Annotated in this window: 59 protein-coding genes, 1 tRNA gene and 2 pseudogenes (2 of these 62 only partly in view); 30 read left to right on the plus strand and 32 right to left on the minus strand. The window is 63.0% G+C overall.

Going from position 1 to position 54828, the window contains the following annotated elements:
* From NR193_RS10500 to NR193_RS10510, 3 genes are all read left to right on the plus strand, one after another.
* Positions 1-780 carry the 3' portion of an ABC transporter ATP-binding protein gene (locus tag NR193_RS10500; RefSeq protein WP_256750784.1) on the plus strand. It extends 159 nt beyond the left edge of the window, so the window shows 780 of its 939 coding nt (coding positions 160-939); its start codon lies beyond the left edge, outside the window; the stop codon is at positions 778-780.
* The gene (locus NR193_RS10505) at positions 777-1526 is read left to right on the plus strand and encodes an ABC transporter permease (protein WP_256750785.1); all 750 of its coding nucleotides are present in this window, start codon (positions 777-779) and stop codon (positions 1524-1526) included. The genes NR193_RS10500 and NR193_RS10505 overlap by 4 nt, the downstream gene beginning before the upstream one ends.
* A 407-nt stretch (positions 1527-1933) precedes the next feature.
* Complete coding sequence (locus tag NR193_RS10510) at positions 1934-4075, plus strand: sodium-translocating pyrophosphatase (RefSeq protein ID WP_256750786.1); 2142 nt, start codon at positions 1934-1936, stop codon at positions 4073-4075.
* 309 nt (positions 4076-4384) lie between these two features.
* Here the strand turns inward: NR193_RS10510 and NR193_RS10515 are convergent, their stop codons facing one another.
* Positions 4385-4900, minus strand: a complete 516-nt coding sequence (locus NR193_RS10515) for an outer membrane protein assembly factor BamE (protein ID WP_256750787.1) — start codon at positions 4898-4900, stop codon at positions 4385-4387.
* A gap of 115 nt (positions 4901-5015) precedes the next feature.
* Between NR193_RS10515 and NR193_RS10520 the strand changes: the two genes are divergently transcribed.
* The 5 genes from NR193_RS10520 to NR193_RS10540 all read left to right on the plus strand — a co-directional run bounded on the left by NR193_RS10520 (position 5016) and on the right by NR193_RS10540 (position 8710).
* On the plus strand, positions 5016-5558 hold the full coding sequence (locus NR193_RS10520) for a ubiquinol-cytochrome C chaperone family protein (RefSeq protein ID WP_256750788.1): 543 nt from the start codon (positions 5016-5018) through the stop codon (positions 5556-5558).
* Between the two features lie 11 nt (positions 5559-5569).
* Complete coding sequence (locus tag NR193_RS10525) at positions 5570-6118, plus strand: DUF177 domain-containing protein (protein ID WP_256750789.1); 549 nt, start codon at positions 5570-5572, stop codon at positions 6116-6118.
* Between the two features lie 113 nt (positions 6119-6231).
* Positions 6232-7302 (plus strand): phosphate acyltransferase PlsX, encoded by a 1071-nt coding sequence (plsX, locus tag NR193_RS10530; protein WP_256750790.1) that lies wholly within the window; start codon positions 6232-6234, stop codon positions 7300-7302.
* Positions 7303-7311: 9 nt separating this feature from the next.
* The gene (locus NR193_RS10535) at positions 7312-8283 is read left to right on the plus strand and encodes a beta-ketoacyl-ACP synthase III (protein WP_256750791.1); all 972 of its coding nucleotides are present in this window, start codon (positions 7312-7314) and stop codon (positions 8281-8283) included.
* A gap of 103 nt (positions 8284-8386) precedes the next feature.
* On the plus strand, positions 8387-8710 hold the full coding sequence (locus NR193_RS10540; protein WP_013532231.1) for an integration host factor subunit alpha: 324 nt from the start codon (positions 8387-8389) through the stop codon (positions 8708-8710).
* Positions 8711-8747: 37 nt separating this feature from the next.
* Here the strand turns inward: NR193_RS10540 and NR193_RS10545 are convergent, their stop codons facing one another.
* Positions 8748-8930 (minus strand): hypothetical protein, encoded by a 183-nt coding sequence (locus tag NR193_RS10545; RefSeq protein WP_256750792.1) that lies wholly within the window; start codon positions 8928-8930, stop codon positions 8748-8750.
* Between NR193_RS10545 and NR193_RS10550 the strand changes: the two genes are divergently transcribed.
* On the plus strand, positions 8929-9468 hold the full coding sequence (locus tag NR193_RS10550; protein WP_127412982.1) for a MerR family transcriptional regulator: 540 nt from the start codon (positions 8929-8931) through the stop codon (positions 9466-9468). The two genes, NR193_RS10545 and NR193_RS10550, sit on opposite strands and share 2 nt — an antisense overlap.
* Before the next feature lie 92 nt (positions 9469-9560).
* Complete coding sequence (locus NR193_RS10555) at positions 9561-9863, plus strand: hypothetical protein (RefSeq protein ID WP_256750793.1); 303 nt, start codon at positions 9561-9563, stop codon at positions 9861-9863.
* A 56-nt stretch (positions 9864-9919) separates the two neighbouring features.
* Here NR193_RS10555 and NR193_RS10560 read toward each other — a convergent pair whose 3' ends face one another.
* The 3 genes from NR193_RS10560 to NR193_RS10570 all read right to left on the minus strand — a co-directional run bounded on the left by NR193_RS10560 (position 9920) and on the right by NR193_RS10570 (position 12160).
* A complete protein-coding gene (locus NR193_RS10560) occupies positions 9920-10897 on the minus strand; it encodes an ATP-grasp fold amidoligase family protein (protein WP_256750794.1) in 978 nt (325 codons plus the stop codon).
* A gap of 255 nt (positions 10898-11152) precedes the next feature.
* Positions 11153-11350: a hypothetical protein gene (locus tag NR193_RS10565; RefSeq protein ID WP_256750795.1), complete on the minus strand. Its 198-nt coding sequence runs from the start codon at positions 11348-11350 to the stop codon at positions 11153-11155.
* A 195-nt stretch (positions 11351-11545) separates the two neighbouring features.
* Entirely contained in the window at positions 11546-12160 is a 615-nt protein-coding gene (locus NR193_RS10570) for a hypothetical protein (protein WP_256750796.1), read from the minus strand.
* On the opposite strand from NR193_RS10570, the gene NR193_RS10575 reads away from it, so the two are divergent.
* The 3 genes from NR193_RS10575 (at position 12141) to NR193_RS10585 (ending at position 14128) form a co-directional block, all read left to right on the plus strand.
* On the plus strand, positions 12141-12722 hold the full coding sequence (locus tag NR193_RS10575; RefSeq protein WP_256750797.1) for a helix-turn-helix domain-containing protein: 582 nt from the start codon (positions 12141-12143) through the stop codon (positions 12720-12722). The two genes, NR193_RS10570 and NR193_RS10575, sit on opposite strands and share 20 nt — an antisense overlap.
* A gap of 183 nt (positions 12723-12905) precedes the next feature.
* On the plus strand, positions 12906-13367 hold the full coding sequence (locus NR193_RS10580) for a YbaK/EbsC family protein (RefSeq protein ID WP_256750798.1): 462 nt from the start codon (positions 12906-12908) through the stop codon (positions 13365-13367).
* A gap of 152 nt (positions 13368-13519) precedes the next feature.
* Complete coding sequence (locus NR193_RS10585) at positions 13520-14128, plus strand: hypothetical protein (protein ID WP_256750799.1); 609 nt, start codon at positions 13520-13522, stop codon at positions 14126-14128.
* Between the two features lie 427 nt (positions 14129-14555).
* Here NR193_RS10585 and NR193_RS10590 read toward each other — a convergent pair.
* The 5 genes from NR193_RS10590 to NR193_RS10610 all read right to left on the minus strand — a co-directional run bounded on the left by NR193_RS10590 (position 14556) and on the right by NR193_RS10610 (position 19292).
* Positions 14556-14632, minus strand: a tRNA-Pro gene (locus tag NR193_RS10590).
* Positions 14633-14688: 56 nt separating this feature from the next.
* Entirely contained in the window at positions 14689-15957 is a 1269-nt protein-coding gene (locus NR193_RS10595) for an O-antigen ligase (protein ID WP_256750800.1), read from the minus strand.
* A complete protein-coding gene (locus NR193_RS10600; RefSeq protein WP_256750801.1) occupies positions 15954-17489 on the minus strand; it encodes an undecaprenyl-phosphate glucose phosphotransferase in 1536 nt (511 codons plus the stop codon). The genes NR193_RS10595 and NR193_RS10600 overlap by 4 nt, the downstream gene beginning before the upstream one ends.
* Before the next feature lie 97 nt (positions 17490-17586).
* Positions 17587-18717 (minus strand): glycosyltransferase, encoded by a 1131-nt coding sequence (locus NR193_RS10605; RefSeq protein ID WP_256750802.1) that lies wholly within the window; start codon positions 18715-18717, stop codon positions 17587-17589.
* A gap of 11 nt (positions 18718-18728) precedes the next feature.
* Complete coding sequence (locus NR193_RS10610) at positions 18729-19292, minus strand: polysaccharide biosynthesis/export family protein (protein ID WP_256750803.1); 564 nt, start codon at positions 19290-19292, stop codon at positions 18729-18731.
* A gap of 257 nt (positions 19293-19549) precedes the next feature.
* On the opposite strand from NR193_RS10610, the gene NR193_RS10615 reads away from it, so the two are divergent.
* Positions 19550-21799 carry an exopolysaccharide transport family protein gene (locus tag NR193_RS10615; RefSeq protein WP_256750804.1) on the plus strand — a complete coding sequence of 750 codons (2250 nt, stop codon included), beginning with the start codon at positions 19550-19552 and terminating at the stop codon, positions 21797-21799.
* Between the two features lie 43 nt (positions 21800-21842).
* Here NR193_RS10615 and NR193_RS10620 read toward each other — a convergent pair whose 3' ends face one another.
* From NR193_RS10620 to NR193_RS10645, 6 genes are all read right to left on the minus strand, one after another.
* Complete coding sequence (locus tag NR193_RS10620; protein WP_256750805.1) at positions 21843-22679, minus strand: GNAT family N-acetyltransferase; 837 nt, start codon at positions 22677-22679, stop codon at positions 21843-21845.
* A gap of 5 nt (positions 22680-22684) precedes the next feature.
* A complete protein-coding gene (locus NR193_RS10625) occupies positions 22685-23431 on the minus strand; it encodes an aspartate/glutamate racemase family protein (protein ID WP_256750806.1) in 747 nt (248 codons plus the stop codon).
* A 2-nt stretch (positions 23432-23433) separates the two neighbouring features.
* Positions 23434-24252: an ABC transporter permease gene (locus NR193_RS10630; RefSeq protein WP_256750807.1), complete on the minus strand. Its 819-nt coding sequence runs from the start codon at positions 24250-24252 to the stop codon at positions 23434-23436.
* 1 nt (position 24253) lies between these two features.
* Positions 24254-25165, minus strand: a complete 912-nt coding sequence (locus NR193_RS10635) for an ABC transporter permease (protein WP_256750808.1) — start codon at positions 25163-25165, stop codon at positions 24254-24256.
* 208 nt (positions 25166-25373) lie between these two features.
* On the minus strand, positions 25374-26663 hold the full coding sequence (locus NR193_RS10640; protein WP_256750809.1) for a PotD/PotF family extracellular solute-binding protein: 1290 nt from the start codon (positions 26661-26663) through the stop codon (positions 25374-25376).
* A gap of 34 nt (positions 26664-26697) precedes the next feature.
* Complete coding sequence (locus NR193_RS10645) at positions 26698-27786, minus strand: ABC transporter ATP-binding protein (RefSeq protein ID WP_256750810.1); 1089 nt, start codon at positions 27784-27786, stop codon at positions 26698-26700.
* Positions 27787-28048: 262 nt separating this feature from the next.
* Here NR193_RS10645 and NR193_RS10650 point away from each other — a divergent pair, with 262 nt between their 5' ends.
* On the plus strand, positions 28049-28762 hold the full coding sequence (locus NR193_RS10650; protein ID WP_256750811.1) for a GntR family transcriptional regulator: 714 nt from the start codon (positions 28049-28051) through the stop codon (positions 28760-28762).
* Between the two features lie 105 nt (positions 28763-28867).
* On the opposite strand, the gene NR193_RS10655 is transcribed toward NR193_RS10650, so the two are convergent.
* The gene (locus NR193_RS10655) at positions 28868-30094 is read right to left on the minus strand and encodes a GNAT family N-acetyltransferase (RefSeq protein ID WP_256750812.1); all 1227 of its coding nucleotides are present in this window, start codon (positions 30092-30094) and stop codon (positions 28868-28870) included.
* Positions 30095-30185: 91 nt separating this feature from the next.
* Here NR193_RS10655 and NR193_RS10660 point away from each other — a divergent pair, with 91 nt between their 5' ends.
* Complete coding sequence (locus NR193_RS10660) at positions 30186-31244, plus strand: polysaccharide deacetylase family protein (protein WP_256750813.1); 1059 nt, start codon at positions 30186-30188, stop codon at positions 31242-31244.
* 22 nt (positions 31245-31266) lie between these two features.
* Here NR193_RS10660 and NR193_RS10665 read toward each other — a convergent pair whose 3' ends face one another.
* Positions 31267-31482 (minus strand): DUF2842 domain-containing protein, encoded by a 216-nt coding sequence (locus tag NR193_RS10665; RefSeq protein WP_256750814.1) that lies wholly within the window; start codon positions 31480-31482, stop codon positions 31267-31269.
* A gap of 197 nt (positions 31483-31679) precedes the next feature.
* Here NR193_RS10665 and NR193_RS10670 point away from each other — a divergent pair, with 197 nt between their 5' ends.
* Positions 31680-32771, plus strand: a complete 1092-nt coding sequence (locus NR193_RS10670; RefSeq protein WP_256750815.1) for a COX15/CtaA family protein — start codon at positions 31680-31682, stop codon at positions 32769-32771.
* Between the two features lie 19 nt (positions 32772-32790).
* Here the strand turns inward: NR193_RS10670 and NR193_RS10675 are convergent, their stop codons facing one another.
* The 3 genes from NR193_RS10675 to speB all read right to left on the minus strand — a co-directional run bounded on the left by NR193_RS10675 (position 32791) and on the right by speB (position 35251).
* Positions 32791-33111, minus strand: coding sequence for a hypothetical protein (locus NR193_RS10675; protein WP_256750816.1), 321 nt, complete (start codon positions 33109-33111; stop codon positions 32791-32793).
* A gap of 172 nt (positions 33112-33283) precedes the next feature.
* Positions 33284-34210, minus strand: a complete 927-nt coding sequence (argC, locus tag NR193_RS10685; protein ID WP_256750817.1) for an N-acetyl-gamma-glutamyl-phosphate reductase — start codon at positions 34208-34210, stop codon at positions 33284-33286.
* A 30-nt stretch (positions 34211-34240) separates the two neighbouring features.
* Positions 34241-35251 carry an agmatinase gene (speB, locus tag NR193_RS10690; RefSeq protein WP_256750818.1) on the minus strand — a complete coding sequence of 337 codons (1011 nt, stop codon included), beginning with the start codon at positions 35249-35251 and terminating at the stop codon, positions 34241-34243.
* A 124-nt stretch (positions 35252-35375) separates the two neighbouring features.
* Here speB and NR193_RS10695 point away from each other — a divergent pair, with 124 nt between their 5' ends.
* A complete protein-coding gene (locus tag NR193_RS10695) occupies positions 35376-36584 on the plus strand; it encodes an acyltransferase (protein ID WP_256750819.1) in 1209 nt (402 codons plus the stop codon).
* A gap of 150 nt (positions 36585-36734) precedes the next feature.
* Positions 36735-37793, plus strand: coding sequence for a glycerophosphodiester phosphodiesterase family protein (locus tag NR193_RS10700; protein ID WP_256750820.1), 1059 nt, complete (start codon positions 36735-36737; stop codon positions 37791-37793).
* A 58-nt stretch (positions 37794-37851) separates the two neighbouring features.
* Here the strand turns inward: NR193_RS10700 and NR193_RS10705 are convergent, their stop codons facing one another.
* Positions 37852-38724, minus strand: a complete 873-nt coding sequence (locus tag NR193_RS10705; RefSeq protein ID WP_256750821.1) for an aldo/keto reductase family oxidoreductase — start codon at positions 38722-38724, stop codon at positions 37852-37854.
* Between the two features lie 91 nt (positions 38725-38815).
* Between NR193_RS10705 and NR193_RS10710 the strand changes: the two genes are divergently transcribed.
* Complete coding sequence (locus tag NR193_RS10710) at positions 38816-39715, plus strand: LysR family transcriptional regulator (RefSeq protein WP_256750822.1); 900 nt, start codon at positions 38816-38818, stop codon at positions 39713-39715.
* 93 nt (positions 39716-39808) lie between these two features.
* Here NR193_RS10710 and rpsI (NR193_RS10715) read toward each other — a convergent pair.
* Positions 39809-39898 (minus strand): annotated as a pseudogene (gene rpsI / locus NR193_RS10715) (30S ribosomal protein S9); the annotation flags it as partial.
* Here rpsI (NR193_RS10715) and NR193_RS10720 point away from each other — a divergent pair.
* Positions 39897-40196 (plus strand): annotated as a pseudogene (locus tag NR193_RS10720) (hypothetical protein); the annotation flags it as partial. The pseudogenes rpsI (NR193_RS10715) and NR193_RS10720 sit on opposite strands and share 2 nt — an antisense overlap.
* Positions 40197-40209: 13 nt before the next feature.
* On the opposite strand, the gene NR193_RS10725 reads toward NR193_RS10720, so the two are convergent.
* Positions 40210-40944, minus strand: a complete 735-nt coding sequence (locus NR193_RS10725) for a class I SAM-dependent methyltransferase (RefSeq protein WP_256750823.1) — start codon at positions 40942-40944, stop codon at positions 40210-40212.
* A gap of 311 nt (positions 40945-41255) precedes the next feature.
* On the opposite strand from NR193_RS10725, the gene NR193_RS10730 reads away from it, so the two are divergent.
* The gene (locus NR193_RS10730; protein WP_256750824.1) at positions 41256-41492 is read left to right on the plus strand and encodes a hypothetical protein; all 237 of its coding nucleotides are present in this window, start codon (positions 41256-41258) and stop codon (positions 41490-41492) included.
* Positions 41493-41589: 97 nt separating this feature from the next.
* Here the strand turns inward: NR193_RS10730 and rpsI (NR193_RS10735) are convergent, their stop codons facing one another.
* The 3 genes from rpsI (NR193_RS10735) to NR193_RS10745 form a co-directional block, all read right to left on the minus strand.
* Positions 41590-42072, minus strand: a complete 483-nt coding sequence (rpsI, locus tag NR193_RS10735; RefSeq protein WP_091578186.1) for a 30S ribosomal protein S9 — start codon at positions 42070-42072, stop codon at positions 41590-41592.
* 1 nt (position 42073) lies between these two features.
* A complete protein-coding gene (rplM, locus tag NR193_RS10740; protein WP_010915638.1) occupies positions 42074-42538 on the minus strand; it encodes a 50S ribosomal protein L13 in 465 nt (154 codons plus the stop codon).
* A 215-nt stretch (positions 42539-42753) separates the two neighbouring features.
* Entirely contained in the window at positions 42754-43218 is a 465-nt protein-coding gene (locus tag NR193_RS10745) for a PaaI family thioesterase (protein ID WP_256750825.1), read from the minus strand.
* 153 nt (positions 43219-43371) lie between these two features.
* Here NR193_RS10745 and NR193_RS10750 point away from each other — a divergent pair, with 153 nt between their 5' ends.
* The 6 genes from NR193_RS10750 to NR193_RS10775 all read left to right on the plus strand — a co-directional run bounded on the left by NR193_RS10750 (position 43372) and on the right by NR193_RS10775 (position 47678).
* Entirely contained in the window at positions 43372-44193 is an 822-nt protein-coding gene (locus NR193_RS10750; RefSeq protein WP_256750826.1) for an enoyl-CoA hydratase, read from the plus strand.
* Positions 44194-44195: 2 nt separating this feature from the next.
* Positions 44196-44618 carry a VOC family protein gene (locus NR193_RS10755; RefSeq protein ID WP_256750827.1) on the plus strand — a complete coding sequence of 141 codons (423 nt, stop codon included), beginning with the start codon at positions 44196-44198 and terminating at the stop codon, positions 44616-44618.
* Between the two features lie 10 nt (positions 44619-44628).
* Entirely contained in the window at positions 44629-45393 is a 765-nt protein-coding gene (locus tag NR193_RS33565) for a GNAT family N-acetyltransferase (RefSeq protein WP_256750828.1), read from the plus strand.
* Positions 45380-45901, plus strand: coding sequence for a CoA-binding protein (locus tag NR193_RS10765; protein ID WP_256750829.1), 522 nt, complete (start codon positions 45380-45382; stop codon positions 45899-45901). The genes NR193_RS33565 and NR193_RS10765 overlap by 14 nt, the downstream gene beginning before the upstream one ends.
* Positions 45902-46046: 145 nt before the next feature.
* Complete coding sequence (locus NR193_RS10770; protein ID WP_256750830.1) at positions 46047-47327, plus strand: O-acetylhomoserine aminocarboxypropyltransferase; 1281 nt, start codon at positions 46047-46049, stop codon at positions 47325-47327.
* Between the two features lie 6 nt (positions 47328-47333).
* Positions 47334-47678: a cupin domain-containing protein gene (locus tag NR193_RS10775; RefSeq protein ID WP_256750831.1), complete on the plus strand. Its 345-nt coding sequence runs from the start codon at positions 47334-47336 to the stop codon at positions 47676-47678.
* 20 nt (positions 47679-47698) lie between these two features.
* Here the strand turns inward: NR193_RS10775 and NR193_RS10780 are convergent, their stop codons facing one another.
* The 3 genes from NR193_RS10780 to NR193_RS10790 are packed head-to-tail and all read right to left on the minus strand — an operon-like array spanning position 47699 to position 50801.
* Entirely contained in the window at positions 47699-48418 is a 720-nt protein-coding gene (locus tag NR193_RS10780; RefSeq protein WP_256750832.1) for a transporter substrate-binding domain-containing protein, read from the minus strand.
* Between the two features lie 40 nt (positions 48419-48458).
* On the minus strand, positions 48459-49526 hold the full coding sequence (locus NR193_RS10785; RefSeq protein ID WP_256750833.1) for a hypothetical protein: 1068 nt from the start codon (positions 49524-49526) through the stop codon (positions 48459-48461).
* Positions 49527-49550: 24 nt separating this feature from the next.
* On the minus strand, positions 49551-50801 hold the full coding sequence (locus NR193_RS10790; protein WP_256750834.1) for a cytochrome P450: 1251 nt from the start codon (positions 50799-50801) through the stop codon (positions 49551-49553).
* 104 nt (positions 50802-50905) lie between these two features.
* Between NR193_RS10790 and NR193_RS10795 the strand changes: the two genes are divergently transcribed.
* Complete coding sequence (locus NR193_RS10795) at positions 50906-52009, plus strand: FAD-binding oxidoreductase (protein ID WP_256750835.1); 1104 nt, start codon at positions 50906-50908, stop codon at positions 52007-52009.
* 31 nt (positions 52010-52040) lie between these two features.
* Here NR193_RS10795 and NR193_RS10800 read toward each other — a convergent pair whose 3' ends face one another.
* Positions 52041-53420 carry a pyridoxal-dependent decarboxylase gene (locus tag NR193_RS10800; RefSeq protein WP_256750836.1) on the minus strand — a complete coding sequence of 460 codons (1380 nt, stop codon included), beginning with the start codon at positions 53418-53420 and terminating at the stop codon, positions 52041-52043.
* Positions 53421-53469: 49 nt separating this feature from the next.
* Positions 53470-54060 (minus strand): hypothetical protein, encoded by a 591-nt coding sequence (locus NR193_RS10805; protein ID WP_256750837.1) that lies wholly within the window; start codon positions 54058-54060, stop codon positions 53470-53472.
* Between the two features lie 329 nt (positions 54061-54389).
* On the opposite strand from NR193_RS10805, the gene clpP reads away from it, so the two are divergent.
* A protein-coding gene (gene clpP, locus NR193_RS10810; protein WP_256750838.1) for an ATP-dependent Clp endopeptidase proteolytic subunit ClpP crosses the window boundary here: on the plus strand, positions 54390-54828 show its 5' portion. Its footprint extends 191 nt past the window's final position; 439 of the gene's 630 nt are visible here — the first part of the coding sequence; it begins with the start codon at positions 54390-54392; the stop codon falls past the right edge of the window.

Below are 54828 nucleotides of genomic sequence, written 5' to 3' on the forward strand. Positions count from 1 at the left end.
ACCGCTGGTGTCATCAAGCTCGACGGCGCCGATAACCGCTCGCTGCCTGGCTATAGACTGCGCCGCAGCATCGGCTATGCCATCCAGGGCCATGGCCTGTTTCCGCATCGCACGGTGGCGCAGAACATCGCCACCGTGCCGGTTCTGCTCGGCTGGGACAAGGCCCGCATCAAGGCCCGCGTCGACGAGCTGATGACGCTCTACCAGCTCGATCCCGAGGCGTTCGGCCCGCGCTATCCGCACGAGCTTTCCGGTGGCCAGCAGCAGCGCGTAGGCGTTGCCCGCGCGCTTGCCGCCGAGCCAAACGTGCTGTTGATGGACGAGCCGTTCGGCGCCCTCGACCCGATCATCCGCACCAAGGCGCAGGAAGACCTGCTGACGATCCAGAAGCGCTTCGGCACCACCATCATCCTCGTCACCCATGACATGGAGGAGGCTGTGCATATGGGCGACAAGATCGCCGTGATGGATGCCGGCAAGCTTGTGCAATACGCCAAGCCCGCCGAAATCCTGGCCAAACCAGCCAGCGCTTTTGTCGAAACCCTGGTCGGCGCCAGCGAGCGGCCGTTTCGGCTGCTTTCACTCGGCCGGGTCCGCGACGCGGTGGAGAAGGGCACCGCCGAGGGCGAGGCGATCCCCGGCGATGCCAGCCAGCGCGATGCGTTGGCGGAATTGCTGTGGTCGGGCCGGCCGGCGCTGCCGGTGAAAGGCGCCGACGGCAAGTCGCTCGGCCGCGTCACCCTCGACGGTCTGGTCAAACGCTCGGCGAGGCCGGCATGAAAGCCTGGCTTCCGGCCCTGCTGCGATTGGCCCTGGTCGTGCTGCTCGTCGCCTTCCTCACCAATCCCGGCTTGTTCGAACCGCTGCTGAAGCCGCTGACCGAGAACAATGCTCCGGTGATCTATAACCAGGGCAGCCTGCTGACCTTGACGCTGTTGCATTTGCGTATCGTGCTGATCGCCACAGTGGCGGCAACCATCGTTGCGGTGGCACTTGCCATCCTGGTCACCAGGCCTGCCGGTGCCGAGTTCCTGCCGCTGTCGCGCAGCCTGGTCAATATCGGCCAGACCTTTCCGCCGGTGGCGGTGCTGGCGCTTGCGGTGCCGGCGGTCGGCTTCGGCGAAAAGCCGACACTGATCGCGTTGTTTCTCTACGGCCTGCTGCCGATCTTCGAGAATGCGCTGACCGGCCTGACGACGCTGCCAGCCAATGTGATGGAGGCGGCGCGCGGCGCCGGCATGACCGGTTGGCAAAGGCTGGTCAAGGTCGAGCTGCCGCTCAGCGCCCCGATCATACTCGGCGGTATCAGGCTGTCGGTTGTCATCGGCCTTGCCACCGCCACCATCGGCTCGACCGTGGCCGCCAAGACGCTGGGCGAGGTGATCATTGCCGGGCTGTTGTCCAACAATCTCGCCTTCATCCTGCAGGGCGGCCTGATCGTGGCGGCACTTGCCGTGCTCATTTATGACGGGCTGTCGGCGGTCGAACGCTACACCGCGCGCCGCATGGGCAGGGAAACGATGTAGTTTACGACCTCACGTGCGTGGAACTGGGCCAGCAAAGGGCTAATCAACGAAGCCGAGTGCAAGGAAGCCGGATTGATACTACAGCACGAGGCATCGGCATGCCGCCTGATCTAACCTGGCCGACGGACGAGCAGGTCGCACGGTGGCTGGGACGCCGAGCGGCTGCGCTTTCAGGGCCGCGACAAGCCCTTTAGCGGCGGGCACGGCCGGTCCTTAAAGCAATTCAATCGGTTTGCACGAAAGCATTACGGCGAAAGCCGGGCAAAAACCGAACAATATCTTGACGTTCCGAGCCCTGTTTCGCATACACCGCTGCGAAGGGTCGGATTCCGCCCGCGGAATCCGGTCTCTGTCTCAACGGCCCAGGGAGGGGTTCTTTTGGGCCATCAATCGAGGAAAATCCGGCAATGACAATTATTTCCGCCGTCATCGCCTGCGGTCTGCTTTCTGTCCTTTACGCCATCTGGGCGACACGTTCGGTTCTTGCGGCCGATCAGGGCAATGCACGCATGCAGGAAATCTCCGCGGCCATCCGCGAGGGCGCGCAAGCCTATCTGGCGCGCCAGTACACCACCATCGCCATCGTTGGCGTGGTCGTGCTCGTGCTCGCCTGGTGGCTGCTTTCGATCACCGCCGCGATCGGCTTCCTGATCGGCGCCGTTCTGTCCGGCGCCGCGGGCTTCATCGGCATGCACGTTTCGGTGCGGGCCAATGTGCGCACCGCGCAGGCGGCCTCCAACAGCCTCGCCGCCGGCCTCGACATCGCTTTCAAGTCGGGCGCCATCACCGGCATGCTGGTGGCGGGCCTCGCCTTGCTCGGCGTGTCGATCTACTACCTTGTCCTGACCCACTTCATGGGCCTTGAGCCCAACGACCGCATCGTCATCGATTCCCTGGTTTCACTTGGTTTCGGCGCCTCGCTGATCTCGATCTTCGCCCGTCTCGGCGGCGGCATCTTCACCAAGGGTGCTGACGTCGGCGGCGATCTGGTCGGCAAGGTCGAAGCCGGTATTCCGGAAGATGATCCGCGCAATCCGGCCACCATCGCCGACAATGTCGGCGACAATGTCGGCGACTGCGCCGGCATGGCCGCCGACCTGTTCGAGACCTATGCGGTGACCGTCGTCGCCACCATGGTTCTCGGCGCCATCTTCTTCGGCGGCACCGCCATTCTCGGCGCCGCGATGCTCTATCCGCTCGCCATTTGCGGCGCCTGCATCCTGACCTCGATCGTCGGCACTTTCTTCGTCAAGCTCGGCGCCAACGGTTCGATCATGGGTGCTCTCTACAAGGGCCTGATCGTCACCGGTCTGTTGTCCATCGTCGGCCTTGGCGTTGCCACTTCGGTATGCCTCGGCTGGGGCGAGATCGGCACTGTTGCCGGCATGGCCATCACCGGCAAGAACTTGTTCATCTGCGGCCTGATCGGCCTCCTGGTGACCGGTTTGATCGTTGTCATCACCGAATACTATACCGGCACCGGCAAGCGCCCGGTGAACTCCATCGCCCAGGCCTCGGTGACCGGTCACGGCACCAACGTCATCCAGGGCCTTGCGGTCTCGCTGGAATCCACGGCACTGCCGGCGATCGTCATCGTCGGCGGCATCATCTCGACCTACCAGCTCGCCGGTCTCTATGGCACCGCGATCGCGGTCACCACCATGCTCGGCCTGGCCGGCATGATCGTCGCGCTCGACGCTTTCGGCCCGGTGACAGACAATGCCGGCGGCATTGCCGAAATGGCCGGTCTGCCCAAAGAGGTGCGCCATTCCACCGACGCGCTCGACGCGGTCGGCAACACCACCAAGGCGGTGACCAAGGGCTATGCCATTGGTTCGGCCGGCCTCGGCGCGCTGGTCCTGTTCGCCGCCTACTCGAACGACCTGAAGTTCTTTGCCGCCAATGGCGACAAATATCCTTACTTCCAGGGCATGGGTGAGATCTCCTTCGACCTCTCCAACCCTTACGTCGTCGCCGGACTGATCTTCGGCGGCCTGATCCCGTATCTGTTCGGCGGCATCGCCATGACGGCCGTCGGCCGCGCCGCCGGTGCCATCGTCGAGGAAGTGCGCAAGCAGTTCCGTGAGGATCCGGGCATCATGGCCGGCACCTCGAAGCCGAACTATGCGCGTGCGGTCGACCTTCTGACCAAGGCGGCGATCCGGGAAATGATCATCCCGTCGCTGCTGCCGGTGCTGGCGCCGCTCGTCGTCTATTTCGGCGTGCTGCTGATCTCGGGTTCGAAGGCTTCCGCCTTTGCGGCACTTGGCGCCTCGCTGCTTGGCGTGATCGTCAATGGCCTCTTCGTCGCCATCTCGATGACCTCGGGCGGCGGCGCCTGGGACAACGCGAAGAAGTCCTTCGAGGACGGCTTTGTCGACAAGGACGGCGTCAAGCATCTCAAGGGCTCCGAGGCGCACAAGGCCTCGGTCACCGGCGACACGGTCGGCGATCCCTACAAGGACACCGCCGGCCCGGCCGTCAACCCGGCGATCAAGATCACCAACATCGTCGCGCTGTTGCTGCTCGCCGTGCTCGCGCACGGCTGAACAGCGTCCAACGCTCAAAGTCAAAACCCGCGGGAGCGATCCCGCGGGTTTTTGTTGTGGCGAATGACGCGCGGACCCTTCAGCTCTTCTCTTCGTCAGCTCCGCGAAATGCTTGCATTCGAGCGCAAGCATTTCCTTCAGGTTCGGTTCACGGCATGGCTATGGGGAAGCTACCCCCATTGCTGGCAATCATGCGCCAGCACCGCTCGGTCCGGCCATAACAAAAACCCGCAGGATCGCTCCCGCGGGTTTTTGGTCGCCTGAGATGTTGCTGCTTCCTGGAGCGCCCCGGGGAGGCAGGTCTGAGGATCAGGGGGTGCCGCCGCCGGGAATGCCAGGAGCCAGCTTGCTGGCGCCGTTGATGATCTGGCTGAGGAAGTTCTGGTCCTTGCCGCCGGTCGGCGTCGTGCGCGAGATGAAGTCGAACACCTTGCCGTCCTTCAAGCCGTAATTGGCGATCTGGGTGACGCGACCGTCGGCGCCGAAATAGACCGCCAGCACATGCTGGTCAATGAGCCTGGGCTTGTCGAAGGCCACGTAGCGCTTGCGCGTCTGGGAAATGTAGTAGAAGGCCTCGTTGTCGAACGTCGCGGTGGTCGACGGCGTACCGAGTGCCAGAAGCACCTGTTCGCGGCTCGATCCGACCGGAACCAGGTCAATCGCCTGCTGGTCGATGACATACCCCTGCGTCAGCGTCTCGCTCGGGTTGAGGTCGCCGATCATCTTGTTGGTGTGGCATGCCGACAGCGCCGAAACGACGAGCAGCAGCGTGATCGCACCGGCGGGCCTGGACGAGAAGGACGACTTGAAATTCAGCGCGCGCAACAACAATTCTCCATTATATCGCCGCAACTTGCGCTGGGCCGCAAAACCGGTAAACCAGCTTGCCTGCCGATGCAACAAGGCCAACTAAACAAACGGTCCCGGGAGACCATCCCCAATGTTCCAGCGCCTTTTTGGCCGCGAACGCCACGCCAACCGCGCCATCACCGAGGCGCTTTACGCACAAATCGTGGCGGCGGCGCGGCAGACTGTGTTTTATTCCCACTGGAATGTACCCGACACGCCGCTTGGCCGTTTCGAGATGCTGTCGCTGCACATGTTCCTGTTCCAGCACCGGTTGCGCGGCGAGGGCGCTGCGGCGCAAGAGGTCGCCCAGGTGCTGATCGACGAGTTCTTCCTCGACGTCGATCATTCGCTGCGGGAGTTGGGCATTGGCGACGTCGGCGTGCCCAAACGCATGAAGAAGCTGGCGAAGATGTTCTATGGCCGAACCGCCGCCTATGATGATGCCCTGGAGCGAAACGACCACGACGGGCTCACCGCTGCCCTTGCCCGCAATGTCCGGCCCGACGCCGGAGCCTGGCCGGAAGCGCCACGACTGGCCCTCTATGTCACCGATGCGGCAAGGCATCTTGGCGCGCAGCCAACCGAATCGATTCTCTCCGGTACGGTGACGTTTCCAGCCGCCAAGGCAGAGTGAAGGAGGCAGCGATGAAACATGCAGAACCACAAGGCCCGGTGTCCTTCATCGCCAATGTCGCCCGCTTGCCGCACAAGGGGCTGCCGGTGGTCATCACCGCCGACGCTGCCCAACGCGCGGCCCTTGCCGCGGAGCATGATCTGCTGTCGGTCGAGACCTATCGCGCGGAGCTCCTGGTGGCGCCATGGAAGCGCAACGGCGTCAAAGTCAGCGGCCGCGTCGAGGCCGACATAACCCAGGCCTGCATCGTCACGCTCGAGCCGGTCGAAGCGCATATCGACGAGGCGGTCGAGGCGCTGTTCCTGCCGGATGACTCCAAGCTCGGACGGCAAGGTTTCGATGGTGGCGGCGAGATCCTGATCGATGCGGACGGTCCTGACAGCCCGGAAACATTTTCCGGCGACACGATCGATGTCGGGGCGCTCGCCGAACAGTTCTTCGGACTGGCCATCGACCCTTATCCGCGCAGGCAGGGCGCATCGCTGGATGCCGGCGGCGAGGTCGAACCGGCGGAGAATGAATTTCAGCAAAAACTGCGATCCTTGCTGGGAAAATCCTGAAAACCTCGCCCGCGACGGAAAAGTCGGTTGTGCGGCAGCCCAAAACCGTTATTTTCGCCGAACCTTCGCGACCGCTAAAGCGACCTGCCGCCTAACCGTGAGATGAATACCGCGTGATCAGGATTTCCATCGATGCCATGGGCGGCGATCACGGACCAGCCGTGGTCATTCCAGCGCTCATGACGGTAGCGACCCGCCGTCCCGACATCCGATTCGTCATCTACGGGCGCGAGGATGTGGTGCGCCCCGAACTGGCCAAGTTTCCCAAGCTGGCCGCGGTCAGCGAGTTCATCCATTGCGAGGTTGCGGTCAGGATGGACGACAAGCCGAGCCAGGCGCTGCGCCACGGCCGCTGGAAGTCGTCGATGTGGAAGGCGGTCGAAGCGGTCAAATCGGGCGCGGCGGATGCCTGCATCTCCGCCGGCAACACCGGCGCGCTGATGGCGATGTCGAAATTCTGCCTGCGCACCATGGCGACCATCGATCGCCCGGCGATCGCGGCACTCTGGCCGACATTGCGCGGCGAAAGCGTGGTGCTGGACGTCGGCGCCACCATCGGTGCCGACGCGCACCAGCTCATTGATTTTGCCATTCTCGGCACCGGCATGGCGCGCTCCGTGTTCGGCATCGCGCGGCCCACGGTTGGCCTGCTCAATGTCGGCGTCGAGGAGATCAAGGGCCAGGAAGAGGTCAAGGAAGCGGGACGCATGCTGCGCGAGGCCAATATGGCCTCGATGAATTATCACGGCTTTGTCGAGGGCGACGATATCGGCAAGGGTACGGTCGACGTGGTGGTCACTGAAGGCTTCGCCGGGAACATCGCGCTGAAGACGGCGGAAGGCACCGCGCGCCAGATAGCAGGTTATCTGCGCGCCGCGATGAGCCGCACCCTGATGGCCAAGATCGGCTATGTCTTCGCCAAGGGCGCCTTCGACCGGCTGCGGGAAAAGATGGATGTCGGCCGCTCCAATGGCGGTGTCTTCCTGGGGCTGAACGGCATCGTCGTCAAAAGCCACGGCGGGGCCGATTCGGACGGTTTCGCCGCGGCGATCGAGCTCGGCTACGACATGGTGCGCAACAATTTGCTTGACCGCATCGAGGCCGATCTGGACCTGTTTCATGCGCGCAACCCGCATGCCATGACATCTAGGAAATCCGACGTCGTTACCGACGCGAAGGAATAGGAAAGAGCATTGATCAGATCAGTCGTGCGCGGCACGGGCGCTGCGCTGCCCCGCCGCATCATGAAGAATGCCGATTTCGAAGGCATGGTCGAAACCTCGGACGAGTGGATCGCCCAGCGCACCGGTATCCGCCAGCGCCACATCGCGGGTGACGACGAGACGACGGCCTCGCTAGGTGAAGCGGCCGCGCGCGCCGCGCTTGCCAATGCGGGCCTGACGCCCGATGACATCGATCTGATCGTGCTGGCGACGTCGACGCCCAACAACACCTTTCCGGCCACCGCGGTCGAGATCCAGCACCGGCTCGGCATGCATCACGGCTTTGCCTTCGACATGCAGGCGGTCTGTTCCGGTTTCGTCTATGCCGTGACCACCGCCGACCTCTACATCCGTGGCGGCTTGGCCAAGCGGGTGCTGGTGATCGGCTCGGAAACATTCTCGCGCATCCTCGACTGGAGCGACCGCTCGACCTGTGTGCTGTTCGGCGACGGCGCGGGCGCGATCGTGCTCGAGGCGGGCGAGGGCGCAGGCACGATCGCCGACCGCGGCGTTCTGGCGGCCAGCCTGCGCTCCGACGGCACTCACAAGGACAAGCTTTTTGTCGACGGCGGGCCATCGACCACGGGGACCGTCGGCCATCTCAGGATGGAAGGCCGCGAAGTCTTCAAGCATGCGGTCGGCATGATCACCGACGTCATCGAGGCGACGTTCTCGCAAGCTGGTATCACCGCCGCGGATCTCGACTGGTTCGTGCCGCACCAGGCCAATAAACGCATTATTGACGCTTCCGCCAGGAAGCTCGGGATAGAAGAGCAAAAAGTGGTGGTTACGGTCGATTTGCACGGTAATACCTCGGCTGCTTCCGTGCCGCTGGCGCTTGCGGTTGCCGTCGCCGACGGGCGCATCAAGAAGGGCGATCTCGTGCTTCTGGAAGCGATGGGTGGCGGCTTCACCTGGGGTGCTGTTCTCGTTCGCTGGTAAGTGCAGAACGCCCCGGTTTCGGTCCTTGACCTTGCCGGATCAATTACTTAGGTTCTGCCGTTGTTGTGCCGAATTTTATGTTTTGAGCTGATGGGACGGTCGCATGGGGGGAAAGACACTTACGCGCGCCGACCTTGCCGAGGCCGTCTACCGAAAGGTCGGCTTGTCACGCACTGAATCGGCCGAACTCGTTGAAGCGGTTCTGGACGAAATCTGCGAAGCGATCGTCCGCGGCGAGACGGTGAAGCTGTCGTCCTTCGCGACATTCCACGTCCGCTCCAAGAACGAGCGCATCGGCCGCAACCCGAAGACAGGCGAAGAGGTGCCGATCCTGCCGCGCCGGGTGATGACCTTCAAGTCGTCGAACGTGTTGAAGAGCCGCATTTTGCGTTCTCATCAAAGCGGCAAAGCCAAAAGCGGCAAGTAGTCTCGTTCTACTGCGCGGTTGAAAACCGGCCCCTTCATCACGCCGGGCTTGAATATTGCTTCACAAACCGCTGAAATAAGGCCCGATTCGGCAGCATGGCTGGATTGGTGTTCTGCGTATGATCCATTCCGCGGAAACGGAATGAGCTTCTCTTTTTGGTGAGCGTGATCTCGTCTGAAGACCGTTCCGGATCACGCTCCAGCGTGAGGATTTCGCCCATGGACAAGAGCCCTGACGCCTTCCGTACCATTAGCGAGGTCGCCGAGGATCTCGACCTGCCGCAGCATGTGCTGCGCTTCTGGGAAACGCGTTTCAACCAGATCAAGCCGATGAAGCGCGGTGGCGGCCGTCGTTACTACCGGCCGCAGGATGTCGAACTGATCAAGGGCATCCGGCACATGCTCTACGACCAGGGCTACACCATCAAGGGCGTGCAAAAGCTGTTGCGCGAGAATGGCAATCATTTTCTGGTCGCCATTGGCAATGGCGACATGGCCGCCGTGGAGGCGATCTCGCAGCGAAGGCAGGCCGATCAAGTGCCGCTGACGCCGGCAGCCCAGCCGCGTGGCATGGATGACGAATTGGTTGGTCAGCCGCGCGTCAAGCCGAGCCGGCGCTTTTTTGGTCTCGGCAAGAGCGATGAGGAAGGTCCGGTTCAGCCGGACGCGTCGAAACTCTCGCGCGACAATCGCGCCCTGCTGCAGGAGGCGCTGTTCGACCTCCTGGAATGCAAGCGGCTGCTCGACCAGGTGCGCTGACTCGGCACCCGAAGCGACGGTGATATCCCGAAAACCGGAACCCGCCTTCGGGTGACGCGTTACGTTTCCTTCTGCAAGCAAGGAAACACATCATGGCATCGTTCTCGACCCTCTCGGATATCGATCTGGAAAAGCAGGTTGCTGCACTCTCCAGGGAACTGGCGGCTCTGAAAAAGGCGGTCTCCAGGCGAGGCGGCGCGGTCTACGAAGACGGTCGTGATGCCGCGCTCGACACCTATTCCGATCTTGCAGGGCGTTTGCGGGAGGCGATGCCGGCAATCCGCAAGCAGGGCAGGGTGATCGAGAGATCGGCTCGCGACCATCCGGCGGCGGCCGCTGCGGTCGGCCTTGTCGTGGTTGGCCTCATCGCCAGTCTGCTGTTCAGCCGGCGCTGAGTGGCAAGCCTCGGGCACAGGCCCTTCCCCTGGGCCGTTCCCCGGGTCCGACCCGATTAGCGATTTTTGGTGCCGCTCCGGCATCTGGCGCTCAGCGCCTCTGCATAGAGGCGCACGGCACCGCTGTGCCGCCGGCGCAGGAATGCGGATTGGTCAAGCCGCCAGCATCGCTCGATTTCCCTGACGATCGCCGGGTTGGTCCAGGTGGCATAGCCCGCCGCCGAATAGACGGCGATCTCGCCGGCATAGAGACAGTCGTCGGTGACGAGGAAGTCGATGCGGATGTAGTCGAGGTCGCCGGCGATGGCCGGCGCGACCGAGATCGCCTGGCGAACATAGTCGAGCAGCCGCGCATTGACGGGCAAGGCCTGATCCTCGCGAGGATAGTCCGGATCGCGACCGGGCAGCGGATTGGCTTCGCGGTCAAACAGCAGCGAACGACTGGCTTGCTTATCCTCGACCCAGACATGGGATATCACGCCGCTGCAGACATGAACCTTGATGTCGGTGGCGATCGTTCCACCGCTTAGCGCCAGCCGCTGTTCGACGAAAACGGCCGGAACAATCGGCCAATAGGCCCACTCGCCGTCGCGAATGCCGAAGCGCCTCTTCAGCCAGCGGCTGGTGCGATAGACGATGGCGTCGCGATTCGGCCGGCCATCGGCGACGAACATGTTCATCTCGCAGCCATGGTTGACTTTCACCACCACGTCGCCGGCCAGCAATGCCGGCGGGATCGCCGCCGGGTCGCTGCCGGCCCAAAGCGTTGCGGGCAGTTTCAGGTCCGGGCAGGCATTACGGATGTGGGCCTTCGCCGCCAGCTTGTCGGTCAGCGTTACGAACAGCGGATTGCGGTCGACGATCTTTCGCCAGAGCAATCGCTCATGATAGCTCCTGGGTACCGCCGGGTTTGGCAGGTAACCCAGCCGGCGCACGAAGCGCACGATCAGAGCCGGATGCCGAAGGGTGAGCCAGAACCGCGCGGTCGAGAGGACAATGCGGCTTGTCCACGAAACATCGGCCTTGGCCGTCATCAGGGATACCTGGGCCTTGTTGGCAAGGCCTGATCCGGTGGGAGTGGGCCGGTCGGAAACATCCCTTGCCGTACCGCGATTTGCCTTAGCGTGGAAGGCTGGCCAGCGTCGGCGTGGTGGTTTTGCGCCGAGATCCTGGAACCAGCGCTGCCATGGGGGGAAATTCGAGGTGACCGCGTCGCGCTTCGCGCAGCGTTACCACGAGAAGACCAGCCTTGAACAAGAAGCCAAGGCAGGTCTTCTCGTTGGCAGTGCTTAGTAGGCCTTCTTCACGATCTTCTTTACGTGGTGGTGATGATGAACGTGGTGATGGCGGTGGTGGTAGCGATGATGATGGTGGTGACGATGATGCTTTGCCATCGGGGCAGCATCCGCGCTCGTCGCGCCGATCACCGGCGCCGTGAAAGCAAGTGCAACCGCAAGCCCGAGGGCCGAGAGGAGGGACTTCTTCATGGAACGTTTCCTTTTGTAGCGGGCTGACAAAAATCGGGCGACAGCCCGACCGCCGCGAATGGGATTACGCTCCTGAATTTTTTCGTCAGTATTTCCCGACTATAGATTTTTGTTTCTGGACTGTTTCTGCCGAAACGGGCTTCCGCCACCATCATCGACAAAGGCCGAAAGGCCGCGGCCTTGCCCTTGTTTCGCCTACATCGGCGGAACCACACCGTTGTTTCCGACCACGACGCGGCCGGCGCTCAGTGTGCCGTCGCCGTCACGCTGAGCGACAACGAAGACCGTTGCGCCTGGCTTGAGATCGGTCGGCGTGGCGGCCGCAAAGGTCACGACAGGCGTGTTGTCGGGTATCGAGATCTTCTTTGTCTGCCCATTGTCGTAGGTCAGTGTGACGGCTCGCCCGTTTATATCGGTTACGTCGGCGACGGTGCCGTTGGTCATGCGGCTGTTGGGCTGCAGGTCCCAGGGACGGTCACCTTCGCCAGTGCCTTTCAAAGCGGCTGGAAAGACCACCACCTCCAGTGCGCCACTGCCGCCATCCGCTTTCGAGACGGATGCGACGCCGAGGAAATCGCCGTGCTTGATGTCCTTCACGGATGCGCTGGCGACGCCCGAGATCTTCCAGCCGGCATCGAGCTTGATCGCATCGGTATCGCCCTGGCGGGTTTTCACGGTGAGCAGCGATGGCTTAAAGCTGACCACCGTGCCGCGCACGCGCACCGCATCCGCCGCTCGAGCGCCGGCCGTACCGGCAACGGTGAGGCTGGAGACGGTGCCGAGCACGACCATGAATGTCTTGAAGTTCATTGTGGAAATCCTTCCGGGAAAGAGCTGGCTGGAACCGGATGGTTTTCACGCCAGCGCATTGGAACAACGAACAGGTGGGCCGAAACCACTGAGCAAAAAGGGGCCCGAGCATTCAAAACAACTTGATCGCGACGTGTGCGCGCGGCGGCCGCACGAGCGCCTGGTTCACGATGCCGTGACGGTCAGATTGGCACTTGGCAAATTGCCGGCGAGCGGGCATCTTCTCGATCGTCTCAGGCAACATCGTCATTTTACCAAACTCTTTCAGCCCACGGAGTTGCCAATGCCCCACAATGCAAGAAGCGAAGCCCTCTCCGAACCGGTAGCCAACGGGATCGGGCCAGATTACAGCACCCTCAAAGCGATCCGGGAGACCCTCGGATACAGCGTGGAAAAGTTGTCCCTGACATGCGGTCTGGCGGCCGACGAAATTGAGGATATCGAGAACGGCAGGACTGCCGACCCGTCGAAGCTGCGTCGTATTGCGTCCGCGCTTCGACTTCCACAGGACGCTTTCATCGGTTCAGACGTGCGCGCCGCACAAGGTCGATCCCTGGCATAAATCAGCACCAGGCATGTCCACAGAACCCGCCAGGTTATACCCTTGGCGGGTTTGTTTGTTGGTGCAGCAGTGTTCCCGCCGCTGCGGCTTGCTGATTTGTGTATCGCCCGTGTTTATACGCGCGGGCAGATTCACTTATGCCCATCAGTCCGCGTCCAAGTTCTGAACCGTGGGTTTTTCGATATGAGTCTGGAATCCGTTCGTGCCTTCTTTGCCGCCCACGCGCCCGACATCCACGTCATCGTGACGGAAGCGAGTTCGGCGACAGTGGCGCTGGCGGCCGAGGCGCATGGTGTACAGCCGGCGCAGATCGCCAAGACGATCTGCCTTCGCGTCGGCGACCGCACCATGCTCGTCGTCACCAGCGGCATCGCCAGGCTGGACAATCGCAAGTCCAAGGACCAGTTCGGCGGCAAGCCGCGCATGCTGGATGCAGAGGAGGTTGTCGCCGCCACAAGCCATCCTGTCGGCGGTGTCTGCCCGTTCGGCCTGCCGGCGCCGCTGCCGGTCTATTGCGACGTGTCGCTGCGCGGATTCGACGAGGTCGTGCCCGCCGCCGGCGCCACCAACGCCGCCGTGCGACTTGCACCGCAGAGGATGGTTGAGCTTACCGGAGCCGAATGGGTTGATGTGTGCCAAGGCTAGACGACCCAATTCAGGGCCGAAACTCGAAATTAAATGTCCTCATTCGGACATGCCGGGTTAGTCCTTTTGGATGCTATTTGAGATATAGCCCGCCCCCCGAACACAAATATAATTGATGACTTGTCCTCTTTGAACAGAATTTGGGGGAGTCAATGTCGGATCATGCCGCACCATCACCATCGCAGACCGCAGAGCAATTGGAGGCAATCCTACAGAAGGAGGGCATCCCAGAAGAATTGGCGAAGCGCTTTGCCGAGATTGCTGACCGCCACTATCGTGATGCTCAGAAGCCGGACGAACTACTCGTCCGCAGGGAGGTTGAAAAGTTCGTCAGCAAGATGATGACCGCCCAGCCACTGAACGAAAATCAGAGAAATACGCTAAGAGATCACTTGGTAAATTTCCTGATCTCGTTTTCAGCTAGTGGCGCGTTTGCCTTAGTTTCGTACTATGTCATAATACTTAAGCAGTTCTTTATGTCAGTCGAGACCGAGGCTATTCGGAAAGACAAAGAGACCGCGGCTAAAATGTACGAGATGTATTTTGCCGACCTCAGTCCTGCCGAGCGTAGATTCATCGGCCGCAACATGAACAACCTGGAAAAGGTTCGTATTGCTTTCCGTCGCGGGCTTACAGAAGCGATTTCTCATTCTGGAACCGTCGAGAACGCCGGGTTGGCTGCGGTCTACTTTAACATGTCTATTGAAGAAAATCTGATCGTCGAGCCGCTACGCCAAAAATTATGTAGCCCGGCCGGGTAGCCGCTCCGCAGGGCGGGGGACGGCGGAACAATCGGCCCTCCGCCGGGTTACCTCCGCCAAAGGAGACCATCAATGCTGAGATTCCTAATCCGCCTCGGTGCTATCTACGCGGCATTTCAGATTGGTCGTGAGTACGGCCGAAAGGAAACCGAAGTCATGCTGTTGCCGCCCGTCGATTACGAGCGGCGCCCCACGGCAAGAAACGAGGCAGAGTTCGGCGAACCTATCTAAGAGGCGTGTCGAACGAAAAATGGCACCTCTCGCGGGGATCTGCTCAGAAATCGCACCGCTGTTTTGTGATGATGCGGCAGAGGCAGCGGAAATTCAACGAGGGATCGGACTCTCGACCGATACCCCGGCGGCTACCCCAAACCGAATTCTGGCTATTTTGAGAGAAAGACTTTGGGGGCAAGTCCTTGTTTAAAAATGGTCGGAGTGGCCGGATTCGAACCGACGACCCCTTGACCCCCAGTCAAGTGCGCTACCGGGCTGCGCTACACTCCGGACCGGTCGCGATGTATCGTGATAACCCCGCTCGGGTCAACCGAATTCGGCGACTATTATCTTGCTGCGATAGCGGGTGCGGGCGAACCCGGCAATGCCGGCCGCAACAGCCGCTGATGTCGGTATTCCAGCGCGATTGCGCCCCAGATCAGCCCAAGCAGCAGATAGACGTGGCGCCAGTGATCGATGTCGATGAAGGTGCCGAGCCCGATATTGCCGACGAAGGCGACATAGGCGCACAGGAGATAGGGCTGCCATGGCCGGTCGCGCAGCAGGATGCGGAATCCGGCCGCTATCGTCCAGGCAACGAGCGTCAGGAACGACACGAAGCCGAGCCAGCCATAGTCCATCAGCATCTTCAGCCAGATGTCGTGGGTGTCTTCGCCGAAGATCGTGCCGAAGACCAGCGGGCCGATGCCGAATGGGTGCTCGAGCGCCATCTGGAAGCCGATCGCGTAGCGGGCGAAGCGGCCGAGGCGGGCCGTGTCGTAGCTCTGTTCGAGATGGGCGCGGTTGGAAAACATCTCCGCCACGCCGGGCAACTGCAAGATGACGATCATGGCGATGACCAGCAGCGATAGCGCGGCGATCGTCATCACCACGACGCGCAGCCGGAACATGCCGCTGGCGCTCTGCAGGAACAGGCAGCCGGTGAGCAGGATGGCCGAGACGCCGAACATGCCCCAGGCGCCGCGCGAGAAGGAGAAGAAGATGCCGGCGGTGATGATCAGCAGCGGCACCGCCAGCAGCGGCATGCGCGGGATCGGCCCGGTCAAGAGCAGGTAGAGCAGATAGATGCCAGGCAGCACGAGGAATGGCCCGAAGACATTCGGGTCCTGGAAGGCGCCTGCGGCGCGGTCGTATTTGGTGAACATCTCCGCGCCCGGAAAGGCGTGGAAATAGCCGGCAATGCCAAGCAGCGACGTGATCACCGCCGATACGACATAGGCGAAGAAGATCAGCCGGTAGAGGCTGGGCTGCACCGCCGTCACCGAGGCGAAGAACACGGCGGTGAAGGCGAGAAACAGCGAAACGGAGAGATAGAGCGGGGTGTTGGCGAGGTCCGACATTTGCGTCATGGCGATCATGCCGCCGATGTTCATCGTCACCAGCAGCACCAGCAGCGGCAGCGCCGCACGCGAAATCCTCAGGCCGAAGAGCGCCCAGATGGCGATCAGTCCCGCCATATAGAGTTCATAGGGCGCCGGTTCGCTGATGACGAAGCCGGACAGGAATATGCCGAGGAAGACCGCCGCTGACGAGATCAGCGCGATCAGCTTGGCGTTGACCGCCCCCAGTGGCAGCTCATGGGAAATCGCGCTCAATAGGCGTTTTCCGTGTTCAGCAACCGGATCGGCGTCAGGAACAGGATCCGCAAGTCGAACAGCAGCGACCAGTTCTCGATGTAATAGAGGTCGTACTCCGTCCGCATGCGGATCTTCTCGTTGGTGTCCATCTCGCCGCGCCAGCCATTGATCTGCGCCCAGCCGGTGACGCCGGGCTTGACCTTGTGGCGCGCGAAATAGCCGTCGACCACTTCGTTGTAGAGGAGGTTGTGCGACTGCGCGGCGATGGCGTGCGGGCGCGGGCCGACAAGCGACAGCGAGCCCAGCAGCGAGTTGAAGAATTGCGGCAGCTCATCGATCGAGGTCTTGCGGATGAAGCGGCCGACGCGGGTGACGCGCGGGTCGTTCCTGGTCACCGTCTGCTTGGCGGTCGGGTCCGACCGGTCCGTGTACATCGAGCGGAACTTGTAGACCTCGATGATCTCGTTGTTGAAGCCGTGCCGCTTCTGGTGAAACAGCACTGGTCCCTTGCTATCGAGCTTGATGGCGATGGCGGTCGCCAGCATCACCGGCGAGAACACGACGATGCCGATGAGGCTGAAGACGATATCGAAGGCACGCTTGGCGACCGAATCCCAGTCGTTGATCGGCTTGTCGAAGATGTCGAGCATCGGCACCGAGCCGATGTAGGAATAAGCGCGCGGACGAAATTGCAGCGCGTTCGAATGTGCCGACAGGCGGATATCGACCGGCAGCACCCACAGCTTCTTCAACAACTGCAGCACGCGCGATTCGGCCGTCAGCGGCAGTGACACGATCAGCATGTCGATGCGGGCGATGCGGGCGAACTCGATCAATTCCGAAATGGTGCCGAGCTTGGGATAGCCGGCGACGATGGGCGGCGAGCGCTTGTCGCCGCGATCGTCGAAAATGCCGCAGATACGGATGTCGTTGTAAGGCTGCTTTTCGACGGAGCGGATCAGGACTTCCGCCGCCTTGCCGCCGCCGACGATGACGGCGCGCCGCTCCATGCGGCCGTCGCGTGCCCAGCGCCGGATCAGCTTCGACATCACCAGCCTGAGGCCGAAGATGAGGACGAAACCGACGACGAACCAGGTGCCGAACAGCAGGCGCGAATAGTCCTCCGACATCTTCATGGCGAAGGCAGTCAGCGCCATCAGGGCGAAGGTACCGGCCCAGACCAGCAGGACGCGGCCAAAATTGGCGATCGGCCGCATCAGGGCAACAACCTGGTAGCAGTCCGTAACGTCGAGCAGCACCACGGCAAGGAACGACGTGGCGGCGATCGCCAGCGGGTACTGCCAGACGAGATAGTTGAAGAACCCGACGTAATAGAAATAGGAGCAGAGCCCGGACAGGAACAGCAGCCCGAATTCGACCATGCGCAGGACGCCGCTGACCATGATCGGCGACATCGTATCGCGCCTGTACTGCGACGCGACCTGGCGGGCGACGTCGTTCATGCCACCGGGCGTATCGCCGTCGGTCGGGGCGTCGAATTTGCGCACCGCCTCTGCTGAAAAGCGGCGCGCGGGGTCGATCTCGTTCATGGGGCTTTTCCGCAGGCTTCCCTGCGATGAATAGCAAAAGAGAGCTAAGAAACCCTTGAAACAACAGGTGGCTTTGGAACGGCTTGGGGTTTGCGGCCTACTTGTTCAGGGCGGCGAAATAGGCCTTCTCGATCTCGGCGGCCATCACATCGGCGCCGAAGCGCGCCTTGAGGCTGGCCTCATCGGGCATCAGGTTGCGATAGGCGGCGGGGTCGGCCAGCGCCTGGCTCATCTTGGCCGCAAGCTCGATCGGGTCAGGTCGGATCAGGGCAGGGGAACCGGCGCCGAAAATCTCCGGTATGCCGCCGACGGCCGTGGCGATCATCGGTTTTCCCGCGGCAAGCGCCTCGAGGACGATGTAGGGCATGGCCTCTGCGCGCGACGGAACGACCACGAGCGCCGCCAGCGCGAAGGCTTCCCTGGCCGGCATCGGCGGCAGGAAACGGACATTGCCGTCGAGCCCGAGGCGCTCCACTTGCCTGTGGTAGCGCGGCAGGTCGTCACCATCGCCCACCATGACCGCGGTAAGCGCGCGGCCAAGCTGGGGGCCGGCCGCGGCCAGCGCATCGATGAAGATGTCGGGTCCCTTCAGGTCGCGCATCATGCCGATATAGAGCAGATCGGCACCGTCGGCCCCGGTGACCACCGGCTCGAACTCGGCGGCGCGCAGGCCGTTGTAGACCAAGGTGTTCGGGATCGGCGGTTCGCCGACCTTGCGGCGATAGGTTCGCCTTTCGTAGTCGGAAACAAACAGCAGGCAGTCGGTGAAGCGGGCCATGAAGCGCTCGAGCGCGAAGAACAGCTTTCCGGTGGTCGTGTTCTCGTCATAGTGGAGGGAGCCACCATGCGGCGAATAAAGGCGGGCTACGCGAGACCTTGATACCCGCAACAATGAGCCGAACAGACGGGCATAGGCGCCACCCTTGGCGCCATGCCCGTGCAGCACGTCCGGCCGCAATTCCTTGATGATCCTGTAGGTGCGCCAGGCCGACGTCGCGTCGCCCGGGCCGACATGGCGTTGCATCGGCGTGCGATGGATGCCGAGCGCCAGCATGTCGTTCATCTGCTCGAACAGGCGTTCCTCGAACTCTCCGCCCGTCGTCGAATCGCAGACGATGCCGACCGAATGCCCGGCGGCGACCTGCGCCTCGGTCAGGTCGCGCACATGTCGGAAAATTCCTCCGACGGGTGAGCGAAAGCAATGGACGATCCTGAGGTTGTCCGCCACGTGGTGGTTCGTCAGAAGAGACGTTCGCGGACGTAGACGGTGTCTCCGGGCAGCAGCGGGTCGGAAGTGACCACGCGGCCGGTCATCACCTTGCCGTTGATGTCGCGGGTGATGTCGACGCTTTCCTGGTTGGCGCGCGGTGTGAAGCCGCCGGCAATGGCGATCGCCTTCTGCACCGTCAGGCCGGGGACATAGGAATATTGACCGGCAGCGCCCACTTCGCCCATGACGAAGATCGGCCGGTAGCGGTCGATCTCCACCGAGACGTCGGGATCGCGCAGATAGCCTTGTCGCAACTTGTCGGCGATTTCCTTTTCCATCTGCTGTGCGGTGTGGCCGCGTGCCGGTATGGCCCCGACCAGCGGGAAGGAGAGATAGCCGGATTGGTCAATGCTGTAGGTATTGGTCAGCCCGTCCTGCTCGAACACGGTGACGCGGACGCGGTCGCCGGCGCCGAGGCGGTAGGGCTGTTCGAGCACCTCATGGAAGGCTGCCGGCGTCGGCCGGTAGCTGGAGCAGCCGGCAAGCATCGACACGGCAAGCAGCGCGCGAAAGAGGGAAGCAGTGCTTTTCATGACCGGACACGTACCTTCGACTGGTCGCTGCAGCGTCGCAGCAAGCTCGGGGATCGAGTTCGTTATCATCCTGTTAGGGTTAATGGCCGGTAAAGGAGGCGGCGGATACGGCAGGCGGCAGCAAGAGTTTTTGCGGTCTTTGGCGGTTTTGTTTGTTGCCCTGCAGTAAACCCTAACGCAAGCTTACCGTGATCTTAACGGCTGAGTTACCATAGTTGTTTACGGTGCATCCTGACCCAGTACCGGAGTAGGGATGCATGTCCGTTCAGTCCGCGGCCGCAGATGTCGACGTCGATCTCAGGCAGCTCTTCGCCAGCCTGGCGAGGAACTGGCTGCGCATCCTCGTCGTCACGCTGGTGGTGACCGGCGCGGCTTTCGCGTTCGCATCGACGGCAACCCGGCACTACAAGGCCCAGGCACAAGTCGAGATCATTCCACGTGAATCGGTCTACACGCGGCCGGCCGGCAACAACGACACCGACAAGCCAATCCTCGATGAATCGGGCATTGCCACCCAGGTCCAGATAATTTCCTCCAATGACATCCTCAAGCAGGTGGCGCAGAAGCTCGATCTGGCAAAACTGCCTGAATTCGATGAAGCGGCAGGCATGTCATCGTTGAGTCGCCTGCTGGTTCTGGTCGGGTTGAAAAGCGACCCGATGGACGTACCGGTCGACGAGCGCGTCCTGAAGAAGATGCGTGAGAAGCTCAACGTCTATGGCGTTGAAAAGACCCGCATTGTCGCCATCGAGTTTTCTTCGCAGGATCCAACGCTCGCAGCGGCGATCCCTGACGCCATCGCCGCCGCCTATATCGCTGGGCAAGGGACAGCCAAGCTCGAATCCAATGCCGCTGCCGCTGATTTTCTGGCGCCGGAGATCGCCGACCTGCAGCAGCAGGTCAAGGCCGCCGAGGCCAAGGTCGCGACCTACCGCGCCCAGTCCGATCTTCTGATGGGTGGCAACAACTCGGTGCTGGCCACGCAGCAGCTTGCGGAGCTGTCGAGCGAACTGTCGAAAGTGCGTGGCAATCGTGCCTCGGCGGAAGCGACCGCGGACAACGTGCGCAAGGTGCTGCGGAATGGCGGTTCGCTGGATACGGTGCCGGAAGTCCTGGCATCGGACCTGATCCAGCGTCTGCGTGAGCGACAGGTCGAATTGCGCTCCAACATCGCCGATCTTTCCACGACCCTGCTCGGCAATCATCCGCGCATTCGCGCGCTGAAATCGCAACTGGCCGATCTCGATGCACAAATCCGCGGTGAAGCCGAGAAGATCATAAAGGGCCTGATGGCGCAGGCCGATACGGCCAAGGCGCGCGAGAGCCAGCTTGTCGCTGATGTCAATACGCTGAAGGCGGCTTCTGCGCGCGCCGGCGAACAGCAGGTCGATCTCGACGCCCTGCAGCGCGACGCCGCCGCCAAGCGCCAGCAACTCGAGCTTTATCTGACCAATTACCGCGAAGCGGCTTCGCGCCAGGATCGCAAGTATCTGCCCGTCGACGCCCGGATTTCCTCAAAGGCCTCGGTGCCGTCCGAGCCCTATTTCCCGAAGGTCCTGCCGATCGTCAGCGCCGCTTTCGTCGCATCGCTGCTGATCATGGCCATTGTGACGCTTCTGCAGGAGCTGTTTTCGGGCCGCGCGATGCGACCGGCGGCGGGTGCCCGTTTCGAGCCGATCGACGAGGTCGCGATGCCGGTGGTCCGCCAGGAACCTGCCGCCCTTCAGGAGATGGGAGAACATCCCCCTGAAGCGGTGGTCGAGCCCGACAAAGCCTCGATGCCCGACACAACTGCAATGCCCGATACCGTCGCGCCCGATACGGCCGAGGTGCCTGGCATGGTTGCTATGCCCGAGGCGGTGCCAGCCGAGCGCAGGGCTGCCGAGCCCGAACCGGCACGTTCCAGACTGGGTGAGATCGACATCGAAAAGGCGGCTGAGAAACTGATCGCAAGCGGGGCCGCGCGCGCCATATTCGTCTCTCCGGAGGGCGATGAGGCAGCCGCATCGGCGGTCCTGGTGGCGCGCGAGGTCTCCGACGCCGGGCTGCGCGTCTTGTTGCTGGACCTGACCGCGTCGGGGGCAGCCTCGCGGCCGATGCTGGACAGCGGTCTTTTCCCCGGCATCACCAACCTGCTCGCTTCGGAGGCGCAGTTCACCGACGTCATCCACGCCGATCTCTACTCGGACTGCCACGTCATTCCCGTCGGCACCGCCGATCCGGTCCGCGCCATGCGCGCCGCCGATCGGCTGCCGATCATCATGCAGTCGCTGACCACCGCCTATGACCTGGTCGTTGTCGAATGCGGACCGGCCGATGCGCAAGGCATCGGTCGTCTGGCCGGCGATGCCACCGAGGTCTTGCTCTCGATGCTGGAACCGGATGACGAGGTGGCACAGGCTGCGGTCAAGCTGATTGAAAACGGCTATCCCGACCTGACATTGGTGACGCCGCTCGGCCACGAGCCGCCAGGCAATCCGGTACCGGGACGGCGCTCCGCCGCGTAAAGGAGCCGTGGATCGCCCGCGGAAGCCTGTCAGAAGTCCAGTTCTATCCCAGTTCCAGGGTCGTCACGCCGAATATCCGGTGCGGGCCGAGCTTCGGGGGCGGACCTTTGTACATGCGGGTGGTGGTAAAGGTCGGTGAGAAGCCTCCCGCTTCGAGCGCGGCGATGAAGTCCACCTTGGCGGCCGGAACGTCGATGTGAAGGTCTTCGCCCTCGCACGCACCCGCCAACCCCTCCAGCAGGTGCAGCGCGACCCCAATGTCGTCGGCAAACAGCGGGCCGATCTTGAAGCCATTGCGGCACGAGCGCGCCACGGCATAGCCTGTCGTTCCAAGAGATGTGATCGCCGCCAGCGCGTGGTGGGGCGGCTGCAGCCATCGCCGCAGGAAGGCGCGCCGGGGGGCGGGAAAGCAATGGGCATCATAGGCGATGATGTCGGGCACGAGCTCGGTCTTCACCGTCCTTAGTCCGTCGGCCTTGACCGGCGGGCCCCCCTTGCGGCCGCTGTAGCGGATGGTCTCATAGGACGGGCTGAAGCCCTTGCGCCGGTAATTGGCCTGCTGCTCTGCCACCCCGTCGAGGCCGACAGTGCGACCGGCAAGTCTCTTCATGCCAGCGTTCCAGACCGCCTTGCCGAAGCCCTTGCCGCGCTTGTCCGGCCGGCAGATGTAGAGGCCGATGAAGCCGAATTCACGGCCATAGGCCACCGCCGAGATCGCCGCGACCATTTCGTTGCCGACGAAGGCGCCGATGAAGCCTTCGGGGTCCGCGGCCTGGAACATCGCCGCGTCTTCGAGACCAGGGTTCCAGCCTTCCGCCGCTGCCCAGTCGACGAGGACCGTCAGTTCCTGCAGCGACAGCGTGCGGATGGTCGGCTTCATTGCGCTCACTCCGCTGCGACGGCTCCGGGTGAGAAGGACTTCAGCACACCACGATAGGGCTTGGCCAGCGGGCTCGCATAGGCGCCGCGCTTCGATGTCGACAGGCCGAGTGCGATCAGCGCCTCGGCCTGCTTCAGCGCCGCGCCGACGCCGTCGATGACCGGCAGTTCGAATTCCGCCTGCAGCCGGTGCGCGAGATCGGCCATGCCGGCACAGCCAAGCACAATGGCTTCGGCGCGGTCCTCGTCGATGGCCCGGGCGATTTCGTCGCGCAGCTTCGCGACCGCGCCCGATGCCGGATCTTCGAGCGCAAGCACCGGAATGTCGGCGGCGCGCACGCGCGCCCGTCCCGCCATGCCGTAGCGCTGCACCAGCGCCTCGACCGGCACGCGCGAGCGGTCGGTGGTGGTGACGACGCTGAAGCGCTGGGCGATGAAGGACGCCATGCTGAGGGCCGCCTCGCAGATTCCAATGACGGGAATCGCGGCCATGGCGCGCGCCGCATCGAGGCCAGTATCGTCGAAGCAGGCGATGATGGCCGCCTGCGCGCCGCGCCGCTCACCGGCAGCGATTTCCATCAGCAGCCCAGGAACGGCGAGCGCCTCGTCATAATAGCCTTCGATCGAGGCCGGCCCCATCGATGAGGTCACGGCGACGACTTCGGTCCAGGCGCCGGCGGCCGCGCGCGCCGCCGCCGCGATGGTCTCGGTCATGCTGGCCGTCGTGTTGGGGTTCACAACCAGTATGCGCACGATCAAGCTCTCGCCCGGCGGCGGCCGACATAGACGATGGCGCCCAGCGTTGCCAGGATCACCAGGAAGGAAAACACGGTCGTCACCGTGCCCAGCGCATAGAGCACCGGCGTCGTCACATTGGTCGTCATGCCGTAGATTTCCAGCGGCAGCGTGTTGAAGGTGCCCGACGTCATCAGCGTGCGGGCGAATTCATCGTAGGACAAGGTGAAGCCGAACAGGCCGACGCCGATCAGGCTCGGCGCGATCATCGGCAGCACGACATGGACGAAGGTCTGCCAGGAGGTGGCGCCCAGATCGCGCGCGGCTTCCTCATAGGCAGGCGAGAAGCGGTTGAAGACGGCAAACATGATCAGCACGCCGAAGGGCAGCGTCCAGGTCAGATGCGCGCCCAAGGCCGATGTGTACCAGGCCGGGCGAAAGCCGATCTGCTGGAAAACGACGCCGATGCCGAGCGAAATGATGATCGAGGGCACGACGAGGCTGGCGACGGCGAGGTAGAACAGGGCTGTGGCGCCGCGGAATTTCCGGCGGAAGGCAAGACCCGCGAGCAGCGACACCACGACGGTGACGATCATCACCATGACGCCCAGCACCAGCGAACGCCTGAAGCTGCCGCCGAAATCGCCGACCGCCTGGCGTTCGAACAGATTGGCGAACCAGTGCAGCGAGACACCATTGAGCGGAAACGTCAGTCCGCCCTCGGGCCCCTGGAAGGACAGGATCAGGATCGCCGACAGCGGGCCATAGAGGAACAGCACGAAGAGCGTGAAGAACACGGCCAGCACGTAGAATTCGAAGGTGCGTTTTTCGTGGCTCACGTCACAGTTCTTTCCTGATATCGACGATGCGCAGGATGCCGGCGACCATCAAGAGCACCAGCACCAGGAGCACGACGGCGTTGGCGGCGGCCGCCGGATATTGCAGCAGCGACATCTGGTTCTTCATCATCAGCGCCACCGAGGCGCTCTGCCCGCCCGACATCACCTGCACGGTGGAGAAATCCGCCATCACCAGGGTGACGACGAAGATGGTGCCGATCGCCATGCCCGGCTTGGCCAGCGGAATGATGACGTTCCACAGCACCTGCCAGCCCGAAGCGCCGGCGTCGCGGGCGGCCTCGACCAGCGAACGGTCGATGCGCATCAGCGTGTTGAAGATCGGCGTCACCATGAACAGCGTGTAGAGATGCACCATCGCCAGCACGACGGCGAATTCGGAATAGAGCAGCCATTCGATGGGCTTGGGCACGATGCCCAGATGCACCAGCGTCGAGTTGATCAGGCCGTTGCGGCCGAGCACCGGGATCCACGAGATCATGCGGATGATGTTGGACGTCAGGAACGGCACGGTGCAGACCAGGAACAGCACCATCTGCATGGCCGTGGTGCGGATGTGGAAGGCGAGGAAATAGGCGACCCAGAAGCCGATGAACAAGGTCAGCGCCCAGACGATGGCCGCGAATTTGATGGTGTTGAGATAGGTCTTCCAGGTGACCCAGGAGCCCAGCACATCGGAATAGTTGGTGGTCAGGAAGTCCGGGTACATGGCGGCGAAGTCGTAGTCCCAGAAGGAGACGACGACGATCATGATGATCGGCAAAAGCAGGAACGCACCGAGGATCAGCGCCAGCGGCGCCGATTGCAGATAGGGCGTGACGGCGCCGAGGGAGAAGCGGCGTCGCCTGGCGGGTTTCGCGGCGGCGATTGCGGGACGTTCGAGCGCGACGGTCATCAATGCTCCCGGTGCAGGTTCGCGGTACGGGCGGAGCGGCCTTTCCTTCTCCCGCAAGGGGAGAAGGTGGCCGAGCGAAGCTCGGTCGGATGAGGGTGTTCCATCTTGGCAATGACGGCACTCCGTCCAACATCCCTCATCCGTCTTGGCACTGCGCGCCAATCCACCTTCTCCCGCAAGGGGAGAAGGCGGCGGCGCCGGCTCTTCCTTACGCCGCGATGAACTCGTTCCAGCGCTTCACCATGTAGCGGTCTTCGTCCATGACGGAGTTCCAGCAGGCGACATGGCCCATGCGCTCCTCGAACGAGCCGCCGTCGCGCAGGGCGCCGGCCTTTTCCATGACGGTGCCGTCGGGCGCCTTGATGTCGCCCTTGGCCGGCTTGCCCTCGATCCAGTAGCCCCACTCGTCCTCGGTCATGAACTTCTTGGCCGAGACCATGTTGGCCGAGTAGTAGCCCTGGCGGTTGAGATAGCCGCCGACCCAGCCCGACGTGTACCAGTTGATGTATTCATAGGCCGCGTCGAGTTGCGCGCCCGAGAGATGCGCCGCCAGCCCGAGGCCGCCGCCCCATGAACGGTAACCTTCCTTGAGCGGCTGGAAGCGGCAGGCGATGCCCTTGGAACGGACGGCGGCGACAGCCGGCGACCACATCGACTGGATGACCACTTCGCCCGACGCCATCAGGTTGACGCTCTCGTCGAATGATTTCCAGAAGGCGCGGAACTGGCCGCCCTGCTTGGCCTTGATCAGGAAGTCGATGGTCTTGTCGATCTCCTCCTTGGTCATGTTGCCCTTGTCGGCATATTTGATGTTGCCCATGGCTTCCATGATCATGGCGGCGTCCATGATGCCGATGGAAGGGATGTTGAGGATCGCGGTCTTGCCCTTGAACGCCGGGTCCATGATGTCGGCCCAGGTGGTGATGTCGCGGCCGACGAGATCGGGGCGGATGCCCAGCGTGTCGGCGTTGTAGATGGTCGGCACCATGGTGAACCAGTTGGTCGGCGCCTTGGCGAACACCTTGCTGTCCTGCGCCTCGACGAAGCCGACCGTATGCGGCGCGGTGCCCTGGGCAATCACGCTGTCGGGCGTCAGCTTGCCGGTTTTGAACAGCGGCACCAGCTCGTCGTAATATTTCAGCTTGCTGACATCCATCGGCTGCAGCACACCGGTGGGGAACACCTTCTTGCAGATCCAGTATTCGATGTCGGCGATGTCGTAACTGTCGGGCTGGGTCACGGCGCGCTGGGCGGCGGCGTCGGAATCGGTCGCCGTCATCTCCAGCGTGATGCCGAGATCGGCCTTGCACTTGTCGGCGATGGCATTGAGGTTCGACACGCCGGTGCCGAACTGGCGCAGCGTGATGTTGGACTGCGCCCAGATCGTCGGGAAGCCGGTGATGGCGCCGGAGCCGGCGGCGAGGCCGACGGCGGCCGCACCTGTCTTGAGCAATGAGCGGCGCGATATGCCCGTCTTGGCTTGCGTGATGTCTGTCATGTCTATTCCCCTTTCTTGTTCTGCTTCGTTGACGTCATGAATGAAGGCGGCCGAGGACGATCGCGTCCTGTGGATCCCAGGCGAGCGGTACGGCGTCGCCGATGGCGACCGGTTTGGCGAAGAAGTCGGAATCGTCGACGATGACCGTGAAATCGCCGATGCCGGCGCCAGTGACGGAGAGCTTCACCGTGGCGCCGCGGTATTCGATGTTGGAGACGATGCCGGTGAAGCCGAGGCCGGGCGAGGGTGCGTCGCCGATGCGCACATGGTCGGTGCGGATGGCGATGTCGATCGGCTGCCCTGCCTCCTGTGGTTTCCCGCTGGCGGCGAGCGAGCCGCCGCCATTGATGTCGAAGACGACCATGCCGTCTTGGCTGCCGGTGACGCGGCCGGAGATGACATTGTGGTCGCCCATGAAGCGCGCGACGAAGGCGGTGGCCGGCCGCTCGAACACGTCGCGCGGCGGGGCCGCCTGCTCGATGCGGCCGTCATTCATCACCACGATCAGGTCGGCAAGCGCCATCGCCTCCTCCTGGCTGTGGGTGACGTGCACGAAGGTGATGCCGAGCGACGTCTGCAGTTTCTTCAACTCGGCGCGCATGCGGATCTTCAGGAACGGGTCGAGCGCCGACAGCGGTTCGTCGAGCAGCAGCGCCTCGGGATCGGTGATCAGCGCACGCGCCAGCGCCACGCGCTGCTGCTGGCCGCCGGAAAGCTGCGCAGGGCGGCGCGTGGCATAGGCCTCCATCTGCATCAGCTTGAGCATATCCAGCGCCTTGGCACGGCGCTGTTCCTTGTCGACGCCCTTCATCTTGAGGCTGAAGGCGACATTGTCGATGAGGTCGAGATGCGGGAACAGCGCATAGGACTGGAACATCATCGCCGTGCCGCGCTTGGCTGGCGGCAGGTCGGTGACGACGGTGTTGCCGAGGCGGACATCACCGCTCGAGATGCTCTCGTGGCCGGCGATCATGCGCAGCGTCGACGTCTTGCCGCAGCCGGAAGGACCAAGCAGACAGCAATAGGTGCCAGCGGGGATCTTCAGGCTGATGTCCTCGACGGCGGTCGTCGTTCCATAGACTTTCGAAACGGACACGATGTCGATTTCGGCGGCTTTGGACATCAGGCTTCCCCGTTTGGTCGCATTAACCAAAGCATCATGCGTGCCAACCGCGAGGTGAGCGGCCAAGCGATTGAATCGTTGGCAGAATCTGGATTCTGGATCGTCGCTCACAGAATGGGCTGGGTTGTGCGTTGCACAAATTATGGGCTATTGTGGGCGATATGCACAAAAATCGTATGCAATCTTTTTTGCCTTCGTGTTCACTTTGCCTCTCGTGCTGGCCTCGCGAGTCGCGTTAGAAGGGGGCAGGACAATTTCCGCCATGAACATCGCCGACCAGGTTTATTCAGCCGCCGACAGCGCCACGCAGGATCGCGCCCAGACGATCCGCGACCAGCTGCGCGACGCCATTGTCGATCGCAGGCTGGCGCCAGGCACCAAGCTGTCGGAAGGCGAGGTCGGCACGTTGTTCGATGTTTCCCGCACTGTCGCACGCGCTGCCCTGCAGATGCTGTCCTTCGAAGGGCTGGTGCGCACCGAGCGCAACCGTGGCGCCTTCGTCGCCAACCCGTCGCCGGAGGAGGCGCGCCAGGTATTCGCCTCGCGCCGGCTGATCGAGCCGGGCATCGCCATCGCCGCCTGCGGGCGCGTCGCCGCCGCCGACATCGTCGCCTTCAAGGCGCAGCTCGACGAGGAGGGGCGCTTCATCGCCGAGCGCGGCCCACATGCGCGACGCTCCGAAATCAAGGCGTCGGGCGACTTCCATCTGCTGCTGGCCTCGGTTGCCGGCAATGCTATCCTGCTGCGCTTCATGGAGGAACTGGTGGCGCGCTCGTCGCTGGTCATCGCCCTTTATGGACGATCCGGCGCGTCAGCCTGCGGGCATAGCGAGCACACCGGCATCGTCGGCGCGCTGGAGAGCCGCGATTCCGGGCTGGCGAGCCGGCTGATGCTGCACCACATCGACCATATCGAGGCGGATCTCGATCTGCGCGTCAGGGCCGGCCCGGCGCTCAGGGAAGCCCTGAACTTCTGAGGCCCGGAGCATGGTCCCGGAAAGTGGATACCGGTTTTCGGAAGACATCATGCTCAAACAAGCAGATAGAGCCTCATCCCGATTCCATCGGGGATGAAACGGGCTCTAGCCTTCGTCCTCGGTGCGAGCCGCTGTCTGTCCTGCCGCCTTGCGGCGCAGCATCTTGGTCAGCTTCCAGACCGTCGGGCTGTTCTTGATGAAGGCCTTCAGCCGCGCACCTTGCCGGAGCGTCAGCGCCAGCGCGCGGCCCTTCAGGGTCAAGGGAAACAGCACTTCGAAATGCTGGGTTTCGATATCGCACCACAGCCGCTTGTAGGGCTCGTCGCCGACGGAGAAATCATAGACCTCGAAACCGGTCTCGCAGGCTTCCTGGATGTTGTCGAAGAACAGGAAGTCGCCGGGGCTGGTGTGACCGAGATCGTCCTCGGCGATCGCTCCGAACTCGCAGATCAGGCGCTTGCCCGAACGGCTCGACCCTGTGATGGCACGCAGCTTGCCGGCAACCTCGAGCCCGTGCAGCACGAAGGAAGGCTTGTCCTCGGCAAGCGCTTGCGTGAACAGCGCGCGGAAGAAGGCACGCACTTGCTCGTCGGCGAAGACGTTGGTGATGCCCATCTTGCGAAAGCGGAACTCCTTCATCTCGAAGAAGGCGTCGAGCAGCCTGTTCACCTCGTCCGCAGTGGTGGCCTCGATGCGGCGATGGCTGCCGACGACCTCGAACTTGCGCATCTGCGAGCGGTGCTTCTTGCGCTTGCGCTTGCCGCTGGCGCGCAACAGCAGCGCATCGAAGCCATCGGTGAGATCAACAGCCAGCGACAGGTTGGGGCTGGCGAAATGGTCAAACGCGGCGAGTGGATTGGCGACGCCATCGAGATCGGGCAGCAATCTTTCCAGTGCCAGGAGATCAATGTCCGGACGTGCCCTGGCAATGGCGGTCAGCATCGATCGGATGGCCGGGATATCCGGCCTGGCCAGCCATTGCGGATCGACGGCGATGAAATTGCCGTTGGCGTGGCGCCCACCCATGAAGCGGGCGACGCGGAACGGTCCGGTGCGGCTGACCTCCAGGGCCAGCGAGAAGACCGGCCTGCCTTCGGCGCTCAGCGTCGCGACGAGCAGATCCGGTCCGAGCTGCGCGGCCCAGTTCAGGACCCAGGCAGCACTCTGCGCCGGCGCAAACAGCGCCGAGCGGCAGAACTCGGCATAGGCCGCGAGGCCCTCGGCGGACACCACGGATGTCGACGGCCCGGCCTGGTCCCGCGGCAGGGCGCGGGGCGACGCCTCGGTTGCCGCAAGCCGATTGCCGTCAAATGACGCTGTTGCGTCAACCATACCTCAATCCTTAGGGCGTATTGATCGCGATTTGGGGGTTCGCGTAGGCGCATTCCGTGCTTGGATCAGCCTAGGCGCAAAAGGTGAATGAATGATCGACGGAGGCGAGGCAATCCGGAAACTGGCGCTGAACGTCGCCCGCTATACCGGTCTCGCACCGCTGGCCAAGCCGTTCATCGGCGGCATTGGCGCCATCCTGATGCTGCACCGCGTCACCGCGACGCCGGAAAAGCCTGACAGCGTCAACCGGCATCTGAATATCGCGCCCGGCTTCCTTGACGCCGTGATCGCCGACATGAAGGCGGGCGGCTATGCCTTCGTCTCGATGGACGAAGCGGTTGAGCGCATCAAGGCGGGCGGCAAGGGCGGTCAGTTTGCCACCATCACCGCCGACGATGCCTATCGTGACAACATGACCGAGGCATTGCCGGTGCTGGAAAAGCACGGCGCGCCGATCACCATCTATGTCGCGCCCGGGCTGATCAGCGGCACCGCCTATCTGTGGTGGGATGTGGTCGAGGACATCGTCAATGCGGGCACCCGGCTGACCTTGAACACACCAGGCGGGCCGTTGACGGTCGACTGTTCGACCCCGGCCAAAAAGCTTCAGGCCAACGCACGCCTGCACGCCTACCTCACCTCGGAAGTCCGCGAGGAGGACCTGCGGGCCGTGCTGCGTGACCTGGCGAATGCAACAGGCGTCGACGCTGACGGCCCGCGTCTGCGGACACTGATGAACTGGGATGAAATCCGAGGCATGGCCGCGCATCCGTTGGTGACGATCGGCGCCCATACGATCAGCCACAGCAATCTGAAGCGGCTTTCCGAAGCCGATGCGCGCCACGAGATCGGCGCCGTGCGCGGCCTGTTGCAGGCTGAACTCGGCGAAGAACCGCGTCATTTCGCATATCCCTATGGCTATGCCAGTGCCGTAGGCTGCCGCGAAGTCGGGTTCGCCCGCGACGCCGGCTATACCTCCGCCGTGACGACGCGCCACGGTGTGCTGCGCGCCGAACATGCCGGCTTCCTGCACGCCTTGCCGCGCATTTCCGTCAACGGCCGCTACCAGAGTCTCGCCCACATCCGCACCATGCTGTCGGGCGTGACGACGCCGCTCGCCAACGCCGGCAAGATGCTCGTGACGATCTGACGCCAGCAGGCAGGCTTCCGGCTCAGCGCTTGGCCGGTGGCTCCAGCATCAACCACTTGATGATGCCCATCGCCGGCAGCACCCAGAGCAGGCCGCTCAGCAGGAAGAACAGGAAGTGCACCCACGGCCCCGACTCCGACAGCCGGGCGACCGCGAAGATCGATGCGAGCAGCGCATAGATGATGACCAGCGCCACCAGTAGAAACATTCCGATCAGCTTTTTCAGGCGCACGGGCATGGATGGCCTCCTGGTCGAGGCTGTCGGGAACCCGGACAAGGATCCCGGCGAGCTCAGGGTGTTGGCATCGCATAGGCCTTGACGTGAAGCGGTGCAACCCGACAGACGCGGCGCGACGGCGTGCCGCGCCGCCTGGTCTTGCCAGCACGGGTGCGATGGTCCACCAATCCGCAAAACCAACCTGCCGGGACAAGACCATGGCTGCCATATCAGCTGCCGCGCCATTCGTGGCCCGCGACCGCGACCTGCACAACCGGGCGCTGCTGCGCGGCTGGCTCTATGTCGTGCTTCTGGTGCTGTTCGCGCTGGTGCTGGTCGGCGGCGCCACGAGGCTCACCGATTCCGGCCTGTCGATCACCGAGTGGAAGCCGATCCACGGCGTCATACCGCCGCTCAACGATGCCGAGTGGCAAGAGGAATTCCAGCTCTATCAGCAGATCCCGCAATATGCCGAGCTCAACAAGGGCATGAGCATCGAGGCGTTCAAGTCGATTTTCTGGTGGGAGTGGGCGCATCGTATCCTGGCGCGCAGCGTCGGTCTGGTCTTTGCCTTGCCGCTGCTGTTCTTCTGGGCAACGCGCCGCATCGAACGCGGCCTGGGGCCGAAACTGGCGGGCATTCTCCTCCTTGGCGGACTGCAGGGCGCCATCGGCTGGTGGATGGTAGCCTCCGGTCTGGTCGACCGGGTTTCCGTCAGCCAGTACCGGCTGGCGACCCACCTGACGCTGGCGGCGCTGATCTTTACGGCGACCATGGTCGTTGCACGCGGGCTGGCGCCGCATTCCGAACCCGCCGCCGATCGTTCGACGCAGAGGCTGGCCGGCTTCATCGTGCTTCTGGCGCTGATCCAGATCTATCTCGGCGGCCTGGTGGCCGGGCTCGATGCGGGCCTCAGCTACAACACCTGGCCGCTGATGGACGGCAAGCTGATACCGGGTGATCTGCTGATCCTCGAGCCGGCGTGGCGCAATTTCTTCGAAAGCCCGAAGACGGTGCAGTTCGTCCATCGCCTCGGTGCCTACACGGTTTTCGCCGTCGCGCTCTGGCACATGATTGCGACGCGGACGCGCCTGCCGGGATCAACCCACGCCCGCCGCGCGACGCTGCTGTTCCTGCTGGTGCTGGTCCAAGCCTCGATCGGCATCGGCACTCTGCTGATGCAGGTGCCGCTGCACATGGCGCTGACACATCAGGGTTTTGCGCTTGTCGTGCTGGGTTTTGCCGCCGCGCATTGGCGCGGCACCAAGGGTGCCTATCCCTTGCCGCACGAAATCGCGCTCAGGAACTGATCCGAAGCCGAGCGGCCGGTCACATCCAGAAGGCGTTGGACTGCGTGGTTTTCTCACCGTCGAATTCCGCCTGGCGCAAAGCGGCGGCGGATGGCGTTGATTGGCTCTCAGCGGCCTTGGCAGCCTTGTCGGCGTCGGCGGCCCTGAGCGCGTCAAGTTTAGCCTGGGCGGTCGCGATATCCTGCTGCACCTGGGCAGCCTGAACCTGATCCTTGATCGCCTTGGCCTGGTCTTCCAAATCCTGGATCTGCTTTTCGAGCGCGGCCTCCTGGGCTGCATTGCTCGACGAGATGGACGAGGAATACTGGGTTGCCGAGGAACCCGAGATCGCACTGACCATGACAAATCCCTAGTGGAAGCCAGGATACGTCAATAGCCCATCATGGTGAACAAGCGGTTACGACTGCCGGCGAGCCATCCGCGCGCCGGACCTTCCAGATCCGGCTCGAGAGGTTTTCAGCAATGAGTTCGCGCACTGATTTTCCAGCGCGTCGGAAATACCGGTGCGTCCATCAGAGCCCGAGCATCAGGTCCATGTTCTGGACGGCGGCGCCCGAGGCACCCTTGCCGAGATTGTCATAGACCGCCAGCAGCAGCGCCTGGGCGCGTTTGTCGTTGGCGAAGACGTAGACCTTCATCCGGTTGGTGCCGTTATAGATCTCCGGATCGATCTCCGGCATGCGTTCCAGATGCGCATAGGGCGCCACCTCGACCACGCCGCCCTTGATGGCGGCGAAATGGTCGGCGATGGCCGCGTGAAGCTCCGCACCCGTCGGCACGTGGTCGAGGCCACCGAGCTGCAGCGGCACCACGGTGATCATGCCTTGCGCGAAATTTCCTACCGCCGGCTGCATGATCGGGTCATGCGACAGCCTGGCATAGGCCCGCAGTTCCGGCACGTGCTTGTGCTGCAGGGTCAGGCCATAGGGCAGGAACTCCGAGGCATCCTCGCCCTTGGCGACGTAATCCTCGATCATCGGCCGACCGCCGCCCGAATAGCCGGAAATGCCATTGACCGTGATCGGGAAATCCGCCGGCAACAGGCCGGCGGTGACCAGCGGCCGCAATGTCGCGATCGGTCCCTGGGGCCAGCAGCCGGGGTTGGCGACGCGCTTCGCCGAGGCGATCGTCTTCGCCTGTTCCTTGTCCATTTCGGCGAAGCCATACGCCCAGCCTTCTGCCACGCGATGCGCCGTCGACGCGTCGATGACCTTGGTGGTGTCGTTGGCGATCAGCGAGACGCTTTCCTTCGCCGCATCGTCCGGCAGGCACAGGATCGCGATATCGGCGGCATTGAGGAATTCGGCACGCGCCGCCGTTTCCTTGCGGCGCTCGGCAGGAATGGAAATGATCTCCAGATCGCCGCGCTCGGCAAGCAGCGCGCGAATCTGCAGGCCAGTGGTGCCGTGCTCGCCGTCGATGAAGATTTTCGGTTTCATTGCCTGATCAAATTCCCTGATATTTCAAGACTATATGCCTTGACCATGATTCACTGTGGCACCGTTGTGATTGCCGTTGTTGTTCATCTCTTCAAGCCGGGCCTTTCGCTCCGCCAGCAGGCCGAGATACTGCATGGCCACCATCGAGCCGGCGATCGCCGTTATATCGGCGTGATCATAGGCCGGCGCAACCTCCACGACATCGGCGCCGACAATATCGACCTGGTTGAGCTGGCGCAGCGTCGACAGGATCTTCGCCGAGGACGGCCCGCCCGCAACCGGCGTGCCGGTGCCGGGCGCATAGGCCGGATCGAGGCAGTCGATGTCGAAGGTGAGATAGGTCTTCCTGCCGCCGGTGCGGTCGACGATGGCGTAGGCGATGTCGGACGCCCGCATCTCCTCGATCTCGTGGCCGTAGAGGATCTTGATGCCGAATGTATCAGGCGCATGGGTGCGAATGCCGATCTGGATCGAGCGGTCTGGATCGATGATGCCTTCATTGACGGCGCGGCCGACGAAGGATCCATGGTCGATCCGCTTGCCGTCGTCCGGCCAGGTATCCTGGTGGGCATCGAACTGCACCAAAGCGAGTGGACCGTGGATGGCGGCATGCGCCTTGAGCAGCGGCCAGGTCACGAAATGGTCGCCACCCAACGTCAACAGGAAGGCGCCTGACTTCAGGATCTTCGCCGCCTCGCGTTCGATCGTCCCCGGCGTCTTCTGGTGGTTGCCCGAGTCGAGCAGGCAATCGCCATAGTCGACCACCGCCAGATGCTCGAACAGATCGCGTGAGAACGGGTATTGCGGGTCGTTGTCGAGGATCGCCGAGGCGCGGCGAATCGCCTGCGGCCCGAAACGGGCTCCGGGCCGGTTGGTGACGGCGGCGTCGAACGGAATGCCCCATACCACCGCGTCCGCGCCCTTCACGTCCTTCGTGTATTTGCGCCGCATGAACGACAGCGCGCCGGAATAGGTCGGCTCGAGGGCGCCGCCCGTTTTGGAACGGGCGGTGAAGGCGTGGTCGATATTCTTGTTCGCCATTACGGATCCTCGTTTTTCATCGGGGTGCAACAACTACAGAACCGGCACGGAAGATGCCAGTCACAGCTTGGCGAGACGAAATGGCGCCGCTCGAGTGCCGCGGCAAGACAGGATTTGTATCATCATGACGCAGACGGCGTTCCTCAATCCTTCTCGCGTCATGATGTCGACCCACGCCGGCACGATCGCGGGCGAACGCTTCCTGGTTCTCGATTCGTGGCGCGGCATCTGCGCGCTTCTGGTGGCGCTGTTCCATTTCCCGACCGCTTCGATGGTTTCGCAAAGCGCCTTCATCGGTTCGTCCTACCTTTTCGTCGACTTCTTCTTCGTTCTCTCCGGTTTCGTCATCGCCAGCAGTTATGGCAATCGGCTGAATCAGCCGGAAGAGGTCGCGCGCTTCGCGCTGGTCCGTTTCGGCCGCATCTACCCGCTGCATCTCATCATGCTTGCCGCCTTTGCCGGTTTCGAGCTGCTGCGGCTGATGCTGCCGCAACTGCATGGCACCGGCGCCGCTCCTTTCACCGGTGGCTTCGATCTCAAGAGCCTGGTTGCCAATCTGCTGTTGCTGCAGGGTGTCGGTTTCGAGGATCAATTGACCTGGAATGCGCCTAGCTGGAGCATTTCGGCGGAGTTCTTTGCCTATCTCCTGTTTGCGGGCGTGGTCTTCGTCGCCGGCGCGCGCGCCTGGGTGTGGTTCGTCGCCGCCGCGGTCACCGCGCCGCTGTTCCTGCTCGGATTTTCCACCCGTCATATGGATGTGTCTTTCGATTTCGGCTTCATCCGCTGCCTGTACGGCTTCTCGCTGGGTGCCTTGCTGGCCTGGTTTCAGCATGATTCCATTGCAGGGGCACGACAGGCGCTCGCCAGGGGTGGCCCGCGCGTGGCATGGACCGTTGCCGAGATCGTCATGGTGGCGGTCATCGTGCTTTTTGTCTCGCTGGCGGGCGACAGTGATCTCGGCATCGCGGCACCCCTGGTGTTCGCGCTGGCGCTGTTTCTCTTCGCCCATGAGGGCGGCTGGGTCAGTGCCTTGCTCCGGACGCCGTTTATGCTGAGGCTCGGCGCGCTGTCCTACTCGATTTACATGGTCCATATCTTTGTCCAGTCGCGGCTGATCAACGTCGCCGGGCTCGTCGAGCGCAAGCTCGGGCTCGGCCTGATCGGCGACATCGTGCTGCGCGGCCAGCCCGCGATGGGCTTTGGCACCGGCTGGATGGGGTCCATGGCGATCATCGTCATGCTCGTCGCCACCATTGCCGTTTCCTGGATCACTTGGCGCTTTGTCGAAATGCCCGCCATGGCTTGGTTCCGCCGGCTTTCGAAACGCATCTGACGCTCGGCTCTCGCGAGCATGGTTCCGAAAAGTGGAACCGGTTTTCGGGAAAGACCATGCTCAAACAAGACATCCGCTAGCCGGCTTCGTTCACCTGGATGTCACGGGCATCGCCTATCCGGGTCTCGATCCGGCAAGGAGCGATTCTCGATGCGAACCGTCTGGCTGAGCCTTCTGCTTTCCACCGCGCTGATGGCGTCTGTTGGCGCGGCCGGCGCCGAAGAGAGCCGTGCCAGGCAGATTCTCGACCGCTTCGAGCACGCCAACCAGTGGCGCGACCATGTCATGGTGGCCGCGCATCGCGCCGGCAGCATGCAGGCCGGCAAGACGCTCTATGCGGAGAATTCGATCGCCGCCGTGGAAGGCTCGATCGCCATGGGCGCCGAAATCGTCGAGGTCGACATCAGGCGCTCGAAGGACGGCGAGTTCGTCGTCATGCACGACAGCTGGCTCGACCGCACCACGACCTGCAAGGGCGAGGTGGTCAAATACACGCTGGCCGAACTGAAGACCTGCCGGCTGGTGGTCGAGGGTACCGGCGCTGTCACCAATGAGACGGTTTCGACGCTGCGCGAGATGCTGACGACAACCAGGGACAGGATCCTCATAAACGTCGACAACAAGCTCGAGGTCGGTGACCTCTCAGGCATGATCGCCGTCGCCCGCGACCTCGGCATGGCTGAACAGGTCATCGTCAAGGAGAACCTGTGGAACCAAAGCAGGATCACCACAGTCAAGGCGGCCATGGATGCGATCGGCGGCGGCTTCCAGTTCATGCCGATCATCGCCGATGACGCGGTGCATGATGCCGGTTTTGCCGAGACCGTCGACCGCGCCTTCTCGCCGCGCGCGATTGAACTGATCAACTGGCGGGCGGGCGCCGAGAAACTGACCGAGACCGGCGGACCGCTGTTCAGCACCCGCATGCGCGCCGCCGCGGTGCGAGGCAACTGGCACATCTGGGCCGACACCTACGCCATCGTCAACAAGCCGGGCGGATTCCTCGCCGGCGGCCGCGGCGACGAACTGGCGGTCCGGGCCAGCCTGCCGCGCGAAAGCTGGGGTTTCTGGGCCGATCGCGGCGCCACCATCATCCAGACCGATGAGCCGAAGGCGGCAATCGACTGGTTGGCGGCAAATGGCTACCGGGTGCCTTATGCCGATGAGGCGCGGCCGGCTGAGCCCGCCAACACGGCGAGCATCAATTAGGCCGGATCGAAGCGCGACTGGGCGCGCAAGCTACCTTGGAAAGATAGCCAGCCGACCGTCAGGCGGCTACCGCCACGCCGTCCAGTTTCCTGAGCACATCGTCTGAAAGCTCGAGTTCGCCAGCGGCAAGGTTCTCCCGCAGATGCGCGACCGACGACGTGCCGGGGATCAGCAGGATGTTGGGCGAACGGTGAAGCAACCAGGCGAGCGCGACCTGCATGGCAGTGGCGCCGAGACGCGTCGCGACGTCCGACAAAGTGGAAGATTGCAGCGGGTTGAAGCCACCGAGCGGGAAGAACGGCACGTAGGCGATGCCGTCACGGGCAAGGTTGTCGATCAGGGCGTCGTCACCGCGATGCGCCAGATTGTATTGGTTCTGCACACAGACGATCTCGGTGATCCCGCGTCCTTCCGCGATCTGCGCTGACGTCACGTTGCTCAGCCCGATATGCCTGATCAGGCCCTGCCGCTGAAGCTCGGCCAGCACCGTGAGCGGCGCTTCGATCGACCCCTCGGCGGGACCATGGGTGTCGAACATGATGCGAAGGTTGACCACGTCCAGCGCCTCGACGCCGAGATTTTGCAGATTGTCGTGCACCGCCTGGGTCAGCGCTTCGGGAGAAAAGGCCGGCAGCCACGATCCATCCGTGCCGCGCCGGGCGCCGATCTTGGTGACGATGACGAGATCGTCCGGGTAAGGTGCCAGCGCTTCGCGGATCAGCATGTTGGTGACGTGCGGGCCATAGAAGTCGCTGGTGTCGATGTGGTCGACCCCTTGGACAACGGCCTCGCGCAGCACGGCCAGGGCCGCGTCATGGTCCCTGGGTGGACCGAACACACCGGGCCCGGCGAGTTGCATGGCACCATAGCCAAGACGCTTTACGGCGCGGCTGCCGAGGGTGAATGTTTCGGCCTGATCGATATTGGACATGAGTGGTCTCCTTTGAGGAGGCGAAGATAGGCGCTGCTCAATCTCGGGATAATCAGGTACAATCCACACAGGCTGTGCGGAATGGCGAACAATGATGGACCTCAGCGATCTGAACGCGTTCGTGGCGGTGGCGCGCGCCGGCGGTTTTCGCGATGGCGCGCGTGCGAGCGGCGGCAGCGCCTCCGGCTTGAGCGAGGCGGTGCGACGTCTCGAGGCACAGCTCGGCGTCAGGCTGTTCAACCGCACGACGCGCAGCGTTGTCCCGACCGAGGCGGGCCTCAGCCTGCTGGGGCGGCTCGGCCCGGCCCTGTCGGAGGTGGAAGCGGCGCTCGACGTGTTGAATGGCTTTCGCGACAGGCCGGCGGGATCGTTGCGTCTCAATGTGCCGGTCAGCGCCGCGCGACTGATATTGCCCGACATCGTTCCGGGCTTCCTCGCCGCGTATCCCGGCATCCGGCTGGAGGTGATCGCCGATGAGAACTTCGTCGACGTGCTGGCGGCCGGATGCGACGCCGGCATCCGCTACGACGAGCGGCTGGAACAGGACATGATCGCGGTGCCGATCGGCCCGCGCGTCCAGCATTTCGCCACTGCCGCCAGCCCCGCCTATCTCGATCGCCATGGGCGGCCTGAACACCCGAGCGAGCTGCTCGGCCACGCTTGCCTGCGCGGCCGCTTTGCCAGCGGTTCGATGTTGCCGTGGGAATTCGAGCGCGACGGCGAGGTGGTACGGGTCGATCCGACGGGGCCACTGATCGTGCGGATCGGTGGGGCGACCGATCTTGCCGTCCATGCGGCCATCGCCGGCACCGGCGTTATCGGGCTCTTCGAGGGCTGGCTTCGCCCTTACTTCGAAAACGGTGCCCTCGAGCCCGTACTCGAACCATGGTGGCAGAGTTTTCCCGGACCGTTCCTCTATTATCCCGGCCGGCGCCTCGTGCCGGCTCCGCTGCGTGCGTTCATCGACTTCATAAAAGCCGGTAGACCCTGAGATTTGTCGTCATTCGACGGGTGCGGCTGCTGTCTGGTGAGTTGCAAAAAGAAGGCCGCCCGGAGGCGGCCTTTCGATTGTCTGAGGTAGCGCTTAGCGCTTCGAGAACTGGAACGAGCGGCGGGCTTTCGCCTTGCCGTACTTCTTGTGCTCGACGACGCGGCTGTCGCGGGTCAGGAAGCCATCCCCCGGGCCGGCTGATGCCAATGCATCGGCGACGGCGCCCGCGGCCATGGGCGGCACGGTCGCGCTCGGCCACACCGAATGCGACGTGGTGCGCGGCATCGGCGCGCCCTTGAACGTCAGTCTCTCCAGTGACGGTGCCGGCCGGCGCGTCGCTGTGGTCGCCTGGACGACCGGCCCGCGTGCGGGCATCTACACGTTCACGTCCGGCCGCCTGTCCTCGATCGAGGGCATGCCGGAAGCGCCGGTTGCACCGAAGCCGGCCAAGCCGAAGGCGAAGAAGAAAGCGGCGACGTAAGGCGCCGCACGCATTAAGCGGCCTTTCGCCCCTTGATCGCCGTCGACCAGGCGTGAACCGTGATCGCTCCCCTGGCGCTTGCCGGCAGTCTGTCCTTTAGTCGGCGTTTCAGCTCCGCGCTCTCCGCATCCGACAGCTTCCCGACGATTCCGCTCGGGCTGCTCACGACCATGGATAGCCAATAATCGTCGAAGTCAGCGAAGGTGCGTTCGACGACAAGCTCGCGCGTCTCGACATCGCGGATGCCGAGCTCCGCCCAAAGCGCCTTCAGCGCCGCGAAGCGCGAGACCTCCGCGCTCGGCGGACGTGCGGCCGGTTTGCCCATCGCGTCCATCTCCTCCCACAAATGCTGCGTAGGGGTGCCGCCGCGCATGACGTCCCAGGTGTAGGACGCGACAATGCCGCCGGGCTTGGTGACGCGGAGCATTTCCGAGGCGCCCTTGCGCGGGTCGGGGACGAAGAACAGCACCAGCGCCATCACCGCGACGTCGAAGCGGTTGGCGTCGTAGGGAAGGGCCATCGCATCGCCAATCGACAGCTCGACCTGCTTTGCCGAGATTTTTTGCCGAGCAGTCGCAATCTGCGCATCGGAGGGATCGATCGCGCAAACGGACGAAGGGGCGGACTTCGCTAGAATGAGCTCAGTGAACGCGCCGTTGCCGGCACCGACATCAACCCAGGCCCGTCCGGACTCCGGCGCCAGCCAGTCGAGGAACAAAGCCCCGGCGGATCGGCTCCAGGGAGCCATGAAGCGCTCGTAAGCCGCGCCGTCGGTGAATTTGATCGGTTCGGGTGACGACATCTGAGATCTCCCCTAAAAATTACCTATCCAAATATCCTTTGGACCGAAAAGGCCGGTCCCTGTTTCGTAGCATGGTGCCGCGCCGCGCGCGACGGGCCGCGGCAAATCTGCCGAGCCTGACATTTTCCGGATGTGCAACACGGCTTGCATCTATCGAATGCCGCGCCCGGACGGTTACAGTGTTGTCATACGCCACAGCAGCGACAGGTAGGACGGCTGCTGTTCCTGCCGATCGGCATCGGTCTCGCCGTACCGCCATGACCACGGCGCTGTTGTCGTCCGTGCCGACGGCGATGTCGGGAACAGCTTCGGGCGTGCTCAATACAGTGCGCCAATCGGGTGGAGCGATCGGCGTCGCGCTGTTTGGCTCCGCTTTGGCGCTGGGCACGATCCAGGGCATGCAGATTGCTTTCCTCGCCTCCGCGCTCGTGGTGGCGTTCTCGGCAGTCTGCGCGTTCCTGTTCATCCGCGATGCGGACCATTCCGCGGGATAGGACGCCAAATGCAAAAAAGGCCGCCCGGAGGCGGCCTTTTCGATTGTCCAAACCTGCGGAGCGCTTAGCGCTTCGAGAACTTGGCCCCAAGCGCTCTTTAGCGCTTCGAGAACTGGAAGGAACGGCGGGCCTTCGCCTTGCCGTACTTCTTGCGCTCGACGACGCGGCTGTCGCGGGTCAGGAACCCACCCTTCTTGAGCACGGCGCGCAGCGTCGGCTCGTAGTAGGTCAGCGCCTTGGAGATGCCGTGACGCACCGCGCCGGCCTGGCCGGAGAGGCCGCCGCCGACAACGGTGGCGACGATATCGTACTGGCCCGAACGGTTGGCGGCGATGATCGGCTGGTTGAGGATCATCTGCAGGACCGGACGCGCGAAATAGGTTGCGAATTCCTTGTCGTTGACGACGATCTTGCCGGAACCCGGCTTCACCCAGACACGCGCGATGGCGTTCTTGCGCTTGCCGGTGGCATAGGCGCGGCCCGACTTGTCGAGCTTCTGGACATGGACGGGGGCCGCCGGCTGCGTGTTGGTGTTGCCGGTGGCGGCGCCCAGTTCTGCGAGCGAGGAAAGCTCAGCCATCTTATGCGACCTTCTTGTTCTTGGAATTCAGCTTGGCCACGTCGAGAACTTCGGGCTGCTGGGCGACATGCGGATGCTCGGCACCTGCATAGACGCGCAGGTTCTTCATCTGGCGACGGCCGAGCGGGCCGCGCGGAACCATGCGCTCGACGGCCTTCTCGACGACACGCTCGGGGAAACGACCCTCGAGCAGCTGGCGCGCGGTGCGCTCCTTGATGCCGCCGGGGTGGCCGGTGTGCCAGTAATAGACCTTGTCGGTGAACTTCTTGCCGGTGAACACCACCTTGTCGGCATTGATGACGATGACGTTGTCGCCGTCGTCGACATGCGGGGTGAAGGTCGGCTTGTGCTTGCCGCGAAGATGATTGGCGATGACAGTGGCGAGACGGCCGACGACGAGACCCTCGGCGTCGATCAGGATCCACTTCTTCACCACATCCGCAGGCTTCTGCGAAAAGGTTGTCATGGTTTTCTGCTTTCGGTTCGGACCTTCACGAGGAAGGCGTTTCTTGTTGCTTGGATTGGCGATGAGAGGCTGTCCGTCGCCAATAACAAAACGGCGGCCTTTGCGGGCCGCTGCTTCGTGAGGGCTTATAGGCGAGGGTAGTTGTTGCGTCAAGGCGCTTGAAAAGTCTGGCAGCAGGCAAAATACAGCAAAAACAATGGTTTGGACAAAAGGTATTATTTTACCACATCGCCATCTCGCTTCGGTGGGATCGAGTAGGTACCCGTTGCGTGCGCGATCGTATGTCCTTCCGGGCCGGCGACGATGTCGATGTCGAACACCATCAGGCTCTTTCCCAGCTTCACAATGCGGCAATGGCCGTCGATCGGTCCGGCCTCGGCCTTGCGGACGAAATTGATGTTGAGATTGGTGGTGACCGAGAGCGCATCCGGCCCGGCATGCGAAAGCACACAGACATAGCCGCCGATGTCGGCCAGCGTGAACAGTGACGGGCCGGACACCGTGCCGCCGGGACGCAGGTGCCGTTCGCCGGCATTGAGCCGCACAATGCAGCCGCCTGGGAACACGTCGATCGCCTCGTAATATCTGAACTGCTCGTTGAGCTGGGGGTAGACGGTTTCCATCAGCTCATTGACTTGCACCGCGGTCAGCACGGGTTTGAGATTGGTCTGGGCGGGCATGTCGGCCTCTCGTGTTGCACTAGCCTGTATGAGCGCAGCACGGCGTTTCTGGCAACAGCTCCGTCCCCTGGCGCAAGCGATGGAGTGTTGGATGAAACCCGATCCGATATTAGATACTCTGCCAGCCCGAGCGGAATCGAGGAGACCTTGTCCATGGCCGAAATCCTTGCCATCAAGCCTGCTGCCGTTGACGGTCCGGTCGCCGCACGGCTGGACAAGGGCGTGCTGCGGCTGACCCTTGCCAACCCACCCGCCAACGCCTTGTCGCTTTCCGTGATGGCGGCGCTGACGGCGGAACTCGATCGCGCCAGGACCGACAAGGCCGTTCGCGTCATCGTGCTGTCGGCGGCCGGCAAGGTGTTCTGCGCCGGCCACGATCTCAAGGAAATGACCGCACGGCGCGCCGACGCCGATCATGGCAGGGCCTTCTTCGAGGAGACGTTTGCGGCCTGCGCCGCCCTGATGCAGGCGATCGTGCGCCATCCCCTGCCAGTGATCGCCGAGGTCGACGGCCTGGCCACCGCCGCCGGGTTACAACTGGTCGCCAGTTGCGACCTGGCGATCGCCTCGCATGAGGCGACCTTCTGCACGCCCGGCGTCAACATCGGCCTGTTCTGCTCGACGCCGATGGTGGCGCTGTCGCGCAACGTCTCGCGCAAGCATGCGATGGAGATGCTGTTGACCGGCGAGACGATCGATGCGGCAACCGCCAAGGAGTTCGGACTGGTCAATCGCGTCGTGCCGCGTGAATATCTGAATCAGATTGTCACCAAATACGCGCAAACCATTGCTTCCAAATCGTCTTTGGTGGTGAAGACCGGCAAGGAAGCCTTTCACGCGCAGGCAGAGATGGGGCTGGCGGACGCCTATGCCTACACCGGCCGCGTCATGGTCGAGAACATGCTGGCGCGCGACGCGGAAGAAGGCATCGGCGCCTTTATCGGCAAGCGCAAGCCGGAGTGGACGGACGAGTAATCGTGGAACCGCGCATTTCCATCATAACGATCGCTACCGACGATCTCGACCGCGCGGTGCGCTTCTACGAGGCAATGGGCCTGACCCGTCATGCCGGCATCACCGACGGTGTCGCCTTCTTCCAGATGGGCGGCGCCATTCTCGGGCTGTTTCCACGCCATAGCGCCGAGAAGGATTCGGGCGTCACCTTCGCCAAGGCGCCGTCTGCTGTCTATCTCGCCTACAACACCCGCTCCGACGCCGAAGTCGATGAGGTGCTCGCCATGGCCGAGAAGGCCGGCGGCCGCATCGTCAAGCCGGCCGGCCGCGCCTTCTGGGGCGGCTGGTATGGCTATTTCGCCGATGCCGACGGGCATGTCTGGGAAGTGGCGCACAATCCGGCCTTTCCGATCGCCGAAGACGGCACGATTTCGCTGCCCGGTTGATGGCTGACGCGTGACCGCCAGCGACGATGATCTCAATTGGCACATCGAGCAGGCTTGCCGCGAAGGTTGGCCAGCCGCGGTTGAAACGGTCGCGGATGGCTGGCTTCTGAGACGATCGGGCGGACGCATTCGGCGCACCAATTCGGTCAACCCGCTTCGCGGCAAGCGCGGCGCGCCCGACAGGGTGCTTGCGGCCGCCGAGGCATTCTATGCCGGTCACGGCCAGACACCGCTGTTTCGCATACCCGACATTGCCGCCGAGATGGATGCGGTCCTTGACCGCCATGGGTACGACGTTGAAGGCGGTACGATTCATCTGTTCGCCGGCATTGAAGAGTTCAAGGTATCGCGGGACGTTGAGGTCGTCATTTCGGCGCTGCCAAGCAAAAAGTGGTTCGACGCGCGGTTCCGTATGGGTGCCTATGACGATACTGATCGCCGCATCTTTTGCGAGATGACCGGACTGATCGTCGGCGACCGGGCATTCGCGTCCTACGAACGCGACAGCGAAATTGCCGCCTTGGCCTATGGCGTTATCCGCAATGGGCTGCTTGTGGTGGAATCGGTTGAAACCGACGGCCGCTTCAGGCAGCAAGGCCTGGGTCGTAGAACGGTAGGCGGCTTGATCGATTGGGCGCGGCGGGCAGGTGCGTCGGCGGCATGCCTGCAGGTGGTTGCCGACAACACGCCGGCCCGCGCACTCTATGCCTCGCTCGGGTTCAATCGTGAACTCTACCGATATCACTACCGCAGGAAGCCGCATGAATCACGATAGCTACGACAACGCCTACATCGCCGGCATCCTCAATTCGGTGAAGACCATCGCCATGGTCGGCGCATCCGCCAACGATGTGCGACCAAGCTATTTCGTGCTGAAATACCTGCTGGCCAAGGGCTTTTCGGTGTTCCCGATCAATCCTGGCCAGGCCGGCAAGGAAATCCTCGGCCGGATGACCTATGCCAGGCTGGCCGATATTCCGGAACCGATCGACATGGTCGATGTCTTCCGCAATGCCGCGGCTCTGCCCGGTATCGTCGATGAGGTATTGCGGCTCGATCCCTTGCCGAAAGTGCTTTGGATGCAGCTTGGCGTGCGTAATGACGAAGCCGCCGCCCGCGCTGAAGCCGCAGGCATCAATGTGGTGATGAACCGCTGCCCCAAGATCGAATATGGCAAGCTGTCCGGCGAGATCGGCTGGACCGGCGTCAACTCCGGGGTGCTGTCATCGAAGAAGCCGCTGATGCGCTCGGGATTCCAGAGTTTCGGCGTGCGCCAGAAGTAGACGAAAAATTATTCCGGGAAGAATTAGGTTTTCTCGCGCGTTCACCGCGGATCGTCCACCGAAAGGTATTTTCTTCTTTGCATTCACGTACGGGCTTCGCCAAGAATGCCCGGCGATTTCAGAGTTTCAAAAAGGGAGGTTTTCGATGACCCGTACGCCCGGTTTCAACACGCTTGCCGTCCATGCGGGCGCCAAGCCCGACCCGGCCACCGGCGCGCGCGCCACGCCGATCTACCAGACGACCTCCTTCGTCTTCGACGATGCCGATCATGCCGCCTCGCTGTTCGGGCTGAAGGCCTTCGGCAACATCTACACCCGCATCATGAATCCGACGCAGGCGGTGCTGGAAGAGCGTCTTGCCGCGCTGGAGGGCGGAACGGCCGCGCTTGCGGTCGCGTCCGGCCACGCCGCGCAGGTGATCGTCTTCCACAATCTGATGCAGCCTGGCGACAATTTCGTCGCCGCCAACAAGCTCTATGGCGGTTCGATCAACCAGTTCGGCCACGCCTTCAAGAATTATGGCTGGGAAGTGCGCTGGGCCGACACCAACGACGTCTCGACCTTCGAAAGCCAGATCGACGACAGGACCAAGGCGATCTTCATCGAGAGCCTCGCCAATCCGGGCGGCACCTTCGTCGATATCGAGAAGATCGGTGACGTCGCGCGCAAGCATGGCCTGCCGCTGATCGTCGACAACACGCTGGCTTCGCCCTACCTGATCCGGCCGATCGAGCATGGCGCCGACATCGTCGTGCATTCGCTGACCAAGTTCATTGGCGGCCACGGCAATTCGATCGGCGGCGCCATCGTTGATGGCGGCACCTTCGACTGGTCGAAGTCGGGCAAGTACCCGATGCTGTCGGAACCGCGCCCCGAATATGGCGGTCTCGTCCTGCATGAAACCTTCGGCAACTTCGCTTTCGCCATTGCCGCGCGTGTGCTCGGCCTGCGCGATCTCGGCCCGGCGATCTCGCCGTTCAACGCCTTCCTCATCCTGACCGGCCTGGAAACCTTGCCGTTGCGCATGCAGCGTCACTGCGACAATGCGGTGACGGTCGCCGGCTGGCTATCCAATCACCCCAAGGTCGCCTGGGTGAACTATCCCGGCCTGCCCAGCGACAAGAACAACGCGCTGCAGAAGAAGTACTCGCCGCTAGGCGCCGGTGCCGTGTTCACCTTCGGCCTCAAGGGCGGCTACGAGGCTGGCGTCAAGTTCGTCGAGGCGCTCGAACTGTTCTCGCACCTCGCCAATGTCGGCGATACCAAGTCGCTGGTCATCCACCCGGCATCGACGACCCACCGCCAGCTTTCCGACGAGCAGAAGGTCAAGGCCGGTGCCGGCCCGGACACCGTGCGGCTTTCCATCGGCATCGAGGACGTCAACGACATCGTCGCCGACCTCGAACAGGCGCTTGCCAAGGTCTGATTGCCCATGGCCGCGTTTCTTTCCGTCGACACCAAAAGCGTCGAACCCGAATCTGGCGCGCCGGCGCCAGATCGGCTGATCTCCGGCGATCCCAAATTCCGCACCTGGAACGTCGAGGAGCGGGAAGGCGGCCTCTACGCCGGCATCTGGGAATCGACCCCTGGCAAATGGCGCATCGTCTATGACGAATGGGAATTCTGCCACATCCTTTCCGGCGTTTCGGTGATCGCGGAAGACGGTGGCGATGCCCGCACCGTCCGGGCCGGGGACAGTTTCGTGCTGAGACCCGGCTTCAGGGGCAGTTGGGAAGTGCTTGAAACGACACGCAAGGAATACGTGATCAAGCTTTGATCATTTCGCAGCACCCAGCCTCACAAAAGGCGATCGATATCGGCATCGGAAAATCCGTATCCGCTCATCAGTTCCCGGTGCCAGGGACTTCCCAACAATTCGCCCAGGCTTGAATCGATGCGTTGGCGCAGAGCCGTATTGTTTTTGGCCACGGCGAAGGCGCCGGCAGCCGGCTGTTTTTCGGTCGCCGGAACATCTATGACGGCAAGAGGTGCCTGCGGCCACCGGTCGAGATAGCCCCGGTGCGCCAGCGCAACACTGGCATAGGCATGCACCGTGCCGGCCGCGACGGCCTCCGCCGCGGCCGCTTGTGTGGCGAATATCCGTATCCGCTCCGGCGCAACGCCATTTTGCAGCGCCGTCTGATGTTGGATCTGACCGGATATCACGCCGATCACCGCCGTCCGATCCTCGGCCACCGACCGATAGCCGCGAAAGCCACGGGGATTGCCTTTGGCGACCAGCAATCCGTCCTGCAGCACCCAGATCGGCCGCGTGAAGTCGACAAGTTTCCTGCGCTCGTCCGAGATGAACAGGCCCGTGGTCATGTCCCAGCGGTTGCCAGCCAATCCGGGAAGCAGTTCGGCAAACTCCGTTTCGATCGGCAGGAAGGCGTCGAGCTTCAGCCCCTCGCACACCTTCCCGGCGAGCCCGGCATCGCAGCCGAAGAGCTTGCCGCCGGCATCCGTGAAGCAGAAGGGCGGCTCCTGCAAAAAGGCAAATCTCGTTGCCTCGCCCATGGTGTCCGGTCCCCGCAATCTTTGAACCAAGCTGCGTTGCCTATTTCGCCGGGAACTGGCTGAGGCAAGCTTCCGACGCCTGGTCGTGGAAGGTCAGAAGATCGGCGTCCTGCTCCTCGACGTCCGCGTCGGAGATATCGTTGCGATAATACTGCGTCAGCAGATCGAGTCCCGTTTGCGTGACCCCTTGCGTCGGCAGCTCGCGGGCGATGCAACCGCACAGACCAAGCGCTCGGTCTGGCGATCCGGTCTTGCGATTGGTCAGGATGAAATCCTGCGCTGGGCAGGCGTCCAGGAAGGCTTCGAAGTCGAGCTTTTGCTGCGGCTGGTCGCCGTGCTTGAAATAGGCCGGTTGCCACTGGCTTTTACCACTTACGACGCCGCAACCCGTTCCGACATCCTCAGCATCTTTGAGCAGGGCAAGCCATGCCTTTTCCTTTTCGCCATTCGGATAGGCGAAGTTTTCGCCCATCGAGGCCGTATAGGTGTCTAGGCTGGCCTGGCTGAAGCCGATTGCCTGAAACCGGTTGAACTGGCATTGGCACTCGCCGGCCACCTGTTCAGCTTCGCCCTCCTCGGGCTGCTCGCTCGATTTGGATTTCTGGCAAGCCGCCAGGAAGGCGACACCGTCGAGCGACGTGGCAGGGAACGTCGAGGAATCCGCATAATGATCGCCTGTCCAACTGGCCAGTATTTGGTCGAGTTGAAAGTCGAGGAAGCCGTTGCGCTTGAAGGCGCCGAAGCCGACCTTGGCGGGATCGGTAAGCCTTGCGCCCGGGATGTCGCCCAACACCTCGCGATAGCTGTCGCCTTCCAGCACGAAAACGAAAAGTCCGCATTTCACCCCGTCGCAAGCAGGGTCGGCGACATAGACGTAGAGTTCGGAAAACCCGTCGAGGTTGAAGTCGGCCTCATAGGCCCAGAACCGGTCGGCGGGCACGGCGGCACCGGTCTGGCGTTCAATCAGAAGGCTCGCCAGCTTCCTTGCCACGGCGTCGCTATTTTCTTGCGGGATGTTTTCCTGTTGTTGCTGAGCCCATGCGCTGGCAAGGCTCGCCAGTGCGATGCCCAAAGCCAGCGCGACCGCGCGTATCGAAATGCCCCTCATCTCGCAGTCCCAGGCCCGCGATCGTCAGAAGCCGACGGCGAGCGTTTCCAGCCCATGGAAGTGGTAAGTGTCGCGGAAGCGCGGCTGTTCGGCAAGATGGAGTCGCGGGTGCCGTCCGAACAAAGTTTTCAGCGACACCTGCAGTTCGAGCCGGGCGAGCGGCGCGCCGATGCAGAAATGGATGCCGGCGCCGAATGACACGTTCTTCTGGTCCGCACGATCCGGCCGGAAGGCGAGGGGTTCGGCGTAGGCGCGCGGGTCATGATTGGCCATGCCAAGCAGCAGGCCGATCGTCTGGCCCGGCTGCACGACGATGCCGGGCGCGATTTCGATCTCCTGATAGGCGTAGCGGGTAAACATGTGCAACGGCGCGTCGAAACGCAGGCATTCCTCTACCGTTGCCATGGTCGCTTCGGGCGAGATGAAGAAGCGGCGTGGGTCGCCACCTTGCGCGAGGATCGAACGGACGGCATTGCCGGTCTGATGCACCGTCGCTTCGTGGCCGGCATTGAGCAGCAGGATCGCCGAGGACACCAGCTCGTCCTCCGACAGCTTCTGGCCGTCCTGCTGCGCCGAGATCAGCAGCGACAGCAGGTCGTCGCCCGGGTTCTTGCGCCGCTCGGCGACATAGAAGCGCAGGAAATCGGTAAACTCGCCCGCGGCGCGGTTGGCCGTCTCCTCGGTCTCGCGCGTGCGGCCGTGCATGTACATCGCAACCATCCGATGCGACCAGTCGAGCAATTGAGGCCCCATCTCGACCGGTACGCCGAGCATCTCGGCAATGATGGTGATCGGCAAGGGGGCCGCGAAGGCAGGCAACAGGTCGACGGATTTGTCCGGTTGGAAACGGTCGATCAGCTCGTTGGCGAGGGCTTCGACACGTGGCCGCAGCCGTTCGATCTGACGCGAGACGAAGGCACGGTTGACCAGCGTTCTGAGCCGCGTGTGCACCGGCGGCTCCAGCTCCAGCATCGAGTTGGCTTCGATGCCGTCGAAGGCGCTCAGATGGCTGCGATCCTGGCCGATGCCGCGGCTGTCGGGAATGCCGGCCGGGTTCTGGCGGCCGAAGCGGCGGTCGCGCAACAGCCGGTTGACGTCGTCGAAGCCGCCAAAGCACCAGAAGCCGAATTCTTCCCAGAAGAATGCATCCGATGCGCCGTGCAGAAAGGCATAGGCCTCATACGGGTTCTGGAAGAAGGCCGGTTCGTGCGGGTCAAGCCGCAGATGGCGGGTGGCTGGATCAAAGGCCAAGTAGGATGGCGTCAATTTGGTCATGCCAGACCATTAGCGCGGCTTGCCAGCTTGGTGCCAGACCGTATGTTGGCGCCCGACACCCAATGAGTTGAGCCAGCCAATGCGGCTGCGGAAAGTCTGATCTGATGAATGTGATTGTGGTCGGTGCTGGGATCGCCGGGCTTTCGACGGCGTGGTCACTGGTCAAGGCCGGACACAGCGTCTCGATCGTCGAACAGGGGCCGATCCCCAATCCGCTGGCCGCGTCGGGCGACCATCACCGCATCATCCGCCGCGCCTACCGGGCCGGAACCGGCTATGGCCGGCTGATCACCGAAGCCTATCAGGCCTGGGACGAGATGTGGGCCGATCTCGGCGAAAGCCACCTCGATGCGCGCGGATTTGTCTGCATTTCGCGCGAACCGGGCGACGAGGCCGAGGAATACCGCGAGGGCCTGGAAGAGGGCAATTTTCCGTTCGAATTGCTGGAGCCGGACGCAGCCGTGAAACGCTGGCCATTTCTTGAAGCCGGCTCGTTCCGCTACGCTTATTTTTCGACCGAAGGCGGCGCGCTGCATTGCCGCAAGATCGCGTCTGGCCTGGCAAAATGGTTGCGCGCCAACGGCGCCAACGTCTACGAAAACAGCAAGGTCGTGGACGTTGATGCCGAAGCCGGCCGTATCGTGCTTGCCGGTGGCGAAACCATGCAGGCCGACCGCATCGTCGTCGCTGCCGGCGCCTGGGTGTTGAAACTGTTCCCGGAACTGGATGGCGAGCTGAAGACGTACCGAACCGCGCTCGCCTATGTCGAACCGCCGGCGGACCTCGAGGCCGCTTGGCAGGCCGCACCGGTGGTCCTCGATATCGGCGGCGCTGTCGACGGCTATGTGATCCCGCCCTCCGGCGGTGCCGGGATGAAATTCGGTTCGGGACTGCACCGGGTGCCGACCAGCGATGCCGACTGGAACCGTCAACCGGTGGCGGGCGAGGGCGAGGCGATCCGCAACCTGTTTTCGCCACCGATCGCCCGTATCGAGGAGTATCGGGTGACCGAGGTCGTCACTTGCGCCTACACCTTCACCGACGACGAGAAATTCATGGCGCACGAGAAGGGCAAATGCCTGATCGTCTCGGCTTGTTCGGGCCACGGTTATAAATTCGGGGCGGCGGTCGGCCGGCGGGTCGCGGCTTGCGTCGGCGACGGCGATCTCGCGGGTCTGAAGGCATGGCTGCGGGCAGAGGTGGCTTGAAGCGCAAGCCAGGTCGAAGGGCAGCGGCGGCTCAGCGATTGAGCTCTTCAGCGGCGGCAATGACTTCGGACACGATCGCCCGCACGTCCTCTGGGGTCGTTCGGTGATTGACGAAACACGCTCGCAGCGCGAACTGGCCGTTGATCGTAGCATTTGACAGGTACACCCGGCCACGCGCGATCACCCGGCGCAGGATCGCTTCGTTGCTCTTCGAGCGGTGGCGGAAACAGACCGCGCTCAGCGATACAGGGGCAAGCTGTTCCAGTTCTGGATACAATGCGATTGTCTGTGCCAACATTTGTGCATGGTGGAGATCGCGCGTGATGGCTTCGCGATAGGCACTGCGTCCGTGATACTGCAGCGACATCCAGAGTTTCAGCGCGCGGAAGCGTCGGGAGAGCTCGATCGACTCCTCGAAGAAGGCAAACGCTTCCGTGGGGTCTTCGCTCAGGATCCTGACATAATCGTCGCTGTGCGAGAAAGTCGTGCGCGCGACATCTGGATGACGATTGAGCAGGCAGCCGCAATCGAGTGGCTGATACAGCCATTTGTGCGCGTCGAGCGACAGTGAATCCGCCGAAGACAATCCCTGGAACTTTTCCGGCACCGCCAGGGCCGCCAGTCCTCCATAGGCACCGTCGACATGCATCCATAGTGCCTCCGTCCGGGCGATCTCGGCAATTTCGGGGAGGGGATCGATCGCGCCGGAGACGATGGTGCCGACGGTGGCCACGATGGCGATCGGTATGTTTCCAGCCTCGCGGTCGACGGAAATCGCCGCCCGGAGGGCATCCGGTCGCATCCGGAATTTGTCGTCGACAGGGATCAAGCGAAGGTTCTTTCTGCCGATGCCCAGCAGTGCGACAGCCTTGGGAATGGACATGTGCACCTGTTCGGAAGCATAGATCACGCAGGGCCGTGCACCTGTTTCGTTAGCTGGCTGCTTCGCTTCACGCGCCATCGCCAACGCCATGAGGTTGGCCGTCGAGCCACCGCCGCACAGGCTGCCAGTAAATCCGGCGCAGCCGACCGCCGCCGCCAACCATTCGACAACGGCGCGTTCGATCGACGTCGCCGCCGGAGCCGAGCGCCACGATGTCACATTCTGATTGAGCACCGCGGCCAGCAATTCTCCCAGCGCGCCGACCGGTTCGCCTGAGCCGACGACGTAACCGAAGAATCTGCCGGTGGCAGGTCGCACATGCTCTGAGATCGACTTGAAGTCCTGCAGGACTTCCCGGCCACGACCGTTCTCCAGCCAAGGACGCGAGAAGAGTTCGGTCGTATCCTTGCCGTTGGTCGAGGGGTACGCCCGACGCCCCTCGAGCGACGCCCAATAACTCTTGGCCAGCTCCAGGGCCTCGTCCGCGAGATCTGATAATTCTTGATTGGAAACTTCCAGGTCGCGCATGTCCTCAGCCCAACGGAAATCCGCTGCGGCGCAGGCTACGCCATGCCCGCTAATCCTGGCAATGCCTCGGAATATGCACACGCCGCCAGCCTGACGACCCTTCGCGGACCAGCACGCGCCGCGCGACGGTCTGGTAGGAGGCAGGAATATCGATGACACGCCTTTGTTCCGGCTGCACCAGCACTTCTTCGGCAATCCGGTCGTACTGCGCCGGGATGACGACGCGCCGCGTGCGCTCCGGCTGGATCACCACGGTCTCGGCGACCCGCCCGTAACGCGCCTTGTGCCAGATATTGCAAAGCACTCGGCGGCCGTGGATGACGCGCCATTCCCAGGAATAGCCGCCATCATCGACCTGGACCGTATGGTAGACGGTACGGGTGACGGCAGGCACGACCTCGTAGGTCACCTGTGCCGGAACGGTCATCACCACGCGCTCGCGGGTGCCGTAGATGGCGGGGACGTAGTCGACCTGCTGGCCGGGCGGGCTGACCATGACGTCTTCGTAGACCGTGTCGTAGATGGCCGGCGTGCGGACAGGTTCATAGCATTCGGCGGCGCGACCGCCGGCCGCCGTTTCGGAAATCGTGCCGAGCATGATCAGCCCGGCAATGGCGAAGCATGCGGTTTTCCCAGACATGACACTCCCCCTGTTTGAACTCTGCGCACAAGTTCAACGTTGAATTGTAGAGGAAGCCTTTTCGGAGAAAAGCGGTTTCCGCGCATTTCGTTAAGCGACGCGGTTAAGAAACTGCTACTGGATCACCAGTGTCGCCAGCAGGAGACGGCGCCAGCCGATAAATCCTGTCAGCGTAACCTTGATTCGACTTACCCAGATGGCTAGGACGGGGCGGCCTTGCACAAGGATGAGCCGGCATCCTATTTACGGAACAACGATCCAAAACCGATTCTGCCCGACTTGCCAGCACTCCTGGCGCCGGAATCCCACCGCGAGACAAGAGATAACTGATGAAGAACCCCGTCGAAACCTACATGAACCTCGTTCCGATGGTGGTCGAACAGACCAATCGCGGCGAGCGGGCCTACGACATTTTCTCCCGCCTCCTCAAGGAGCGCATCATTTTCATCACCGGTCCGGTCGAGGATGGCATGGCGACGCTGGTCTGCGCGCAGCTCTTGTTCCTCGAAGCCGAGAATCCGAAGAAGGAAATCAACCTCTATATCAATTCGCCGGGCGGCGTCGTCACCTCGGGCATGGCGATCTACGACACCATGCAGTTCATCAAGCCGGCGGTGTCGACGCTCTGCATCGGCCAGGCGGCCTCGATGGGCTCGCTGCTTCTGACCGCCGGCCACAAGGACATGCGCTTCGCCACGCCGAACGCCCGCATCATGGTTCACCAGCCTTCAGGCGGCTTCCAGGGCCAGGCCTCCGACATCGAGCGCC

This window comes from Mesorhizobium sp. Mes31, from assembly GCF_024519675.1.
Taxonomy (GTDB): domain Bacteria; phylum Pseudomonadota; class Alphaproteobacteria; order Rhizobiales; family Rhizobiaceae; genus Mesorhizobium.

Excerpts from the sequence above, each read along its gene's own strand:
- NR193_RS10505 (WP_256750785.1), top strand. The coding sequence starts at position 777 with ATGAAAGCCTGGCTTCCGGCCCTGCTGCGATTGGCCCTGGTCGTGCTG.
- NR193_RS10510 (WP_256750786.1), top strand. The coding sequence starts at position 1,934 with ATGACAATTATTTCCGCCGTCATCGCCTGCGGTCTGCTTTCTGTCCTT.
- NR193_RS10520 (WP_256750788.1), top strand. The coding sequence starts at position 5,016 with ATGTTCCAGCGCCTTTTTGGCCGCGAACGCCACGCCAACCGCGCCATC.
- NR193_RS10525 (WP_256750789.1), top strand. The coding sequence starts at position 5,570 with ATGAAACATGCAGAACCACAAGGCCCGGTGTCCTTCATCGCCAATGTC.
- NR193_RS10540 (WP_013532231.1), top strand. The coding sequence starts at position 8,387 with ATGGGGGGAAAGACACTTACGCGCGCCGACCTTGCCGAGGCCGTCTAC.
- NR193_RS10550 (WP_127412982.1), top strand. The coding sequence starts at position 8,929 with ATGGACAAGAGCCCTGACGCCTTCCGTACCATTAGCGAGGTCGCCGAG.
- NR193_RS10545 (WP_256750792.1), bottom strand. The coding sequence starts at position 8,930 with ATGGGCGAAATCCTCACGCTGGAGCGTGATCCGGAACGGTCTTCAGAC.
- NR193_RS10555 (WP_256750793.1), top strand. The coding sequence starts at position 9,561 with ATGGCATCGTTCTCGACCCTCTCGGATATCGATCTGGAAAAGCAGGTT.
- NR193_RS10560 (WP_256750794.1), bottom strand. The coding sequence starts at position 10,897 with ATGACGGCCAAGGCCGATGTTTCGTGGACAAGCCGCATTGTCCTCTCG.
- NR193_RS10565 (WP_256750795.1), bottom strand. The coding sequence starts at position 11,350 with ATGAAGAAGTCCCTCCTCTCGGCCCTCGGGCTTGCGGTTGCACTTGCT.
- NR193_RS10575 (WP_256750797.1), top strand. The coding sequence starts at position 12,141 with ATGAATGTCTTGAAGTTCATTGTGGAAATCCTTCCGGGAAAGAGCTGG.
- NR193_RS10570 (WP_256750796.1), bottom strand. The coding sequence starts at position 12,160 with ATGAACTTCAAGACATTCATGGTCGTGCTCGGCACCGTCTCCAGCCTC.
- NR193_RS10580 (WP_256750798.1), top strand. The coding sequence starts at position 12,906 with ATGAGTCTGGAATCCGTTCGTGCCTTCTTTGCCGCCCACGCGCCCGAC.
- NR193_RS10585 (WP_256750799.1), top strand. The coding sequence starts at position 13,520 with ATGTCGGATCATGCCGCACCATCACCATCGCAGACCGCAGAGCAATTG.
- NR193_RS10600 (WP_256750801.1), bottom strand. The coding sequence starts at position 17,489 with ATGAACGAGATCGACCCCGCGCGCCGCTTTTCAGCAGAGGCGGTGCGC.
- NR193_RS10610 (WP_256750803.1), bottom strand. The coding sequence starts at position 19,292 with ATGAAAAGCACTGCTTCCCTCTTTCGCGCGCTGCTTGCCGTGTCGATG.
- NR193_RS10615 (WP_256750804.1), top strand. The coding sequence starts at position 19,550 with ATGTCCGTTCAGTCCGCGGCCGCAGATGTCGACGTCGATCTCAGGCAG.
- NR193_RS10620 (WP_256750805.1), bottom strand. The coding sequence starts at position 22,679 with ATGAAGCCGACCATCCGCACGCTGTCGCTGCAGGAACTGACGGTCCTC.
- NR193_RS10635 (WP_256750808.1), bottom strand. The coding sequence starts at position 25,165 with ATGACCGTCGCGCTCGAACGTCCCGCAATCGCCGCCGCGAAACCCGCC.
- NR193_RS10640 (WP_256750809.1), bottom strand. The coding sequence starts at position 26,663 with ATGACAGACATCACGCAAGCCAAGACGGGCATATCGCGCCGCTCATTG.
- NR193_RS10645 (WP_256750810.1), bottom strand. The coding sequence starts at position 27,786 with ATGTCCAAAGCCGCCGAAATCGACATCGTGTCCGTTTCGAAAGTCTAT.
- NR193_RS10650 (WP_256750811.1), top strand. The coding sequence starts at position 28,049 with ATGAACATCGCCGACCAGGTTTATTCAGCCGCCGACAGCGCCACGCAG.
- NR193_RS10655 (WP_256750812.1), bottom strand. The coding sequence starts at position 30,094 with ATGGTTGACGCAACAGCGTCATTTGACGGCAATCGGCTTGCGGCAACC.
- NR193_RS10660 (WP_256750813.1), top strand. The coding sequence starts at position 30,186 with ATGATCGACGGAGGCGAGGCAATCCGGAAACTGGCGCTGAACGTCGCC.
- NR193_RS10665 (WP_256750814.1), bottom strand. The coding sequence starts at position 31,482 with ATGCCCGTGCGCCTGAAAAAGCTGATCGGAATGTTTCTACTGGTGGCG.
- NR193_RS10670 (WP_256750815.1), top strand. The coding sequence starts at position 31,680 with ATGGCTGCCATATCAGCTGCCGCGCCATTCGTGGCCCGCGACCGCGAC.
- NR193_RS10675 (WP_256750816.1), bottom strand. The coding sequence starts at position 33,111 with ATGGTCAGTGCGATCTCGGGTTCCTCGGCAACCCAGTATTCCTCGTCC.
- argC (WP_256750817.1), bottom strand. The coding sequence starts at position 34,210 with ATGAAACCGAAAATCTTCATCGACGGCGAGCACGGCACCACTGGCCTG.
- speB (WP_256750818.1), bottom strand. The coding sequence starts at position 35,251 with ATGGCGAACAAGAATATCGACCACGCCTTCACCGCCCGTTCCAAAACG.
- NR193_RS10695 (WP_256750819.1), top strand. The coding sequence starts at position 35,376 with ATGACGCAGACGGCGTTCCTCAATCCTTCTCGCGTCATGATGTCGACC.
- NR193_RS10700 (WP_256750820.1), top strand. The coding sequence starts at position 36,735 with ATGCGAACCGTCTGGCTGAGCCTTCTGCTTTCCACCGCGCTGATGGCG.
- NR193_RS10705 (WP_256750821.1), bottom strand. The coding sequence starts at position 38,724 with ATGTCCAATATCGATCAGGCCGAAACATTCACCCTCGGCAGCCGCGCC.
- NR193_RS10710 (WP_256750822.1), top strand. The coding sequence starts at position 38,816 with ATGATGGACCTCAGCGATCTGAACGCGTTCGTGGCGGTGGCGCGCGCC.
- NR193_RS10725 (WP_256750823.1), bottom strand. The coding sequence starts at position 40,944 with ATGGCTCCCTGGAGCCGATCCGCCGGGGCTTTGTTCCTCGACTGGCTG.
- NR193_RS10730 (WP_256750824.1), top strand. The coding sequence starts at position 41,256 with ATGACCACGGCGCTGTTGTCGTCCGTGCCGACGGCGATGTCGGGAACA.
- rpsI (WP_091578186.1), bottom strand. The coding sequence starts at position 42,072 with ATGGCTGAGCTTTCCTCGCTCGCAGAACTGGGCGCCGCCACCGGCAAC.
- rplM (WP_010915638.1), bottom strand. The coding sequence starts at position 42,538 with ATGACAACCTTTTCGCAGAAGCCTGCGGATGTGGTGAAGAAGTGGATC.
- NR193_RS10745 (WP_256750825.1), bottom strand. The coding sequence starts at position 43,218 with ATGCCCGCCCAGACCAATCTCAAACCCGTGCTGACCGCGGTGCAAGTC.
- NR193_RS10750 (WP_256750826.1), top strand. The coding sequence starts at position 43,372 with ATGGCCGAAATCCTTGCCATCAAGCCTGCTGCCGTTGACGGTCCGGTC.
- NR193_RS10765 (WP_256750829.1), top strand. The coding sequence starts at position 45,380 with ATGAATCACGATAGCTACGACAACGCCTACATCGCCGGCATCCTCAAT.
- NR193_RS10770 (WP_256750830.1), top strand. The coding sequence starts at position 46,047 with ATGACCCGTACGCCCGGTTTCAACACGCTTGCCGTCCATGCGGGCGCC.
- NR193_RS10775 (WP_256750831.1), top strand. The coding sequence starts at position 47,334 with ATGGCCGCGTTTCTTTCCGTCGACACCAAAAGCGTCGAACCCGAATCT.
- NR193_RS10780 (WP_256750832.1), bottom strand. The coding sequence starts at position 48,418 with ATGGGCGAGGCAACGAGATTTGCCTTTTTGCAGGAGCCGCCCTTCTGC.
- NR193_RS10785 (WP_256750833.1), bottom strand. The coding sequence starts at position 49,526 with ATGAGGGGCATTTCGATACGCGCGGTCGCGCTGGCTTTGGGCATCGCA.
- NR193_RS10790 (WP_256750834.1), bottom strand. The coding sequence starts at position 50,801 with ATGACCAAATTGACGCCATCCTACTTGGCCTTTGATCCAGCCACCCGC.
- NR193_RS10795 (WP_256750835.1), top strand. The coding sequence starts at position 50,906 with ATGAATGTGATTGTGGTCGGTGCTGGGATCGCCGGGCTTTCGACGGCG.
- NR193_RS10800 (WP_256750836.1), bottom strand. The coding sequence starts at position 53,420 with ATGCGCGACCTGGAAGTTTCCAATCAAGAATTATCAGATCTCGCGGAC.
- NR193_RS10805 (WP_256750837.1), bottom strand. The coding sequence starts at position 54,060 with ATGTCTGGGAAAACCGCATGCTTCGCCATTGCCGGGCTGATCATGCTC.